At 58.8% G+C, this 56,527-nt stretch carries 52 protein-coding genes and 1 other RNA gene (1 of these 53 running past the window's edge); 35 read left to right on the top strand and 18 right to left on the bottom strand.

All coding sequences use genetic code 11. From position 1 onward, the window contains the following. From AC3ISI_RS24120 to AC3ISI_RS24110, 3 genes are all read left to right on the top strand, one after another. Positions 1-2,496: the 3' portion of a winged helix-turn-helix domain-containing protein gene (locus AC3ISI_RS24120; RefSeq protein WP_489334125.1), read on the top strand. It extends 243 nt beyond the left edge of the window; the window shows 2,496 of its 2,739 coding nt (coding positions 244-2,739); its start codon lies beyond the left edge, outside the window; its stop codon occupies positions 2,494-2,496. Between the two features lie 84 nt (positions 2,497-2,580). Further along, on the top strand, positions 2,581-3,222 hold the full coding sequence (locus AC3ISI_RS24115; RefSeq protein WP_489334123.1) for an MBL fold metallo-hydrolase: 642 nt from the start codon (positions 2,581-2,583) through the stop codon (positions 3,220-3,222). 115 nt (positions 3,223-3,337) lie between these two features. Continuing rightward, positions 3,338-4,045, top strand: a complete 708-nt coding sequence (locus AC3ISI_RS24110; protein ID WP_489334122.1) for a YiaD family glycine zipper/OmpA-like lipoprotein — start codon at positions 3,338-3,340, stop codon at positions 4,043-4,045. A gap of 258 nt (positions 4,046-4,303) precedes the next feature. On the opposite strand, the gene AC3ISI_RS24105 is transcribed toward AC3ISI_RS24110, so the two are convergent. Continuing rightward, positions 4,304-4,738, bottom strand: a complete 435-nt coding sequence (locus tag AC3ISI_RS24105) for a Z-ring associated ZapG family protein (RefSeq protein WP_489334121.1) — start codon at positions 4,736-4,738, stop codon at positions 4,304-4,306. A gap of 144 nt (positions 4,739-4,882) precedes the next feature. Between AC3ISI_RS24105 and AC3ISI_RS24100 the strand changes: the two genes are divergently transcribed. The 3 genes from AC3ISI_RS24100 to zapE all read left to right on the top strand — a co-directional run bounded on the left by AC3ISI_RS24100 (position 4,883) and on the right by zapE (position 8,078). After that, entirely contained in the window at positions 4,883-5,512 is a 630-nt protein-coding gene (locus AC3ISI_RS24100; RefSeq protein WP_489337782.1) for an alpha/beta hydrolase, read from the top strand. A 24-nt stretch (positions 5,513-5,536) separates the two neighbouring features. Then, complete coding sequence (locus AC3ISI_RS24095; protein ID WP_489334120.1) at positions 5,537-6,892, top strand: tryptophan--tRNA ligase; 1,356 nt, start codon at positions 5,537-5,539, stop codon at positions 6,890-6,892. 91 nt (positions 6,893-6,983) lie between these two features. Continuing rightward, positions 6,984-8,078, top strand: coding sequence for a cell division protein ZapE (gene zapE, locus AC3ISI_RS24090; protein ID WP_489334119.1), 1,095 nt, complete (start codon positions 6,984-6,986; stop codon positions 8,076-8,078). Positions 8,079-8,215: 137 nt separating this feature from the next. Here zapE and AC3ISI_RS24085 read toward each other — a convergent pair whose 3' ends face one another. Then, a complete protein-coding gene (locus AC3ISI_RS24085; protein WP_489337781.1) occupies positions 8,216-9,112 on the bottom strand; it encodes a GlxA family transcriptional regulator in 897 nt (298 codons plus the stop codon). Positions 9,113-9,355: 243 nt separating this feature from the next. Here AC3ISI_RS24085 and AC3ISI_RS24080 point away from each other — a divergent pair, with 243 nt between their 5' ends. Further along, positions 9,356-10,492 (top strand): acyl-CoA dehydrogenase family protein, encoded by a 1,137-nt coding sequence (locus AC3ISI_RS24080; RefSeq protein ID WP_489334118.1) that lies wholly within the window; start codon positions 9,356-9,358, stop codon positions 10,490-10,492. A 134-nt stretch (positions 10,493-10,626) separates the two neighbouring features. On the opposite strand, the gene AC3ISI_RS24075 is transcribed toward AC3ISI_RS24080, so the two are convergent. After that, positions 10,627-11,667: an NADP(H)-dependent aldo-keto reductase gene (locus AC3ISI_RS24075; RefSeq protein WP_489334117.1), complete on the bottom strand. Its 1,041-nt coding sequence runs from the start codon at positions 11,665-11,667 to the stop codon at positions 10,627-10,629. Between the two features lie 245 nt (positions 11,668-11,912). On the opposite strand from AC3ISI_RS24075, the gene rplM reads away from it, so the two are divergent. From rplM to AC3ISI_RS24040, 7 genes are all read left to right on the top strand, one after another. Then, positions 11,913-12,341, top strand: a complete 429-nt coding sequence (rplM, locus tag AC3ISI_RS24070) for a 50S ribosomal protein L13 (RefSeq protein WP_007905295.1) — start codon at positions 11,913-11,915, stop codon at positions 12,339-12,341. 14 nt (positions 12,342-12,355) lie between these two features. After that, positions 12,356-12,748, top strand: coding sequence for a 30S ribosomal protein S9 (rpsI, locus tag AC3ISI_RS24065; RefSeq protein WP_002555064.1), 393 nt, complete (start codon positions 12,356-12,358; stop codon positions 12,746-12,748). Positions 12,749-13,016: 268 nt separating this feature from the next. After that, on the top strand, positions 13,017-13,610 hold the full coding sequence (petA, locus tag AC3ISI_RS24060; RefSeq protein WP_489334116.1) for a ubiquinol-cytochrome c reductase iron-sulfur subunit: 594 nt from the start codon (positions 13,017-13,019) through the stop codon (positions 13,608-13,610). Next, the gene (locus AC3ISI_RS24055; protein ID WP_489334115.1) at positions 13,610-14,821 is read left to right on the top strand and encodes a cytochrome b; all 1,212 of its coding nucleotides are present in this window, start codon (positions 13,610-13,612) and stop codon (positions 14,819-14,821) included. The genes petA and AC3ISI_RS24055 overlap by 1 nt, the downstream gene beginning before the upstream one ends. Beyond that, the gene (locus AC3ISI_RS24050) at positions 14,821-15,603 is read left to right on the top strand and encodes a cytochrome c1 (RefSeq protein WP_489334114.1); all 783 of its coding nucleotides are present in this window, start codon (positions 14,821-14,823) and stop codon (positions 15,601-15,603) included. Before AC3ISI_RS24055 ends, AC3ISI_RS24050 begins: the two co-directional genes overlap by 1 nt. 150 nt (positions 15,604-15,753) lie before the next feature. Continuing rightward, positions 15,754-16,371, top strand: a complete 618-nt coding sequence (locus AC3ISI_RS24045) for a glutathione S-transferase N-terminal domain-containing protein (protein WP_007905304.1) — start codon at positions 15,754-15,756, stop codon at positions 16,369-16,371. A gap of 16 nt (positions 16,372-16,387) precedes the next feature. Further along, the gene (locus AC3ISI_RS24040) at positions 16,388-16,801 is read left to right on the top strand and encodes a ClpXP protease specificity-enhancing factor (RefSeq protein ID WP_007943725.1); all 414 of its coding nucleotides are present in this window, start codon (positions 16,388-16,390) and stop codon (positions 16,799-16,801) included. A 159-nt stretch (positions 16,802-16,960) separates the two neighbouring features. Here the strand turns inward: AC3ISI_RS24040 and AC3ISI_RS24035 are convergent, their stop codons facing one another. From AC3ISI_RS24035 to AC3ISI_RS24020, 4 genes are all read right to left on the bottom strand, one after another. Next, complete coding sequence (locus tag AC3ISI_RS24035) at positions 16,961-17,539, bottom strand: BON domain-containing protein (RefSeq protein ID WP_489334113.1); 579 nt, start codon at positions 17,537-17,539, stop codon at positions 16,961-16,963. After that, positions 17,536-18,129: a phosphoheptose isomerase gene (locus AC3ISI_RS24030; RefSeq protein WP_223515311.1), complete on the bottom strand. Its 594-nt coding sequence runs from the start codon at positions 18,127-18,129 to the stop codon at positions 17,536-17,538. Before AC3ISI_RS24030 ends, AC3ISI_RS24035 begins: the two co-directional genes overlap by 4 nt. Before the next feature lie 104 nt (positions 18,130-18,233). Then, positions 18,234-18,596, bottom strand: coding sequence for a YraN family protein (locus AC3ISI_RS24025; protein ID WP_019582357.1), 363 nt, complete (start codon positions 18,594-18,596; stop codon positions 18,234-18,236). After that, on the bottom strand, positions 18,596-20,407 hold the full coding sequence (locus AC3ISI_RS24020; protein WP_489334112.1) for a penicillin-binding protein activator: 1,812 nt from the start codon (positions 20,405-20,407) through the stop codon (positions 18,596-18,598). The genes AC3ISI_RS24025 and AC3ISI_RS24020 overlap by 1 nt, the downstream gene beginning before the upstream one ends. A 176-nt stretch (positions 20,408-20,583) precedes the next feature. Between AC3ISI_RS24020 and rsmI the strand changes: the two genes are divergently transcribed. The 18 genes from rsmI to lpxC all read left to right on the top strand — a co-directional run bounded on the left by rsmI (position 20,584) and on the right by lpxC (position 40,090). Next, a complete protein-coding gene (gene rsmI / locus AC3ISI_RS24015; protein ID WP_489334111.1) occupies positions 20,584-21,489 on the top strand; it encodes a 16S rRNA (cytidine(1402)-2'-O)-methyltransferase in 906 nt (301 codons plus the stop codon). 75 nt (positions 21,490-21,564) lie between these two features. After that, an RNA gene (rnpB, locus tag AC3ISI_RS24010) (RNase P RNA component class A) lies at positions 21,565-21,918 on the top strand. Between the two features lie 354 nt (positions 21,919-22,272). Then, on the top strand, positions 22,273-22,728 hold the full coding sequence (gene mraZ, locus AC3ISI_RS24005; RefSeq protein ID WP_007943733.1) for a division/cell wall cluster transcriptional repressor MraZ: 456 nt from the start codon (positions 22,273-22,275) through the stop codon (positions 22,726-22,728). Continuing rightward, positions 22,725-23,672, top strand: a complete 948-nt coding sequence (gene rsmH / locus AC3ISI_RS24000) for a 16S rRNA (cytosine(1402)-N(4))-methyltransferase RsmH (protein ID WP_489334110.1) — start codon at positions 22,725-22,727, stop codon at positions 23,670-23,672. The genes mraZ and rsmH overlap by 4 nt, the downstream gene beginning before the upstream one ends. Continuing rightward, the gene (gene ftsL / locus AC3ISI_RS23995) at positions 23,669-23,962 is read left to right on the top strand and encodes a cell division protein FtsL (protein WP_489334109.1); all 294 of its coding nucleotides are present in this window, start codon (positions 23,669-23,671) and stop codon (positions 23,960-23,962) included. Before rsmH ends, ftsL begins: the two co-directional genes overlap by 4 nt. Beyond that, complete coding sequence (locus tag AC3ISI_RS23990) at positions 23,962-25,701, top strand: peptidoglycan D,D-transpeptidase FtsI family protein (RefSeq protein ID WP_489337780.1); 1,740 nt, start codon at positions 23,962-23,964, stop codon at positions 25,699-25,701. Before ftsL ends, AC3ISI_RS23990 begins: the two co-directional genes overlap by 1 nt. Beyond that, on the top strand, positions 25,701-27,164 hold the full coding sequence (locus AC3ISI_RS23985) for a UDP-N-acetylmuramoyl-L-alanyl-D-glutamate--2,6-diaminopimelate ligase (RefSeq protein WP_489334108.1): 1,464 nt from the start codon (positions 25,701-25,703) through the stop codon (positions 27,162-27,164). Before AC3ISI_RS23990 ends, AC3ISI_RS23985 begins: the two co-directional genes overlap by 1 nt. Next, positions 27,157-28,524 (top strand): UDP-N-acetylmuramoyl-tripeptide--D-alanyl-D-alanine ligase, encoded by a 1,368-nt coding sequence (locus tag AC3ISI_RS23980; RefSeq protein WP_489334107.1) that lies wholly within the window; start codon positions 27,157-27,159, stop codon positions 28,522-28,524. Before AC3ISI_RS23985 ends, AC3ISI_RS23980 begins: the two co-directional genes overlap by 8 nt. Next, entirely contained in the window at positions 28,524-29,606 is a 1,083-nt protein-coding gene (gene mraY / locus AC3ISI_RS23975; RefSeq protein WP_123435073.1) for a phospho-N-acetylmuramoyl-pentapeptide-transferase, read from the top strand. The genes AC3ISI_RS23980 and mraY overlap by 1 nt, the downstream gene beginning before the upstream one ends. Before the next feature lie 6 nt (positions 29,607-29,612). Continuing rightward, positions 29,613-30,959, top strand: coding sequence for a UDP-N-acetylmuramoyl-L-alanine--D-glutamate ligase (gene murD / locus AC3ISI_RS23970; protein ID WP_489334106.1), 1,347 nt, complete (start codon positions 29,613-29,615; stop codon positions 30,957-30,959). Then, positions 30,956-32,173: a putative lipid II flippase FtsW gene (ftsW, locus tag AC3ISI_RS23965; protein ID WP_489334105.1), complete on the top strand. Its 1,218-nt coding sequence runs from the start codon at positions 30,956-30,958 to the stop codon at positions 32,171-32,173. Before murD ends, ftsW begins: the two co-directional genes overlap by 4 nt. Continuing rightward, a complete protein-coding gene (murG, locus tag AC3ISI_RS23960; RefSeq protein ID WP_489334104.1) occupies positions 32,163-33,233 on the top strand; it encodes an undecaprenyldiphospho-muramoylpentapeptide beta-N-acetylglucosaminyltransferase in 1,071 nt (356 codons plus the stop codon). The genes ftsW and murG overlap by 11 nt, the downstream gene beginning before the upstream one ends. Beyond that, positions 33,226-34,686 (top strand): UDP-N-acetylmuramate--L-alanine ligase, encoded by a 1,461-nt coding sequence (murC, locus tag AC3ISI_RS23955; RefSeq protein WP_150781797.1) that lies wholly within the window; start codon positions 33,226-33,228, stop codon positions 34,684-34,686. Before murG ends, murC begins: the two co-directional genes overlap by 8 nt. Beyond that, positions 34,683-35,651 carry a D-alanine--D-alanine ligase gene (locus AC3ISI_RS23950; RefSeq protein WP_489334102.1) on the top strand — a complete coding sequence of 323 codons (969 nt, stop codon included), beginning with the start codon at positions 34,683-34,685 and terminating at the stop codon, positions 35,649-35,651. Before murC ends, AC3ISI_RS23950 begins: the two co-directional genes overlap by 4 nt. A 4-nt stretch (positions 35,652-35,655) precedes the next feature. Next, positions 35,656-36,525, top strand: coding sequence for a cell division protein FtsQ/DivIB (locus AC3ISI_RS23945; RefSeq protein WP_489334101.1), 870 nt, complete (start codon positions 35,656-35,658; stop codon positions 36,523-36,525). Between the two features lie 15 nt (positions 36,526-36,540). Continuing rightward, positions 36,541-37,800, top strand: a complete 1,260-nt coding sequence (gene ftsA, locus AC3ISI_RS23940; protein WP_223515261.1) for a cell division protein FtsA — start codon at positions 36,541-36,543, stop codon at positions 37,798-37,800. Positions 37,801-37,872: 72 nt separating this feature from the next. Further along, positions 37,873-39,066 (top strand): cell division protein FtsZ, encoded by a 1,194-nt coding sequence (ftsZ, locus tag AC3ISI_RS23935; RefSeq protein ID WP_007943486.1) that lies wholly within the window; start codon positions 37,873-37,875, stop codon positions 39,064-39,066. A 112-nt stretch (positions 39,067-39,178) separates the two neighbouring features. Next, the gene (gene lpxC, locus AC3ISI_RS23930; protein ID WP_008060300.1) at positions 39,179-40,090 is read left to right on the top strand and encodes a UDP-3-O-acyl-N-acetylglucosamine deacetylase; all 912 of its coding nucleotides are present in this window, start codon (positions 39,179-39,181) and stop codon (positions 40,088-40,090) included. Between the two features lie 170 nt (positions 40,091-40,260). Here the strand turns inward: lpxC and AC3ISI_RS23925 are convergent, their stop codons facing one another. The 6 genes from AC3ISI_RS23925 to AC3ISI_RS23900 form a co-directional block, all read right to left on the bottom strand. Next, a complete protein-coding gene (locus AC3ISI_RS23925; protein ID WP_489334100.1) occupies positions 40,261-41,757 on the bottom strand; it encodes a sensor domain-containing diguanylate cyclase in 1,497 nt (498 codons plus the stop codon). A 264-nt stretch (positions 41,758-42,021) separates the two neighbouring features. Beyond that, complete coding sequence (locus AC3ISI_RS23920; protein WP_489334099.1) at positions 42,022-42,246, bottom strand: hypothetical protein; 225 nt, start codon at positions 42,244-42,246, stop codon at positions 42,022-42,024. A gap of 161 nt (positions 42,247-42,407) precedes the next feature. Then, positions 42,408-43,772, bottom strand: coding sequence for a heavy metal sensor histidine kinase (locus tag AC3ISI_RS23915; protein WP_489334098.1), 1,365 nt, complete (start codon positions 43,770-43,772; stop codon positions 42,408-42,410). Next, positions 43,762-44,439, bottom strand: a complete 678-nt coding sequence (locus AC3ISI_RS23910) for a heavy metal response regulator transcription factor (RefSeq protein ID WP_489334097.1) — start codon at positions 44,437-44,439, stop codon at positions 43,762-43,764. Before AC3ISI_RS23910 ends, AC3ISI_RS23915 begins: the two co-directional genes overlap by 11 nt. 9 nt (positions 44,440-44,448) lie before the next feature. Next, positions 44,449-47,550: a multidrug efflux RND transporter permease subunit gene (locus tag AC3ISI_RS23905; RefSeq protein ID WP_489334096.1), complete on the bottom strand. Its 3,102-nt coding sequence runs from the start codon at positions 47,548-47,550 to the stop codon at positions 44,449-44,451. Further along, a complete protein-coding gene (locus AC3ISI_RS23900) occupies positions 47,547-48,707 on the bottom strand; it encodes an efflux RND transporter periplasmic adaptor subunit (RefSeq protein ID WP_489334095.1) in 1,161 nt (386 codons plus the stop codon). Before AC3ISI_RS23900 ends, AC3ISI_RS23905 begins: the two co-directional genes overlap by 4 nt. A gap of 281 nt (positions 48,708-48,988) precedes the next feature. Between AC3ISI_RS23900 and AC3ISI_RS23895 the strand changes: the two genes are divergently transcribed. Next, positions 48,989-49,246 carry a hypothetical protein gene (locus tag AC3ISI_RS23895; RefSeq protein WP_007905458.1) on the top strand — a complete coding sequence of 86 codons (258 nt, stop codon included), beginning with the start codon at positions 48,989-48,991 and terminating at the stop codon, positions 49,244-49,246. A gap of 150 nt (positions 49,247-49,396) precedes the next feature. Here the strand turns inward: AC3ISI_RS23895 and AC3ISI_RS23890 are convergent, their stop codons facing one another. The 5 genes from AC3ISI_RS23890 to norR form a co-directional block, all read right to left on the bottom strand. Next, the gene (locus AC3ISI_RS23890) at positions 49,397-50,146 is read right to left on the bottom strand and encodes a YkgJ family cysteine cluster protein (protein WP_489334094.1); all 750 of its coding nucleotides are present in this window, start codon (positions 50,144-50,146) and stop codon (positions 49,397-49,399) included. A gap of 83 nt (positions 50,147-50,229) precedes the next feature. Next, entirely contained in the window at positions 50,230-50,556 is a 327-nt protein-coding gene (locus AC3ISI_RS23885) for a hypothetical protein (RefSeq protein WP_489334093.1), read from the bottom strand. Between the two features lie 155 nt (positions 50,557-50,711). Continuing rightward, entirely contained in the window at positions 50,712-51,170 is a 459-nt protein-coding gene (locus AC3ISI_RS23880; protein WP_489334092.1) for a GNAT family N-acetyltransferase, read from the bottom strand. Positions 51,171-51,197: 27 nt separating this feature from the next. Next, the gene (locus tag AC3ISI_RS23875; RefSeq protein WP_489334091.1) at positions 51,198-52,100 is read right to left on the bottom strand and encodes a chemotaxis protein CheV; all 903 of its coding nucleotides are present in this window, start codon (positions 52,098-52,100) and stop codon (positions 51,198-51,200) included. Between the two features lie 123 nt (positions 52,101-52,223). Further along, a complete protein-coding gene (gene norR, locus AC3ISI_RS23870; protein ID WP_489334090.1) occupies positions 52,224-53,774 on the bottom strand; it encodes a nitric oxide reductase transcriptional regulator NorR in 1,551 nt (516 codons plus the stop codon). Between the two features lie 148 nt (positions 53,775-53,922). Between norR and hmpA the strand changes: the two genes are divergently transcribed. Together hmpA and AC3ISI_RS23860 are read left to right on the top strand one after the other, a co-directional pair. Then, positions 53,923-55,104, top strand: a complete 1,182-nt coding sequence (gene hmpA, locus AC3ISI_RS23865) for an NO-inducible flavohemoprotein (RefSeq protein ID WP_489334089.1) — start codon at positions 53,923-53,925, stop codon at positions 55,102-55,104. A 216-nt stretch (positions 55,105-55,320) separates the two neighbouring features. Then, entirely contained in the window at positions 55,321-55,830 is a 510-nt protein-coding gene (locus tag AC3ISI_RS23860) for a disulfide bond formation protein B (RefSeq protein WP_489334088.1), read from the top strand. Positions 55,831-56,527 lie beyond the last annotated feature (697 nt).

Raw genomic sequence — 56,527 nt, 5'->3', positions numbered from 1 at the left:
TTGAGTTCTCGAGACAGTGATCCGGGACGTTTCCTTGAACGGTTGCTCGAAGGGCTTCAGGATTATTTTCCGACACTGGGCAGTCAGGCGCTGGGACTGCTGAAAATGCGTCAGCGCCATCAACCGTTCGCCTTTGAAGAATGGCTGGACGGGTTGCTGGACGAGTTGGCCGTCTACCTGTCGCCGAGTACGCCTTTGCTATTGGTCCTCGACGACTATCATCTTGCCCAAGGCCCGGTACTCGATCGTTGCCTGCAATTTTTCCTCAATCATTTGCCTGATGGCCTGTTGGTCATGGTCACCAGTCGACAGCGTCCGGACTGGCATCTGGCCCGTCTGCGGTTGTCGCGCCAACTGCTCGAACTCCATGAGCAGGACCTTCGACTGACCCATGATGAAGCGCTCATGTTGCTTGATCGCCACAGCAGTTCCTTGCATGGCGAGGCGCTGGAAAGTCTGATTCAGCGCAGTGAAGGCTGGGTCGCGGGTTTGCGATTCTGGTTGCTGGCGGCCTCCGAGGCAGGCAATGACGGTGCGTTGCCGCAGTCGCTGCACGGCGGGGAAGGGCTGATCCGCGATTACCTGCTGGAAGAAGTCATCGATTGCCTGCCGGTCGAAGTGCAGCAATTTCTTTACGACACTGCACCTCAGGACCGTTTTTGCAGCGAGCTCTGCGACGCGGTTCGCGAAGCCCACGACAGTGCCGAAATTCTGCGTTTCCTTCAGGCGCACCAGGTATTCCTGGTGCCGCTGGACGAGCACGGCCACTGGTATCGTTATCACCATCTGTTTTCCGACCTGCTGCGCACTCGGCCTACCGCTCAGACGATGGTGCCGGCCGCCAGCCTGCATTTGCGTGCCTGTCGCTGGTTCAATGCACAAGGGCTGCTCGACGAAGCGGTGGAGCAGGCGTTGCGTGCCGGGCATCTGGACGTTGCGGCGAACCTGGTGCAAAACCTTTCGGAAGAACAACTACTGGCCGAGCAGAACGCTGGCATGTTGCTGCGCTGGAAAATGGACTTGCCCGACAGCTTGCTGATTAGCACACCCAGGCTGATCGTACTCTACAGCTGGGCGCTGGGGATGGCCTGTCAACTGGATGCGGCGGAGGAATTGGCAGCCCACTTGAGCCGCTTCCTGCCGGCCCCTTCGGCCACCGCGCAGAAGTCGATGCTGGCGCAGTGGCTGGCCCTGATGGGGATCATCGCCCGAGGGCGTGGCAACCGCGAGCTGACGCTTCTCTATTGCACTGAAGCGCTACATACCCTGCCTGCCAAACGCTACGGGCAACGTCTGATCTGCCTCTCGACCCTGTCCAACCTGGCCATAGCCGACGGCGACTTGTGGCGTGCGCGCAGTTTGAACCGTGAGTCGCTGGAATTGGCGCAGCGGGTCGGTAATCCGTTATTTGAAGCACTGGCCCATTACGACCGCGCCCGAGTATTGCAGGCACGCGGGGAAATCCTGCGCGCGTTGCAAGAGGTTCGTCAGGGGCTGCAACGCCTGCAAGGGTTATCCGCGCAACGACTTTACGCCATACGCGCTCGTCTGACTTTGTATGAGGGCCTCTTGTTGGCCTTGCGCCTGCAACCGCAAGCCGCGCGAGTACGTTTGCAAAGCGGTCTGAGTGAGGCTCGCGCCTGTCGCGATATCAGCGTGTTGATCGGCTATTGTGTGATCGCCCGGCTGGAGGGTAACAGCGGCGAGTTCGCTAACGCCTTCGCCGAACTGGCCGAAGCCGAGCGCCTGATGCACATCTGGGACGTGCCCCCGATTTACTATCTGGCGATGATAACCATGGTCAAATGCGAGCTCTGGCTGGCCCAGGGACGCACCGATCTGGCCGAAGCCTGGCTTTCCCGATTGGGGCAGACCTATAACGGCGAACACCCGGCAGCACCGCCCGAATTCCATCCACAGTTGCCGTTGCATATCGAATTGCAACAAGCATTGCTGAATGTGATTCAGGGGCAGCCAATGTTGGCCGAAGGCCGATTGAATGCGCTGCTGGAGCATGGGCAACAAACGGGGCGGCAGATGCTCAGTGCAATGGCGCTGACTCAGAAAGTTGCGTTGTTGCTCGTCGGTGGGCGTGAACCCGAAGCCCGCAAGGCGCTGGGACAGGCACTGGAAGCGTCGATCGGTGGCGCCTTGCAACCGTTCGAAGGGTTGCTGGCGGAACATCCGGACTGGCTACGTGGGCAACTGCAACTGCTTGCTCCGACAACTGTTTCGCAGAGTCTCGTAGAACAAATACCGGTACTGATCGCTCGTCCGGTATTGGAGTTGTGTTCGGGGGCAGAGCAGCTAAGTGCGCGTGAACTGGCGGTTCTGCAACTGATTGCCCAAGGCTGTTCAAACCAGCAAATCAGCGATCAACTGTTCATTTCGTTGCACACGGTCAAGACCCATGCCAGCCACATCAACAGCAAGCTCGGGGTTGAGCGGCGCACGCAGGCGGTGGCACGGGCGAAAGAATTGGGACTGCTGAGATAGTATTTTCAAGATTGGCCCTGCGTTCAAAAGACTGCTGCAGTTTTGTGCCAGAATTGCCCATCTCTGATTTTCGAGCTTGTCCCGATGACCCAGCAACCCCGCCTCATTCGCGAAACCTTCCCCGTCGGCCCTTTGCAGTGCAACTGCACGATCATCGGCGACCCGATCAGCAAAAAAGCGATTGTGGTCGACCCGGGCGGCAATCATGAATTGATCCTGGCACGCCTCGACGCCTTGGGCTTGAAGGTGGTCAGCATCATCCACACCCATGCGCATCTGGATCACTTCCTGGCCTCCGGTCAGCTGAAGGAGAAAACCGGCGCCACCCTGCACCTGCACAAAGAAGATCAGTTCCTCTGGGATAACCTGGAGATGCAATGCCAGATGTTTGGTGTGCCATATACGCCCGTGCCGCCGCCGGATCGCTGGTTGGCCGATGACGAAGAACTGGCCTGCGGTTGCGGTGTAGCCTTGCACACACCGGGGCATACACCAGGCTCCATGAGCTTCTGGTTTTCAGAGGCCAAGTTGCTGATTGCCGGTGACACGTTGTTTCGTCGCGGGGTTGGGCGCACGGATTTGTGGGGCGGCGACCAGGCAACCATCGTGCGGTCGATCAAGCAGCGGCTGTATACGCTCGACGAAGAAGCGACCGTGGTCACCGGGCATGGTCCGGACACGCGTTTGGGCGATGAAATGCGCGAGAACCCGTTTGTGCGGGCTTGATTTGTAACACGTTTGTCACGCGGGGAATTTTTGACCTGTGCGATGATCCAACACCCGCGAAGGTCCAATGGTGAAGTCCGTTGCACCACAGAATGCAAAAAAGTAGGAGCTCTTAATGTTCACCACGCCTCGTTTGATTATTGTCGCAACCGCAGTCGCCCTGCTGTCTGGCTGCGCCTCGCCTAACCCTTACAATGGCCAGCCTCAGGGGCAGGCTGATAGCGGCTCCCAGGGCATGAGCAAAACCGCTAAATACGGTGGTCTCGGGGCCTTGGCCGGTGCGTTGGCGGGTGCCGCGATTAACCACGATAACCGTGGCAAGGGCGCGTTGATTGGCGCGGCAGTGGTGGGTGCTTCCGCCGCCGGTTACGGCTACTACGCCGACCAGCAAGAGAAAAAGCTGCGTGCCAGCATGGCCAACACCGGCGTTGAAGTGCAGCGCCAGGGCGATCAAATCAAATTGATCATGCCTGGCAACATCACGTTCGCGACCGATTCGGCGAACATCGCTCCAAGCTTCTATCAGCCGTTGAACAACCTGGCAGGCTCGCTCAAGGAGTTCAACCAGAACCAGATCGAGATCGTCGGTTACACCGACAGCACCGGCGCCCGCCAGCACAACATGGACCTGTCCCAGCGTCGTGCGCAGAGCGTGGCGACGTACTTGACTTCGCAAGGTGTGAGTGGTGCCAACCTCTCGGCTCGCGGTGCCGGCCCGGATAACCCGATTGCCAGCAATGCTGATACCAATGGTCGGTCACAGAACCGTCGGGTCGAAGTCAACTTGAAAGCGATTCCGGGTCAACAGTATTCTCAGCAATAACAGTTTTACCTTTACCAACCTGACTGAACCCCAGGCGTAAAAAAGAGCCCGCCCGATCCTCAACCGATCGGGCGGGCTTTTTTGTGTTGTCAGTTCCGGCCTCATCGCGAGCAGGCTCGCTCCCACAGAAGGAACGCGATCGATTGTGGGAGCGAGCCGGCTCGCGATGGGGCCAGCGCAGACAACTAAATCATCTGCAATAAAAAAGCCCCCGAACGATGACTCGTCCGAGGGCTTTTTGTCCTGCGCGAGACCTGATTACTTCTTCAGGCCGTAATGCTCGTCCAGCATTCCCGGCGCGTTCGGGGTCTTGGGTGCGTAGTCGCGAGGAGGTTCCTGATTGCGCGGTGGCGTCAGGCGTTCGCGTGGGGCCACTGTCGCATCGGCGTGCAGAGAGGCCAGCAAGCGTTGGCGAGTCTGCTCGTCCAGGGCCAGTCGGTTTGCGCCGTCGGCGAGGTGATCCTGCACTTCCTGATAGCTCTGAGTCAGTTTCTTGACCAGGTTTGCAGTGCTGTTGAAGTGGGTGACCACCTCGTTCTGATAACTGTCGAAACGTTCCTGAATGTCATCCAGTTGACGCTGCGTGCTGCTGGGCACGGCACTCGGCACCAGGCGCGCGATCAGGAATCCAATGGCGACACCCACAACCAGGGCAAGAGTCGGTAACAACCAAACTAAGAGCGAGTGTTCCACGAGTCCTTCCTCTATAAACGGCTTTGCTTTACGTTAACGGCTCGAACCTGCGCTGTATACCGCGATTCACTCGCAATAGATTGGCACAGACAATTTGCTAGACGAGTCGACCCGATTCGAGGTCACGGAGTTCCTTCCTTGCTTATGCGCGAAACCCCTGTAGTGATTGATGGCCCTGTCGGTCAACTGGAAGCTTTGTATCTGGATAATGAGCAGCCGCGTGGCGTTGCGCTCATCTGCCATCCGAACCCGGTGCAGGGCGGCACCATGCTCAACAAAGTCGTCTCGACCCTGCAGCGCACTGCGCGCGACGCTGGTTTGATTACCCTGCGGTTCAACTACCGTGGCGTCGGTGCCAGTGAAGGCGCGCACGACATGGGCACCGGTGAAGTCGATGATGCTCAAGCCGTCGCCGAATGGCTGCGATTCAAGCATCCGGACTTGCCACTGACGCTGTTGGGTTTCTCCTTCGGCGGTTTTGTTGCAGCAAGTCTCGGCGGACGCCTGGAAGCCAAGGGCGAACAACTGAAACATTTGTTTATGGTCGCACCTGCGGTTATGCGCCTGGGCGATCAGGAGCAACTGTCGCAGCAAGGCGAGTTGACCCTGATCCAGCCGGAAACCGACGAAGTGATCGATCCGCAACTGGTTTACGACTGGTCCGAAAAACTCGAGCGCCCCCATGAGCTGCTGAAAGTGGCAGAATGCGGACACTTTTTTCATGGCAAGCTGACCGATCTCAAAGATCTGATCCTGCCGCGTCTTTCGAATTGATTGCAGTCTGACAAGCGATTACCCATGACGACTCGTACCCGTATCCTCACCGGCATCACCACCACCGGCACGCCACACCTGGGCAACTACGCCGGCGCCATCCGCCCGGCGATCATCGCCAGCCGTGACAGCAATGCCGATTCGTTCTACTTCCTGGCCGACTACCACGCCCTGATCAAATGCGATGACCCGCTGCGCATTCAGCGCTCGCGTCTGGAAATCGCCGCGACCTGGCTGGCCGGTGGCCTGGATGTGGACCGCGTGACGTTCTACCGCCAGTCCGACATTCCCGAAATCCCCGAGCTGACCTGGCTGCTTACCTGCGTCGCCGCCAAGGGTTTGCTCAATCGTGCACATGCCTACAAGGCCTCGGTGGACAAGAACGTCGAGACCGGCGAAGACCCGGACGCTGGCATCACCATGGGCTTGTACAGCTACCCGGTACTGATGGCCGCAGACATTCTGATGTTCAACGCGCACAAGGTGCCGGTCGGTCGCGACCAGATCCAGCACGTGGAAATGGCTCGCGACATCGGTCAGCGCTTCAACCACTTGTTCGGTCAGGGCAAAGAATTCTTCACCATGCCCGAGGCACTGATTGAAGAAAGCGTCGCCACGCTGCCAGGCCTCGACGGGCGCAAGATGTCGAAAAGCTACGACAACACCATCCCGTTGTTCAGCAGCGCCAAAGAGATGAAGGACGCGATTTCTCGGATCGTCACCGATTCGCGCGCGCCGGGCGAAGCCAAGGATCCGGACAATTCGCACCTGTTCACCTTGTTCCAGGCGTTTGCTACGCCGTCGCAGTCCGACGAGTTCCGCAGCGAATTGTTGCAGGGCTTGGGTTGGGGCGAGGCTAAGAACCGCCTGTTCCAATTGCTGGACAGCGAGCTGGGCGAGTCCCGCGAACGTTATTACCAGCTGATCGAACGTCCGGCCGACCTGGAAGACATCCTGCAAATCGGTGCCAAAAAGGCCCGTGCCGTCGCCACGCCGTTCTTGAACGAACTGCGTGAAGCGGTCGGTCTGCGTTCTTTCGTGGCGCAGACTCAAGTCGCCGCCAGCACCAAGAAAAAAGCCGCGAAAGCCGCACGTTTCGTCAGCTTCCGTGAAGACGATGGCAGCTTCCGCTTCCGTCTGCTGGCGGCCGATGGTGAGCAATTGCTGCTGTCGCGCAACTTCGCCGACGGTAAAACTGCCGGGCAAGTGACCAAACAACTGCAAACGGACCAGCCTTTGGACGTGCGCAGCGAAGACCTGAGCTTCAGTGTCTGGCTCGAAGGCGAGTGCGTGGCAGACAGCCCGGCATTCGCCGACAGCGCGGCTCGCGACGTCGCCATCGACGCCCTGCGCGTTGCGCTGACGCCAGTTCAGGAATAAATCAGCGGCTCGGCCCGACCAAGGGCTGATTGCCATTCCCCGGGGCCGTCGCTACAGTGACGGCCCGTTTTTGTTGCCTTGCTAACGAATTATGACGCCCCTAGAACGATATCAAGCTGATCTGAAGCGCCCGGAATTCTTCCATGATGCTGCGCAGGAAACTGCTGTGCGCCATTTGCAGCGCCTGTACGACGATCTGGTCGCGGCCTCGCAGAGCAAGCCGGGCCTGCTCGGCAAACTGTTTGGCAAGAAAGAGCAGGCGCCGGTCAAGGGCCTGTACTTCTGGGGCGGCGTGGGTCGCGGCAAGACTTACCTGGTCGACACCTTCTTCGAGGCGCTGCCGTTCAAGGAAAAGACCCGTACTCACTTCCACCGCTTCATGAAGCGTGTGCATGAAGAGATGAAGACCCTCGGCGGCGAGAAAAACCCGCTGACCATCATCGCCAAGCGTTTCTCCGACGAGTCGCGAGTGATTTGCTTCGATGAATTCTTCGTCTCCGACATCACTGATGCCATGATCCTGGGCACGCTGATGGAAGAGCTGTTCAAGAACGGCGTGACCCTGGTCGCGACTTCGAACATCGTGCCGGACGGTCTGTACAAGGACGGCCTGCAACGCGCGCGCTTCCTGCCGGCCATCGCGCTGATCAAGCAGAACACCGATATCGTCAACGTCGACAGTGGCGTCGATTACCGCCTGCGTCATCTTGAGCAAGCGGAGCTGTTCCACTTTCCGCTGGACGCCGCCGCTCAGGACAGCCTGCGCAAGAGCTTCCGTGCGCTGACGCCGGAATGCACGGCAGCGATCGAGAACGACGTGTTGATGATCGAGAATCGAGCAATCCGCGCGGTTCGCACGTGCGATGACGTCGCTTGGTTCGACTTCCGCGAACTGTGCGATGGCCCGCGTAGCCAGAACGACTACATCGAACTGGGCAAGATCTTCCACGCCGTGTTGCTCAGTGATGTCGAGCAGATGAGCGTCACTACTGATGACATCGCTCGTCGCTTTATCAACATGGTCGACGAATTTTACGACCGTAACGTCAAGCTGATCATTTCTGCCGAAGTTGAGCTCAAAGACCTCTACACCGGTGGTCGCCTGAACTTCGAGTTCCAGCGCACGCTCAGCCGACTGCTGGAAATGCAATCTCACGAATTCCTGTCCCGCGCTCACAAGCCGTAGGACTTATCGGAATACAAAAAAAAGGGCCTGCAGATGCAGGCCCTTTTTTGTGCTCTGTAGAAACTCTCAGGTTCACCATTACCTACTGTGGGAGCGGGCAAGCCCGCTCCCACAAAGTTATCTATATGATTTGAGAGTTATGCAGCCTGCTGAAACTGCTGCCGATACTGGTTCGGCGACAGTTCTGTGTGCTGACGGAACAACCGCGCAAAGAAGCTCGCATCGTCGTAACCAACCTCATAACTGATGGTCTTGATGCTCTTGCGGCTGCCGGACAACAGGCCCTTGGCGGTTTCGATGCGCAGTCGTTGCAGGTAGTGCAGCGGCTTGTCACCGGTCGCCGTCTGGAAGCGGCGCATGAAGTTGCGGATGCTCATGCCGTGCTCGCGGGCCACGTCTTCGAAGCGGAACTTGTCGGCGAAATGCTCTTCGAGCCAGTGCTGGATCTGCAGGATGATCACATCCTGATGCAGCTTCTGCCCGCCAAAACCGATACGGCCCGGGGAATAGCTGCGCTGCACTTCGTAGAGGATATCCCGCGCCACGGCTTGCGATACGTTGGAGCCGCAGAAGCGCTCGATCAGGTAGACGTAAAGGTCGCAGGCCGACGTCGTGCCGCCGGCGCAATACAGGTTGTCGGCGTCGGTCAGGTGTTTGTCCTGTTTGAGGTAAACCTGTGGGAAGCGCTCGGCGAAGGCGTTGAAGAAACGCCAGTATGTGGTCGCTTCCTTGCCATCGAGCAGGCCCGCCTCAGCGAGCCAGAACACCCCGGTCGCTTCGCCGCACAACACCGCGCCGCGGGAATGTTGTTCACGCAACCATGGCAGCACCTGTGGATAACGTTTGCAGAGCGTGTCGAAGTCATCCCAAAAGGCGGGGAGGATGATGATGTCAGCGTTTTCCAGGCCGCCGTCTACCGGAATGATCACATCGCTAAAGCTGTTCACCGGTTTGCCGTCGGGACTGACGAGTCGGATTTCGAACGATGGTGTCAGGCCTTGGCCTAGTTGTTTGCCATGGCGCAGGCTGGCCATGTGGAAAAAGTCTTTGGCTTGCAGGAGGGTGGAAGCGAAAACCCGATCAATCGCCAGGATGCTGACGCGCCGCAGGGGCGTGGAGACTTGCTTAGACATAATTCAACTTTATTTTTATAGGAGAAAGTGGTCATCAAACGGCTGGATCGTCTTATTTTTTGTCTGATGTGTCCAGTGTCCTGTGTTGAATGCGGGGCTTAGTCTCTGGAGATCAACTCCTCTAACAATAACGACAGGTGCCGCATGATCCCCAGAACCTTGTTCAGTCCCGAGCACGAACTTTTCCGCGACAGCGTGCGAACGTTCCTCGAAAAAGAGGCTGTTCCGTTCCATGGGCAATGGGAAAAACAAGGCTATATCGACCGTAAACTCTGGAACAAGGCAGGGGAGGCGGGGATGCTGTGTTCGCATCTGCCGGAGGAGTACGGCGGGCTGGGGGCGGACTTTTTGTATAGCGCGGTGGTCATCGAAGAGGTCGGGCGTCTTGGGCTGACCGGGATCGGTTTTTCCCTGCATTCTGACATCGTGGCGCCATATATCCTGCATTACGGCAGTGAAATGCTGAAGCACAAGTACCTGCCGAAACTGGTGTCTGGCGAGATGGTCACGGCGATTGCCATGACCGAGCCGGGGGCGGGCTCCGATCTGCAAGGGGTGAAAACCACGGCGGTACTGGATGGCGACGAGTACGTCATCAACGGCTCGAAAACCTTTATCACCAACGGCTTTCTGGCTGATCTGGTGATTGTCGTGGCCAAGACAGATCCAAAGGCCGGCGCCAAGGGCACCAGCCTGTTTCTGGTGGAGGCCGGCACGCCGGGTTTCGACAAGGGCCAGCGTCTGGAAAAGGTCGGGATGAAGGCGCAGGACACGTCGGAGTTGTTCTTCCAGGATGTTCGGGTGCCCAAGGAAAATCTGCTGGGGCAGGCCGGGATGGGTTTCGCTTACCTGATGCAGGAATTGCCGCAAGAGCGGCTCACCGTGGCCATTGGCGGGCTTGCGTCGGCTGAAGCGGCGTTGCAATGGACGCTGGACTACACCCGCGAGCGCAAGGCATTCGGCAAGGCGATTGCCGACTTTCAGAACACCCGCTTCAAACTGGCGGAGATGGCGACCGAGATCCAGATCGGCCGGGTTTTCGTCGATCGCTGTCTGGAACTGCACCTGCAAGGCAAGCTGGATGTGCCGACGGCGGCGATGGCCAAGTATTGGGGCACGGACTTGCAATGCAAGGTGCTCGACGAATGCGTGCAGTTGCATGGCGGCTACGGCTTTATGTGGGAATACCCGATTGCCCGGGCATGGGCGGATGCGCGGGTGCAGCGTATCTATGCCGGCACTAACGAGATCATGAAGGAGATTATTGCGCGGTCGCTTTGACCTTGCGGTGACTGTTAGACCGCTATCGCGAGCAGGCTCGCTCCCACATTAGCTCTCCAGTGAGCACAAATTTTGTGACCTCCGGAGATTAACTGTGGGAGCGAGCCTGCTTGCGAATAGGGTTTATGAATCCATCAAGGCGCCGGGTTAGGGTGATCCTTGTGAATCGCCTCGATCCCCTCCAGCACTTCGTCCGAAAGTTTCAGCTCGTAGCTGGCAATGTTGCTGTCCAGTTGCTCAAGCGTCGTTGCACCGATGATGTTGCTGGTGACGAACGGCTGTTGATTCACGAATGCCAGCGCCATCTGCGCCGGGTCCAGGCCGTGTTCTCGGGCCAGTGCCACGTAACGGCTGCACGCAGCTTCCGATTGTGGGTTGAAGTAGCGGCTGAAGCGGTTGTAGAGGCTCAGGCGGCCTTTGGGCGGGCGCGCGCCACCTTCGTACTTGCCTGACAGGAAACCGAACGCCAGCGGCGAGTAAGCGAGCAAGCCGCATTGTTCACGAATGGCAATCTCTGCCAGACCCACTTCGAAGCTGCGGTTGAGCAGGTTGTAGGGGTTCTGGATCGACACGGCGCGCGGCCAGCCCCGAGCTTCGGCCAGGGCGAGGAAGCGCATGGTGCCCCATGGCGTTTCATTGGATAGGCCAATGTGGCGGATTTTGCCGGCCTTGACCTGCTCATCCAGTGCTTCGAGGGTATCCTCCAGCGGTGTTAGGTTGGCTTCGCTCTTGTGTTTGTAGCCCAGTTGGCCGAAGAAGTTGGTGCTGCGCTCCGGCCAATGCAGCTGGTAAAGGTCGATGTAATCGGTTTGCAGGCGCTTGAGGCTGGCGTCCACGGCTTGCGTGATGTGCTGGCGGTTGTGGCGCAGGTTTTTATCGCGGATGTAGTCGATGGTGTTGCCGGGGCCGGCGATCTTGCTGGCGAGGATCCAGTCGGCGCGATCGCCACGACTTTTGAAATAGTTGCCGATGTAGCGCTCTGTGGTGGCGTAGGTGTCGGCCTTGGGCGGCACTGGGTACATCTCGGCCGTGTCGATGAAATTGATCCCGGCACCTTTGGCCCGTTCAATCTGGGCGAAGGCTTCAGCTTCGCTGTTTTGCTCGCCCCACGTCATGGTTCCGAGGCAGATAGCGCTCACGTTCAGATCGGTTCGGCCTAGCTGTCGATAGTCCATCAGGTGCTCCTTGGGCAAAACAATCATAAAAGCAGGTTGAAATATTTTTCGCAATCTGCATAATTGCGCACCTCTTTCTGCAGTGGAAGTGATGCGCCGCCGCCGAAGAATCTTGCCGTTGAACGGACGCGCCGACCCGAGCCCCCGAAAGCGTCTGTATCCGGCTGCCTTTGACTTGTCAAAGTACGCACTATTCAGTAAGATCCGCCGTCTAATTTACAGGGCGGCCCCTGAGGCTATAAAGAATGAAAACTTTTACTGCTAAACCGGAAACAGTACAGCGCGACTGGTTTGTCGTCGACGCTGCAGGTCAGACCCTGGGTCGTCTGGCCACCGAAATCGCGAGCCGTCTGCGTGGCAAGCATAAAGCTGAGTACACTCCTCACGTTGACACCGGCGATTACATCGTCGTTATCAATGCCGAGCAGATTCGTGTAACCGGTGCTAAAACCACCGACAAAATCTACTACTCCCACTCCGGTTTCCCGGGCGGCATCAAGTCGATCAACTTTGAAAAGCTGATCGCCAAAGCCCCTGAGCGCGTGATCGAGACCGCGGTCAAAGGCATGCTGCCTAAGAACCCGCTGGGTCGCGACATGTATCGTAAGCTGAAAGTCTATGCGGGCGCTGTACACCCTCATACTGCTCAGCAGCCCCAAGAACTGAAGTTTTAACGGAATAGTTCATTATGTCGGCGACTCAAAATTACGGCACTGGCCGTCGCAAGACCGCAACCGCACGCGTTTTCCTGCGTCCGGGTACTGGTAACATCTCCATCAACAACCGTTCGCTGGATAATTTCTTCGGTCGCGAAACTGCCCGCATGGTAGTTCGTCAGCCGCTGGAATTGACTGAGACTGTCGAGAAGTTCGACATCTACGTCACCGTGATCGGTGGTGGTGTAAGTGGTCAAGCTGGCGCAATCCGCCACGGTATCACTCGCGCACTGATGCAGTACGACGAAACCCTGCGTGGCGCTCTGCGCAAAGCTGGCTTCGTTACTCGCGATGCTCGTGAAGTTGAACGTAAGAAAGTCGGTCTGCGTAAAGCGCGTAAGCGTCCGCAGTACTCGAAGCGTTAATTCGCTTTCACGTTCGAAAAAGAACGCCCAGTTTCCTCACGGAGCTGGGCGTTTTTTTATGCGTGCGATTTATTAAAGAATTGCGCTGTGACAACTTGCCACATCCGCAGAGCCCCTATACTACAAGGCTTGGCAGTGGAGCCCTTCGGTAATTACCTTGTCAGAATTGGGGCTTTTCATTACCATTCGGCAAAATTTTTATAAGCACATAGATTTACTTAGTAGATGCCTGATTTAACAGGCCACAAAGCTGATGGGAGAGGACTGAATGAGCAATGACGGCGTGAATACAGGCCGGCGTCGCTTCTTGGTAGCAGCCACATCCGTGGTGGGTGCTGCAGGAGCGGTGGGGGCTGCGGTCCCGTTCGTGGGGTCATGGTTTCCCAGTGCCAAGGCGAAAGCCGCAGGTGCACCGGTGAAAGTGAATGTCAGCAAAATCGAGCCAGGCCAGCAGATGATTGCTGAGTGGCGCGGTCAGCCGGTATTCATTGTCCGCCGTACTCCGGAAATCCTGGGGAATCTGAAAAAGATCGAAGACCAGCTCTCCGATCCTGATTCCAAACAATCGACGCAACCGGCCTATGTCAACCCGGAAACACGTTCGATCAAGCCAGAGATTCTGCTGCTGATCGGCATTTGCACGCACTTGGGTTGTTCGCCTACTTTCCGTCCGGAAGTGGCACCTGCGGATCTTGGTCCGAAATGGGTAGGTGGATATTTCTGCCCGTGCCACGGCTCCCATTACGATCTGGCTGGCCGCGTCTACAAGTCGCAACCTGCGCCTTTGAACCTGCCAGTTCCCCCGCATTCCTATGAGACCGATGAGATCATTGTCATCGGCGTCGATACGGAGAAAGCGTGATGAGCAAGTTCATGGATTGGGTAGATGCGCGCTTTCCCGCGACCAAAATGTGGGAAGACCATCTCAGCAAGTACTACGCCCCGAAGAACTTCAACTTCTTCTATTTCTTTGGCTCCCTGGCGCTGCTCGTTCTGGTTAACCAGATCGTCACCGGTGTCTGGCTGACCATGAGCTACACGCCGTCGGCGGAAGAGGCGTTTGCTTCCGTTGAATACATCATGCGCGACGTCGAGTACGGCTCGATCCTGCGTCTGCTGCACTCCACCGGCGCTTCGGCGTTTTTCATCGTGGTTTATCTGCACATGTTCCGTGGCTTGCTATACGGTTCGTACCAGAAGCCGCGTGAGTTGGTGTGGGTCTTCGGCATGCTGATCTACCTGGCGCTGATGGCTGAAGCCTTCATGGGTTACCTGCTGCCATGGGGCCAGATGTCCTACTGGGGCGCCCAGGTGATCATCTCGCTGTTCGGTGCGATCCCGGTCATCGGTAACGACCTGACCCAGTGGATCCGTGGTGACTACCTGATTTCCGGTATTACGCTGAACCGCTTCTTCGCCCTGCACGTTGTTGCCTTGCCGATCGTGATCCTTGGTCTGGTGGTGCTGCACGTCCTGGCGTTGCACGAAGTGGGTTCGAACAACCCGGACGGCGTCGACATCAAGAAACACAAGGACGAAAACGGCGTACCGCTGGACGGCATTGCCTTCCACCCGTACTACACCGTGAAAGATATCGTCGGTGTGGTGGTGTTCCTGTTTATCTTCTGTTCGATCGTGTTCTTCTTCCCGGAAATGGGCGGTTACTTCCTCGAGAAGCCGAACTTCGAAGTGGCGAACGCCTTCAAGACCCCAGAACACATCGCTCCGGTCTGGTACTTCACGCCGTTCTACGCAATTCTGCGGGCAATCCCGGACAAGCTCATGGGTGTTATCGCCATGGGTGCGTCGATTGCCATGCTGTTCGTCCTGCCGTGGCTGGATCGCAGCCCCGTCAAGTCGATGCGCTACAAAGGCTGGCTGAGCAAGATCTGGCTGTGGGTGTTCTGCATCTCGTTCGTGATCCTCGGTGTGCTGGGCGTATTGGCTCCAACGCCAGAGCGGACGCTGTTGTCGCAGGTGTGTACGTTCCTGTACTTCGCCTACTTCATTCTGATGCCGTTCTATACCAGGCTTGAGAAGACCAAACCGGTTCCGGAAAGGGTGACTGGCTGATGAAAAAGTTATTTTTTGCACTGATTCTTGCTGCTTTGCCTGTCCTGTCCTTCGCGGCTGAACACGGTGGTCCTGAGCTCGAAAAGGTCGACATCGACGTTTCTGACAAGGCTGCCATGCAAGATGGCGCGCGTACTTTCGCCAACTATTGCATGGGCTGCCACAGCGCCAAATTCCAGCGCTATGAGCGCGTAGCCGATGACTTGGGCATTCCCCATGATCTGATGCTCTCGAAGCTGGTGTTCACCGGCGCCAAAATTGGCGACCACATGAGCATCGGCATGCAGCCGGCAGACGCCAAGGCCTGGTTCGGCGCGGCTCCGCCCGATCTGACCCTGGTGGCACGTGTTCGTGGTACTGACTGGCTCTACGGCTACCTGAAGTCTTTCTACGAAGATCCGTCGCGTCCGTGGGGCGTGAACAACAAGGTCTTCCCGAACGTCGGTATGCCTAACGTACTGGCTGGTCTGCAAGGTCGTCAGATTATCGGTTGCAAGCAGGTCCAGATCGTCGAAGACGGCAAGAAGCAATTTGACCCGTTGACCGGTACGCCTTTGACGCATGAAGCCTGCGATCAGATGACTATCGTGCCGAAAAGCGGTGCTCTGACCGAAGAGCAGTTCGATGAGAAGGTCAAGAATCTGGTAACCTTCCTGGCTTACTCGGCTAACCCGGTTAAGCTGCAACATCAGCGCATCGGTACATACGTCTTGTTGTACCTGGCATTCTTCTTCGTATTCGCTTATCTGCTTAAGCGCGAATACTGGAAAGATGTGCACTGATAAAGCTTCAAGCAATTGCTGTTAATCGCGCGCGCCCAAGGGCGCCTCTGAAGGTGTAACGAGCCTGGTGATCCAGGCGTTACGGGAGGCGCCCTCTGGGCGCGCTCGTTTTTCCGCTTCCGATAATTTCAACAAGCGAGGAGGACCGCCATGGGCGTGACCAATCGGTTGGCCTGTTACTCCGACCCCGCCGACCACTATTCCCACCGAGTGCGTATCGTACTTGCAGAGAAGGGTGTCAGCGCCGAGATCATTTACGTGGAAGCTGGTCGTCAGCCGCCTAAACTGATTGAGGTAAACCCTTACGGAAGCCTGCCCACCCTGGTCGATCGTGACCTGGCGTTGTGGGAGTCGACCGTGGTGATGGAGTATCTGGATGAGCGTTACCCGCACCCGCCATTGTTGCCGGTTTATCCAGTGGCGCGTGCCAACAGCCGCCTGCTGATTCATCGTATTCAGCGTGACTGGTGTGGCCTGGTGGATCTGATCCTGGATTCACGGACCAAGGAAGCTGCCCGCGTCGTCGCTCGTAAAGAGCTGCGCGAAAGCCTGACTGGCGTGTCGCCGTTATTCGCCGACAAGCCGTTTTTCCTCAGTGAGGAACAAAGTCTGGTGGACTGCTGCCTATTACCAATACTCTGGCGCTTGCCGATTTTGGGTATTGAACTGCCGCGGCCGGCCAAGCCGCTGCTTGATTATATGGAGCGCTCGTTTGCGCGTGAGGCTTTCCAGGCAAGTCTGTCTGGTGTCGAACGCGATATGCGCTAAGGCTTAAGGAGCCGCTATGAACTCCAGTCGACCTTATCTGGTCCGCGCGCTCTACGAGTGGATTGTGGACAACGATTGCACCCCGCACATGCTGGTCAATTCCGAGTATCCGTCGGTGCAGGTGCCTCAGGGTTTTGCCAGTGACGGACAAATAGTCTTGAACGTGTCGCCCCAAGCCGTGCGTCATCTGCACATGGATAACGAGGCGGTCAGTTTCGAAGGGCGTTTCGGTGGCGTACCGCACACCTTGTACGTGCCTATCGCCTCGATCCTGGGGATTTACGCCAGGGAGAATGGCCAGGGCATGGTGTTCGATCTGGAATCGCCTATGGAAGACGAGGAAGAGATCGAGCCGGATGATGATATTCCGCCACCCGACAGCGAGCCGCCGCGTCCCAGCGGTCGACCCAGTTTGAAAGTGGTGAAGTAATAAAAAAGGCGATCCGGTTGGATCGCCTTTTTTATTGCTTCTGTAGGAGCTGGCTTGCCGGCGATGGCGATCATCAAAACGCTATCGCCAGCAAGCTGTGCTCCTACAAGATGGCGATTTCAAGGACGCCATCGCCGACAAGTCGTGCTCCTGCAGGTGTCAGTCGATGTACTCAAACAGCTTCACAACCTTCTGCACACCGGAAACGCCCTGTACCAGGTTGGTAGCCTGAGCGGCTTCCTGTTTGGTCAGCAGGCCCAGCAAATAGACGATGCCATTTTCGGTCACAACCTTGATGCGCGAGCCAGGAATGTAGGAGTCGGTGAGCATCTGGGTCTTGATTTTGGTGGTCAGCCAGGCGTCGTTCTGGCGCGCCAGCAAAGAGGAGGGTGCCATGACCTGCAATTCGTTGTGGACCGTTTTTACTCGTTGAACAGCGGCAGCAGCTTGTTCTGCTTTAGCCTTGAGGTCTGCGCGCGGCGTCTGTCCGGCGAGCAGCACCACGCCGTTGAAGCTGGTGACGACAATGTGCGATTCGTTGTCCAGGGCAGGGTCGGCCTTGGCCACGTTTACGCCGACTTTGGTATCGATCAGGGAATCGTCGATCTTGCTGCCAAAGGTGCGCGTGCCACGGTCATCTTCAATCGGCGCTTCCCGGCTGGCGTTAACCACCGAAGTGCAGCCACTGATGCCGAGGCACAGGGTCAAGGCCATCAGGCCTAGGCGATTAGGGGTCATTCTTCACTCCCGAACAGTTGGCTGTCGATCAAGTCGCAAAGGCAATGGATCGCCAGCAGGTGGACTTCCTGAATACGTGCGGTGACATTGGCCGGTACGCGAATCTCGACGTCCTCGGGCAAAAGCAGTGACGCCATGCCGCCGCCATCGCGACCGGTCATTGCTACGACAACCATTTCGCGATCATGTGCGGCCTGGATCGCCTGAATTATGTTTGCCGAGTTACCACTGGTGGAAATCGCCAGCAATACGTCGCCCGGTTGACCAAGGGCGCGGATTTGTTTGGAGAATATTTCGTTGTAGCTGTAGTCGTTGGCAATCGAGGTGATGGTCGAACTGTCAGTAGTCAGCGCGATGGCAGGCAGGCTCGGGCGTTCACGTTCGAAGCGGTTGAGCAGCTCCGACGAAAAGTGCTGGGCGTCGCCGGCGGAACCGCCGTTGCCGCAGGAAAGCATTTTGCCCTCATTGAGCAGGGCGTTGACCATCACTTGGCTGGCTTGCTCGATGTGCGGTGCAAGTACGTCCATCGCCATTTGCTTGGTGTCGATACTGGCCTGAAAAAGCTGGCGAATTCGGGATTGCATGTCCATCTGTGTGACCTTAATTAGCGCGGCTACTCGGCACATGAATGTGCAGCCCGCAATGCAAAGAGCAAAAGTGTTGGGTGAAGGTGTCCGTTTCGGGGCGCAAGCGATCAACTGTCGAAGGCATTCTGCAACCAGTTCAACTGATCCAGGTTGCTGTCGATGGCAACCACGTCGAAGCGGCAAGGGGAATTGGCCCAACGCGACTCGCGCTGAAGAAAATACTGTGCAGCGAAAATCAGTTTCTGCCGTTTGCGCTCATCGATGCTATCGAGTGCGCCACCCCATTGGGTGTTTTTTCTGTAGCGGACTTCAACGAATACTACTGTATCGCCATCGAGCATGACCAGATCAAGCTCGCCGCGTTTACACAACCAGTTCTGCGCCAACAGGCGCAGACCTTGTTGTTGAAGATGCTCGAGCGCATGGCGCTCGGCATCTTTTCCACTTTGTTGGCGTGACCTGTCAGGCATCAGTTCGGGGTGCTCGGCAGGCGTTGAACCTGGCCATTGACGAACTGAGCCCACGGAAGCTGACGCACGACGCGTTGGTTCTGAGTCAGGCTCAGGCTACCCGACTGGCCTTCGAGGCGGCTGTTCGGCAGGGCCTTGAGTTGCCCCAAGCGTGGCGCCAGGCCGTAAGCATCGACGCCCATGGCATACAGGCGACCGAGGCTGCCGGCGGCTTGTGGCCATTGAGCCGTAACCTGTCTGCGCAGTGGATCGTTGGCGTCCAGCAACCACGGGGTTTCGCAGAAGCGAATGCCGTTCATGTCGTTGTACTGATTCACGTCGCCGCTAGCGCTGTATACGTGGGAAGTGGCGTAAACCGGCACATCACCTGCGTATTGGAAGTTCAGGGTCGGTTTGATTTGTTGAGCCTGTTGCGGAGTGGCGGCCAGGAAGATGAATTCAATGTCCTGGCTGCGCGAGGGTTGGGCGGCAACCTGCGAGCCGACGGTGCTTTGCAGGCTTTTCGCGCGGCCTTCGCTCTGGCGCAGCTGGAACATGTCAGCAATCTGCTGGGCCAGTTGAACCGGCTGGTCTACGCGTTCGGTGGCAACGATGCTGCCGCCGTTGGCTTGCCAGTCCTGGCTGAATGCGCGGAGCACGCGATCACCCCATTCGCCTTTCGGCACCATGATCGCAGCGCGATGCAGGCCATCGGCGCGCGCACGGCGAGACACTTCGCGAGCTTCGTCTTCAGCGGCCAGGCCAAACTGGAACAGTTGGGGTGGGCCTTGTTCGCCTTCGCTGTAGTTCAGCGCCAGGGTGGTGATCGGCAATTGCGGGCGGCTGCTGAGCTGCTTGACCAGTGGTTTTTCCAGCGGGCCGACTACCAGTTGCACGCCGTCGGCCTGGGCCTTGCGGTAGAACTCGTCCATCGACGTCAGCTTCGAGCTGTCATAAAACTCGATGGCGGGTGGCTTCTGCCCGGCTTGCTGGGCTTGGTAGTAAGCGGCCATGAAGCCTTCGCGCAAAGCTTTGCCCACCGATGCCAGCTGGCCGTCTTGTGGCAGCAGCAGGGCAATCTTGCTCAGGGGTTGGCTGGCCAAGTCCTTGAGGTTGGTCAATGCTAGCGGCAGTTGAATGGCGGCCGGGTGTTTAGGGTGTTGGGCGCGCCAGTTATCGATTGCGGCTTGCTGTTGCTCCAGCGTCCCGGCCGTTTTCACCGCCAGCGCCAGACTCATCCAGCCGCCGAGGTCATCGGAGGTGGTTGGCTGCAGTTGGTCAGTGGGCAGCGAGGCGATCAGGGTCCAGATCGCTTCATGGTTTTTGCTGGCCGCTTCACCGCTCAGCATGGGTGCGATGAAAATACGTTCCCTTGCGGCAGCCAGCGTCTGGCCATCGGCTTCGAGGGCACGGGCGTGAACAGTACCGGTGCGCACCTGTTGCTCAGCCGGCAGTTCACCCAGGCGTTGCATACTCGGATGGCTCAAGGCAGTCAGTGCCGCTTTGGGCTGATTGCGCACCATCGCCAGTTCCGCCGCCAGCGTACTGGCGAAGACTTGTGGGCCTGGCTTGAGTTGCTCGACCGGAACTTGTTGCAGGATTTGCGCGGACTGGCCGGCATTTCCTTGGCGGTAGGCCACGTCTGCGGCGCTCAGGCGCAACAGGGCAGTTTGTTCCGGGTCTTTGCTATGACTGGCCTGATCGAGCAGTTGCTCGACGCTGGCATTCGGAGTCCGTGGAACTTCGCCAAGGCTGGAGGAGGGCGAGCTGGCGCAAGCCGCCAGCAGGGCAGCAAGGCAGAGGGCAGTAAACAGCCGCAGGCAAGCGATCATGTAGTGTTCCTGTTACTCGATCAAATTAGCGTGGAATTGTACCCAAGCACTGGCCGGGGCGCGATGTTACTGGCGTGAATCGATCAATTTAGCTCGTGTAAATGTTGCTGTACTGCACAAAAGGCTGAAAAACCCAGTAAGGGCCAGGCCTATCGCCAGCGCCGCTACGCGCTACAATGTCACTTTTTACCGATCATGAGGTGTGCGCTTTGACTGCTCCAGGTGCTTTGAATTCCGCTGCTGGCTCGCTTTATGTGGTGGCGACGCCCATCGGCAACCTGGACGACATCAGTGCGCGTGCGCTGAAAATCCTTCGTGAGGTGGCGCTGATTGCCGCCGAAGACACTCGTCACTCCCAGCGATTGATGCAGCATTTTGGTATCCCCACGCCGCTGGCGGCGTGTCACGAACACAACGAGCGGGATGAAGGTAGCCGCTTTATCACGCGTCTGCTGGCAGGCGACGACGTGGCCCTGATATCCGATGCCGGTACGCCGTTGATTTCTGATCCCGGTTATCACTTGGTGCGTCAGGCTCGTGCCGCGGGGATCAATGTGGTGCCGGTTCCGGGAGCCTGCGCATTGATCGCAGCGCTGTCGGCGGCGGGTTTGCCGTCCGACCGGTTTATCTTTGAGGGTTTCCTGCCGGCCAAGGCGGTCGGTCGCCGGGCTCGTCTTGAGTTGGTAAAGGAAGAGCCGCGCACGCTGATTTTCTACGAGGCACCGCACCGTATCCTTGAATGCTTGCAAGACATGGAACTGGTGTTCGGTGGCGAGCGTCAGGCGTTGCTGGCTCGTGAAATCACTAAAACCTTTGAAACCCTTAAAGGCCTGCCGTTGGCCGAGTTGCGCGAGTTCGTGGAGTCGGACAGCAATCAGCAGCGCGGTGAATGCGTGGTGCTGGTGGCCGGCTGGGCGGCGCCCGAGACCGAAGACGCGGTCAGCAGCGAAGCGATGCGCATCCTCAACCTGTTGCTCGAAGAGATGCCGCTCAAGCGTGCGGCCGCTTTGGCTGCGCAAATCACCGGCGAGCGCAAGAATGTGCTGTATCAGGTCGCGCTGGATCAGCAGAAGGGCGAGTGAAACCCGACGTGCAGGAGGGGTAAAAGGCGTTTAGCGCTTGTTCTTCGGCCGCTCTGCCGTTAACCTTCGCGGCGGAGAGTCGATCGGACAGTCGCTGCCCTCTATGAAAATTAGGGGGGGGAGGAAAGTCCGGGCTCCATAGGGCGAAGTGCCAGGTAATGCCTGGGAGGCGTGAGCCTACGGAAAGTGCCACAGAAAATAACCGCCTAAGCGCTTCGGCGCCGGTAAGGGTGAAAAGGTGCGGTAAGAGCGCACCGCACGTCTGGCAACAGTTCGTGGCTAGGTAAACCCCACTTGGAGCAAGACCAAATAGGGTCCCAAGGCGTGGCCCGCGCTGGGACCGGGTAGGTTGCTAAAGATGTCCAGTGATGGCCATCGTAGACGAATGACTGTTCAAGACAGAACCCGGCTTACAGATCGACTCTCCACCTTTTTTCTCCCTGTTTGAATCGTTGAGCAGGGGCGCTGGTGATAGCATTTTCCCTCCTTTCAGAATCATCGGCAGAAGCACTTTCGTAATACCAAAAAAATCTTACTCTTAACAAACTACTTTAACTTTCGAGCGCAGCCATCTGAGTTGTCTCAAGTTATTGGGTGCAATGACACGTCGTATTTCCGTATCCCCTCCTCCTACGCTCCTAAATCTCAGTTCTGTAAGGGTTTTCCTTTAATCCGTGCCTTGACGGTGCGGTGGCCGCATTCCTATAGTGTGCGCAAGTGGCGGAAAGTGGCATGAAGTGGGTTTTTTGAACGTAAAACGCTAAAATTTGGAGAAACGCTGACGTGTTTCGCGGAGCTAACGCTATCAGTCTCGATGCAAAGGGCCGACTCGCCATGCCGAGCCGGTATCGTGATGAGCTCGTTTCGCGTAGTTCAGGTCAGTTAATCGTCACAATCGACGCCGTTGATCCATGTTTGTGTGTTTACCCCCTCGATGAGTGGGAAGTTATCGAAACCAAACTGCGCGCACTGCCTTCGCTACGTGAAGAGAACCGCCGCCTGCAACGTTTACTGATTGGTAATGCCGTCGACCTCGAGCTCGATGGCAGTGGTCGTTTTCTGGTTCCGCCGCGTCTTCGTGAATATGCCAAGTTGGATAAGCGCGCGATGTTGGTAGGCCAACTGAACAAGTTCCAATTGTGGGACGAGGATGCCTGGGATGCGGTTTCTGCCGCTGACCTGGCTGCTATTCAACAACCGGGCGCCATGCCTGATGAACTGCGTGATTTGATCCTGTGACTATTGATAGCGGCTTTAACCACATCACCGTACTGCTTGACGAAGCCGTCGAGGCTCTAGCCGTACGTCCTGATGGCTGCTATCTGGACGGCACGTTCGGGCGCGGCGGGCACAGCCGGCTGATCCTTAGCCAGCTGGGGCCTGATGGTCGGTTGCTCGGGTTTGATAAAGATCCTCAAGCAATTGCCACCGGGCAGACGCTAGCGGCCGAAGACGGCCGCTTTGTCGTTGTGCAGCGTAGCTTTGCCGAGCTGGGTTCGGAAGTCGCCGAACGCGGTCTGGCCGGCAAGGTCAGTGGGGTTTTGCTCGACCTCGGCGTGTCTTCACCACAGCTTGACGATCCTGAACGCGGCTTCAGTTTCCTGAATGACGGCCCACTGGACATGCGCATGGACCCTTCCCGTGGGATCAGTGCTGCCGAGTTCGTCAATACCGCACCGGTGGAAGAAATCGCTCGCGTGTTCAAGGAATACGGCGAAGAACGTTTTTCCGGCCGTATGGCCCGAGCCGTGGCCGAACGCCGTGACATCAAACCGTTCGAGCGTACCGCCGACCTGGCCGAAGTCCTGAAAGTCGCCAACCCTGCGTGGGAAAAGGGCAAGAACCCGGCGACCCGTGCGTTCCAGGGCCTTCGCATTCACGTCAACAACGAACTGGGCGATCTGGAAGCCGGCCTCGAAGCTGCACTCGAATGCCTGGAAGTCGGCGGCCGTCTGGTCGTTATCAGCTTCCACTCGCTGGAAGACCGCATCGTCAAACTGTTCATGCGCAAACTGGTTAAAGGTGAAGCCGACAACTTGCCGCGCAACCTGCCGGTACGTCACGTCGCTTTCGAACCGATCATCAAAATCCATGGCAAAGCCCAGTCCGCCTCCGAGGCCGAAATCAAAGCCAACCCACGTTCCCGTAGCGCCGTCATGCGCGTAGCGGAGAAGCTGCGGTGAGCAAGCTTTACGCCAAGCCACTGCCCGGCGGAAGCTTTTTCATGCTGCTGTTGTTTGTGGGCGTGCTCGTTTCAGCGATCGGTGTGTCGTACAGCGCTCACTGGAACCGTCAGCTGTTGAACTCGCTGTACAACGAGTTGAGCGTGCGCGACAAGGCGCAGGCCGAGTGGGGCCGTTTGATCCTTGAGCAGAGCACTTGGACCGCCCATAGCCGTATCGAAGTGTTGGCCTCCGAACAACTGAAGATGCGCATACCTGGCGCAGCTGAAGTGAAGATGGTGGCGCCATGATGAAACTCGAAGGCGCAATGTTCCCATGGCGTTTCCGCGTGGTGGTGGGATTGCTCGGCATCATGGTCGCGGCGATTTCCTGGCGCATCATCGACCTGCAAGTCGTCGACCGTGCCTTCCTTAAAGGTCAGGGCGATGCGCGCAGCGTTCGTCATATTCCAATTCCGGCTCACCGTGGTCTGATCACCGACCGTAACGGCGAGCCTTTGGCCGTGAGTACTCCGGTCACCACGCTGTGGGCCAACGCCAAGGAAATGCAAACGGCCAAAGAGAAGTGGCCGGCACTGGCGGCTGCCCTGGGTCAGGACCCTAAAGCCCTGGCTGAACGTCTCGAGGCCCAGGCCAACAAAGAATTCATTTACCTGGTGCGCGGGCTGACCCCCGAGCAGGGCCAGTCCGTGCTTGACCTGAAAGTACCTGGCGTTTACGGCATTGAAGAGTTCCGGCGTTTCTATCCGGCCGGTGAAGTCACCGCGCACATGGTTGGATTTACCGATATCGATGACCACGGGCGAGAAGGGGTTGAGCTGGCCTATGACGAATGGCTCGCCGGGGTCCCCGGCAAGCGTCAAGTCATCAAGGATCGGCGCGGAAGGCTGATCAAGGATGTCCAGGTCACCAAAAACGCCAAGGCCGGCAAGCCCTTGGCGTTGTCCATTGACCTGCGCCTGCAATACCTGGCCAACCGCGAACTGCGTAACGCGATCATCGAGAACGGCGCCAAGGCGGGCAGCCTGGTGATCATGGACGTGAAGACCGGCGAGATCCTGGCCATGGTCAACCAGCCAACCTACAACCCGAACAACCGCCGCAACCTGCAACCGGCGATGATGCGTAACCGCGCGATGATCGACGTGTTCGAGCCGGGTTCGACCATGAAAGCCGTCTCCATGAGCGCCGCGATTGAAACCGGGCGCTGGAAGCCGAGCGATACCGTCGAGGTGTATCCAGGCTCCTTGCAGATTGGTAAGTACACCATCAAGGACGTATCGAAGACCGAAGGCCCGGTGCTCGACCTGACCGGCATTCTGATCAACTCCAGTAACGTCGGCATGAGTAAGGTCGCATTCGATATCGGTGGCGAGACGATTTTCCGTCTGGCGCAAAAACTCGGTCTCGGCCAGGACACCGGTCTCGGCTTCCCGGGCGAACGCGTCGGCAACTTGCCGAACTACCGCGAATGGCGCAAGGCTGAAACCGCCACGCTGTCCTACGGTTACGGTGTTTCGGTGACCGCGATTCAGCTGGTCCACGCCTTCTCGGCGCTGGCCAACAACGGTCGCATCGCCCCCTTGACCCTGATCAAAACCGACAAGGCGCCGCAGACCACGCAAGTGCTGCCGGAAGCCGTCTCGAAAACCATGCAAACCATGCTGACCCAAGTGATCGAAGCGCCGCGCGGTGTATTCCGTGCGCAAGTGCCGGCCTATCACGTGGCCGGCAAGTCGGGTACTGCGCGTAAAACGTCGGTGGGCACCAAAGGCTACGCCGAGAACTCTTACCGCTCGCTGTTCGCAGGTTTCGGGCCGATGAGCGATCCGCGTTACGCGATCGTAGTGGTGATCGATGAACCGACCAAGGCCGGTTACTTCGGTGGTCTGGTCTCGGCGCCAGTGTTCAGCAAAGTGATGTCCGGAACGCTGCGCCTGATGAACATTACCCCCGATAACCTGCCGCCGACTGAAACCGCGAATGCAACCCCCGTCGTACCGCTGAAAGCCAATGGAGGGCGCGGTTAATGTCTCTGAGTCTGAACAAGATTTTCGCTCACGCCGGTCGCGATCTGTTGATCCGTGAATTGGCGCTCGACAGCCGTAACGTGCGCGCTGGCGATCTGTTTCTCGCTGTCCCGGGCGGGCGTTTCGACGGTCGCGCGCACATCGCCGACGCCCTGCAGCGCGGCGCTGCCGCTGTGGCTTATGAAGTCGAAGGCGCAACCGTATTGCCGATCACTGACGTTCCGCTGATTCCGGTCAAAGGCCTGGCGGCGCAACTGTCGGACATCGCCGGGCGCTTTTATGGCGAGCCGAGCCGTCACTTGAATCTGATTGGCGTGACCGGCACCAATGGCAAAACCAGCGTGACTCAACTGGTGGCCCAGGCGCTCGATCTGCTGGGCCAGCATTGCGGCATCGTCGGTACGCTGGGCTCCGGTTTCTACGGCGCGCTGGAAAGCGGCCTGCACACCACGCCGAATCCGATCGCCGTGCAAGCGACCCTGGCCGACCTGAAAAAGGCCGGCGCCAAAGCCGTTGCCATGGAAGTCTCTTCCCACGGTCTGGATCAGGGGCGCGTAACCGCACTGGCGTTTGATGTGGCGGTGATGACCAACCTGTCCCGCGATCACCTCGACTACCACGGCACCATGCAGGCCTACGGCGAAGCCAAGGCCAAGCTGTTTGCCTGGAACGATTTGAAGTGCCGGGTGGTTAACCTCGACGACGAATTCGGCCGCCAGCTGGCCGCCGAAAAGCGTGAGTCGCGTTTGATTACCTACAGCCTGGAAGACACCAGCGCCTACCTGTATTGCCGTGAAGCGCAATTCGACGACGAAGGCGTGCGCGCCACGTTGGTGACGCCTCAGGGCGAGCACCATTTGCGCAGCGCCTTACTCGGTCGTTTCAACCTGAGCAACGTACTGGCCGCGGTCGGCGCCTTGCTCGGTCTGGACTACGCGCTGGACGAAATCCTCCACGTCCTGCCGAAGCTCGAAGGCCCGGCCGGTCGCATGCAGCGCCTGGGTGGCGGTACTCGACCGCTGGTGGTGGTCGATTACGCGCACACCCCGGACGCGCTGGAAAAAGTCTTGATGGCCCTGCGTCCACACGCGAAGGGTCGTTTGCTGTGCCTGTTCGGCTGCGGCGGTGATCGTGATCGCGGCAAGCGTCCGCTGATGGCTGAAGTAGTCGAACGTCTGGCCGACGGCGTGCTGGTGACCGATGACAATCCTCGCACTGAAGACCCGGCAGTGATCTTCGATGACATCCGCGCCGGCCTCAAGGCTGTGGATAAAGTGACTTTCGTCGCTGGCCGTGGCCAGGCGATTGCCCAGCTGATCGCGAGCGCGTCGGTGGATGACGTGATTGTCCTGGCCGGTAAAGGTCACGAGGACTATCAGGAAATCAATGGCGAACGTCACGCCTTCTCCGATCTGGTCGAGGCCGATCATGCCCTGACTGCGTGGGAGGTGGCGCATGCTTAAAGCCTTGAAACTGAGCGAACTGACGGGCGCGCTGAATGCTCGCCTGATCGCTGCCGACGCCACGTTCGATGGCGTCAGCATCGACAGTCGTGCGATCAAACCGGGTCAGCTCTTTATCGCCCTGACCGGCCCGCGTTTCGACGGTCACGACTATTTGAACGACGTCGCGGCCAAAGGCGCCGTTGCAGCGTTGGTCGAGCGCGAAGTCGCCGACAGCGCATTGCCGCAACTGCTGGTCAAAGACACCCGTCAGGCGCTCGGGCAGCTGGGTGCACTGAACCGGACGGCGTTCACCAACCCGGTCGCGGCCGTCACCGGTTCCAGCGGCAAGACCACGGTCAAGGAAATGCTCGCGAGCATCTTGCGCACGCGCGGTCCGGTGCTGGCCACCCGTGGCAACCTGAACAATGACCTCGGCGCGCCACTGACCTTGCTCGAACTCGCGCCGGAACACACCGCCGCCGTGATCGAACTCGGCGCCTCGCGCCTTGGGGAAATTGCCTACACCGTGGGCATGACCAAACCTCACGTGGCCATCCTCAATAACGCCGGGACCGCCCACGTTGGCGAGTTTGGCGGGCCAGAAAAAATCGTTGAAGCCAAGGGCGAAATTATTGAAGGGCTTGAGGCCGATGGCATCGCCGTTCTTAATCTCGACGACAAGGCATTTGAAATCTGGAAGGCCCGCGCGGCCGGTCGCAAAGTGCTGACGTTCGCCCTGAGCAATCTCAGTGCCGATTTCTACGCCAGCGACCTGGACCGCGACGTTCGCGGTTGCCCGGCGTTTAACCTGCACACGCCTGAAGGTGTGGAGCGCGTTCAATTGAACCTGCTCGGCACGCATAACGTCGCCAACGCCATGGCCGCCGCCGCTGCCGCTCATGCCTTGGGCGTGTCGCTGTTCGGCATCGCCACGGGGCTGGCCGCGGTACAACCGGTCAAGGGGCGCACCGTCGCGCAACTGGCCACCAATGGCATGCGCGTAATAGATGACACGTACAACGCAAACCCGACCTCCATGTGCGCCGCCGTTGATATACTCGCCGGCTTTTCCGGTCGCACCGTCCTGGTGCTCGGGGATATCGGCGAGTTGGGCGATTGGGCGGAGCAGGGGCACCGCGATGTGGGTGAATACGCCCGTGGCAAGGTATCCGCGCTGTATGCCGTCGGACCCAACATGGTTCACGCCGTAAACGCTTTCGGTCCACAGGCCTTCCACTTCAGTACTCAGGCTGAACTGATCAAGGCCCTGGGCGTCGAGCAAGACACCAACACCACTATTTTGATCAAGGGCTCGCGCAGCGCTGCGATGGAAAACATCGTCGCCGCTTTGTGCGGGGCCAGTCTGGAGAAACATTAATGCTGCTGCTGCTAGCGGAGTATCTGCAACAGTTCTACAAAGGCTTCGCGGTCTTTCAGTACCTGACCCTGCGCGGGATTCTCGGTGTACTGACCGCGCTGGTTTTGTCGCTGTGCTATGGCCCGTGGATGATCCGCACTTTGCAGAACCGTCAGATCGGTCAATCCGTTCGCAACGACGGCCCACAATCGCACTTGTCCAAGTCGGGTACTCCGACCATGGGCGGCGCACTGATTCTGTCGTCCATCGGCGTCAGCACCTTGCTCTGGGCTGACCTGAGCAACCGTTATGTCTGGACTGTGCTGCTGGTGACCTTGCTGTTCGGTGCCATCGGCTGGGTCGACGATTACCGCAAAGTGATCGAGAAGAACTCCCGTGGCTTGCCAAGCCGCTGGAAGTACTTCTGGCAGTCGGTGTTTGGTCTGGGCGCAGCGATCTTCCTTTATATGACCGCTGCTACCCCGGTGGAAACCACCCTGATCCTGCCGATGCTCAAGGATTACAGCATTCCATTGGGTGCTGGCTTCATCGTGCTGACCTACTTCGTGATCGTCGGCTCGAGCAACGCGGTCAACCTGACCGACGGCCTCGATGGTCTGGCCATCATGCCTACCGTGATGGTCGGCGGTGGTCTGGGGATCTTCTGCTACCTGTCGGGTAACGTGAAATTCGCTGAATACCTGCTGATTCCCTATGTTCCGGGCGCGGGTGAACTGATCGTGTTCTGCGGCGCGTTGATCGGTGCGGGCCTGGGGTTCCTGTGGTTCAACACCTACCCGGCACAGGTTTTCATGGGCGACGTCGGTGCACTGGCGCTGGGCGCGGCCCTGGGTACCATCGCAGTGATCGTCCGTCAGGAAATCGTCCTGTTCATCATGGGCGGCGTGTTTGTGATGGAGACCCTGTCGGTCGTCATCCAGGTTGCTTCATTCAAGATGACCGGTCGCCGTGTGTTCCGCATGGCACCGATTCACCACCACTTTGAACTCAAGGGCTGGCCTGAGCCACGCGTGATCGTCCGTTTCTGGATCATCACCGTGATTCTCGTCCTGGTCGGCCTTGCCACCCTGAAGCTGAGGTAGAAACTCGTGTCTCTGATCGCTTCTGACCACTTCCGCATCGTTGTCGGCCTCGGCAAGAGCGGCATGTCCCTGGTTCGCTTCCTGGCGAACCGGGGCACGTCGTTTGCTGTCGCCGATACGCGGGAAAATCCACCGGAACTGGCCACGCTCAAGCGTGACTATCCGCACGTGGAAGTGCGTTGTGGCGAGCTGGACGTCGAGTTCCTGTGCCGTGCCGACGAGCTCTACGTGAGCCCCGGCCTGGCACTGGCGACCCCGGCCCTGCAGGCAGCTGCTGCCCGTGGCGTGAAATTGTCCGGCGACATCGAGCTGTTCGCGCGTAACGCGAAGGCACCGATTGTCGCCATCAGCGGTTCCAACGCGAAAAGCACCGTCACTACCCTGGTCGGCGAGATGGCGGCCGCGGCGGGCAAGCGAGTGGCCGTCGGCGGCAACCTCGGTACGCCGGCACTGGATCTGCTTGGCGATGACATCGAGCTGTACGTGATGGAGTTGTCGAGTTTCCAGCTGGAAACCACTGATCAACTTAACGCCGAAGTGGCGACTGTGCTTAACGTCAGCGAAGACCACATGGACCGTTACAGCGGTCTGCCGGCCTATCACCTGGCCAAGCACCGGATCTTCCGTGGCGCCAAACAGTTTGTGGTCAACCGTCAGGACGCCCTGAGCCGTCCGTTGATGGGCGAGGGCCAGCCGTGCTGGACCTTCGGTCTGAGCAAGCCGGATTTCAAGGCCTTTGGTATCCGCGAAGAAGACGGCGAGAAATACCTGGCCTTTGAATTCCAGAACCTGATGCCGGTGCGCGAGTTGAAAATCCGTGGCGCCCATAATCAGTCCAATGCCTTGGCGGCCTTGGCGCTGGGCCACGCTGTCGGTCTGCCATTCGATGCCATGCTTACCGCCCTGCGTTCCTTCGCCGGGCTTGAACATCGTTGCCAGTGGGTTCGTGATCTGGATGGCGTCGGTTATTACAACGATTCCAAAGCCACTAACGTCGGTGCCGCATTGGCTGCCATCGAAGGCTTGGGCGCGGACATTGGCGGCAAGGTCGTGCTGATTGCCGGCGGCGACGGCAAGGGTGCCGAGTTCAATGATCTGCGTGATCCGGTGGCGACCAACTGCCGCGCCGTGATCCTGATGGGCCGTGATTCCGACAAGATCGGTCAGGCCATCGGCGATGCCGTGCCGCTGATTCGCGTCGGTTCGCTGGTTGAAGCCGTAGAACAATGCCGCGCGGCTGCCCAGTCCGGTGACGTGGTACTGCTGTCGCCCGCCTGCGCCAGTTTCGACATGTTCAAGAACTACGAAGACCGTGGTCACCAGTTCGTCCAAGCTGTGGAGGAATTGGCATGAGTCTGAAAAATATCATCAAACCTTATCCGTCGCCCATCATCACCGGGCGCGGTATCGACCTTGATTTCCCGATGCTCGCCGGTTGCCTGGCATTGATCGGCCTGGGGTTGGTCATGATTGCTTCGGCATCGACTGAGGTGGGGGCAGTACAGTCGGGCAGCGCCCTGTACTACATGATTCGCCACCTTATCTACATCGTCCTGGGCCTTGGGGCCTGCGTCATCACCATGATGATCCCGATCGCCACCTGGCAACGCCTGGGCTGGTTGATGCTGCTGGGTGCATTCGGTTTGCTGGTGATGGTGATCATTCCGGGGATCGGCCGTGAAGTGAACGGTTCGATGCGCTGGATCGGCTTCAGTTTCTTCAACGTTCAGCCTTCCGAGATCGCCAAGGTGTTTGTGGTGATCTACCTCGCCGGCTATCTGGTGCGTCGCCAGAAAGAAGTGCGCGAAAGCTGGATGGGCTTCTTCAAGCCGTTCATCGTGCTGCTGCCAATGGCCGGCCTGTTGCTGATGGAGCCGGACTTCGGTGCCACCGTCGTGATGATGGGGGCGGCGGCGGCCATGCTGTTCCTTGGCGGGGTCGGGCTGTTCCGGTTTTCCTTGATGGTGGTCCTGGCCGTCGCGGCGGTGGTGTTGTTGATTCAAGTGCAGCCGTATCGAATGGCGCGTCTGACCAACTTTGCCGACCCGTGGGCCGACCAGTTTGGTGCTGGCTATCAGTTGTCTCAGGCATTGATCGCGTTTGGTCGCGGCGAGTGGCTGGGCGTGGGCCTGGGCAACAGCGTGCAGAAACAGTTCTATCTGCCGGAAGCCCACACCGACTTCGTGTTCTCGGTGCTGGCCGAAGAACTGGGGGCCGTGGGTTCGTTGTGCACCGTAGCGCTGTTCGTCTTTGTCTGTATTCGTGGCATGTACATCGGTTATTGGGCCGAGAAGGCCAAGCAGTTCTTCGCCGCCTACATCGCGTACGGCCTGTCGTTCCTGTGGATTGGTCAGTTCCTGATCAACATCGGTGTGAACGTCGGCCTGCTGCCGACCAAAGGCCTGACGCTGCCGTTCCTCAGTTATGGCGGCAGTTCGTTGGTGATTTGCGGTGCCTGTCTCGGCTTGTTGCTGCGCATCGAGTGGGAGAGTCGAACCCACCTGGGCAGTGAAGAGATGGAGTTCCAAGAGAGTGACTTCGCCGAGGAGCCACCCCATGGGCGCTAACGTATTGATCATGGCCGGCGGTACCGGGGGGCACGTATTCCCTGCGCTGGCCTGTGCTCGCGAATTCCAGGCCCGCGGTTACACCGTGCATTGGCTTGGAACGCCGCGTGGCATCGAAAACGATCTGGTGCCGATGGCCGGTATCGAGCTGCATCTGATCAACGCCAGCGGTCTGCGCGGCAAGGGCAAGCTGTCCTTGCTCAAGGCGCCGTTCATGTTGCTCAAGTCCGTCTGGCAGGCGCGGGCGATCATTCGTCAGCTGCGGCCGGTGTGCGTGGTCGGCTTCGGTGGTTATGTGACCGGCCCTGGTGGTGTTGCCGCCAAACTGGCCGGTGTGCCGGTGATCGTTCATGAACAAAACGCCGTGGCCGGTACCGCCAATCGGTTGCTGGTGCCGTTGGCCGCCCGGGTCTGTGAAGCGTTCCCCGACACCTTTACCCTGTCGGACAGCCGTCGGACCACCGGTAACCCGGTGCGCACCGAGCTGTTCCTCGAAACAGCGCGACCAGCCCTGGCCGGTCGCAAGGCGCGTTTGCTGATCCTGGGCGGAAGCCTGGGCGCAGAACCGTTGAACAAATTGCTGCCTGAAGCCCTGTCGCAAGTCGCCCCCGACCTGCGTCCGGAAGTGTTTCATCAGGCCGGAAAAAACCACGATGAAGTGACTGCAGAGCGCTATCGCGCGGCTGGCGTCGAGGCGCAAGTGCAGCCTTTCATCAAAGACATGGCCCAAGCCTATGGCTGGGCCGACCTGGTGGTGTGCCGCGCAGGCGCGCTGACCATCAGTGAACTGGCCGCCGCCGGTCTGCCCTCGATGCTGGTGCCTTTGCCCCATGCGATCGACGATCACCAGACCCGCAACGCCGATTATTTGGCTCGTGAAGGTGCTGCCTTCCTGATGCCGCAAAGAACGACTGGCGCAGCGGATCTTGCCGCTCGCCTGACAGAGGTCCTGATGCAACCACAACGACTCAACGATATGGCCACCGCGGCACGCCGCCTGGCCAAACCCGATGCCACCCGTAACGTGGTCGATACCTGTCTGGAGGTGGCCCATGGTTGAGAATCAGAAAGCCATGCCGCAACCGGAAATGCGCCGCATCCGTAAAATCCACTTCGTCGGTATCGGCGGCGTGGGCATGTGCGGCATTGCTGAAGTGTTGTTGAACCTGGGCTATGAGGTGTCCGGTTCCGACCTGAAGGCTTCGCCAGTGACCGAGCGCCTGGAATCTTTCGGCGCGCAGATCTTTATCGGCCACCGTGCCGAGAACGCTGCCTCCGCTGATGTGCTGGTGGTGTCGAGCGCCGTCAACACCTCCAACCCGGAAGTCGCGACTGCGCTGGAACGCCGTATTCCGGTGGTACCGCGCGCCGAGATGTTGGCCGAACTGATGCGCTACCGCCACGGTATCGCCGTCGCCGGTACCCACGGTAAAACCACCACCACCAGCCTGATCGCTTCGGTGTTCGCGGCCGGTGGCCTGGACCCGACGTTCGTCATCGGTGGCCGTCTGAACGCCGCGGGCACCAATGCCCAGCTCGGCACCAGCCGCTATCTGATCGCCGAAGCCGATGAAAGCGACGCCAGTTTCCTGCACTTGCAGCCGCTGGTGGCCGTGGTCACCAACATCGACGCCGATCACATGGCGACCTACGACGGTGACTTCAACAAACTGAAAAAAACCTTCGTCGAGTTCCTTCACAACCTGCCGTTCTACGGTTTGGCCGTGGTGTGCCTGGACGATCCGGTGGTGCGTGAAATCCTCCCGCTGGTCAAACGCCCGACGGTCACTTACGGCTTCGGCGATGACTGCGACGTACGCGCCATCAATGTGCGTCAGCAGGGCATGCAGACCTTCTTCACCGTGCTGCGCCCTGAGCGCGAGCCGCTGGATGTCTCGGTGAACATGCCGGGCAACCACAACGTATTGAACGCGCTGGCCACCATCTGCATCGCCTCTGACGAGGGTGTCAGCGATGAAGCCATCGTCCAGGGCCTGTCCGGGTTCCAGGGGGTCGGCCGTCGCTTCCAGGTCTACGGCGAATTGCCGGTCGAAGGCGGCAACGTGATGCTGGTCGACGACTACGGTCACCACCCGACCGAAGTCGCCGCCGTGATCAAAGCCGTGCGCGGTGGCTGGCCGGAGCGCCGTCTGGTGATGGTTTACCAGCCGCACCGTTACAGCCGCACCCGCGACCTGTACGACGATTTCGTCAATGTACTGGCTGACGCCAATGTCCTGCTGTTGATGGAAGTCTATCCAGCGGGCGAAGAACCGATCCCTGGCGCCGACAGCCGCAAGTTGTGCAACAGCATCCGTCAACGCGGGCAGTTGGACCCGATCTACATCGAGCGCGGCGTCGACCTCGCGCCGCTGGTCAAGCCACTGCTGCGTGCTGGCGACATCCTGCTGTGCCAGGGCGCCGGTGATATCGGTGGCCTTGCTCCAAAACTATTGAACAGTCCGTTGTTCGCTGGCGCCGTTGCCGCGCCAAGCGTGGGGAAGTTGAAATGACTGCTGCTTACGCCAACCTCGTCTCCACTGTCGCGCCGAAAGACTTCGGCCGCGTTGCCGTGCTGTTCGGTGGCAAGAGTGCCGAGCGGGAAGTTTCCCTGAAGTCGGGTAATGCGGTCCTCGCAGCACTGCAAAGTGCCGGTGTGGACGCGTTCGGTCTCGACGTCGGCGATGACCTGTTGCAGCGTTTGCTCAACGAAAAGATCGACCGCGCCTTCATCATCCTCCACGGTCGTGGTGGCGAGGACGGCAGCATGCAAGGCCTGCTCGAATGCCTGGGCATTCCGTACACCGGCAGCGGCATTCTGGCTTCGGCACTGGCCATGGACAAACTGCGCACCAAGCAGGTCTGGCACAGCCTGGGCATTCCGACGCCGCGTCATGCCGTATTGAGCAGCGAAGCCGATTGTATTTCGGCAGCGACGGAACTGGGCTTCCCTTTGATCGTCAAACCGGCGCATGAAGGTTCAAGTATCGGTATGGCCAAAGTGAGTTCCGCGTCTGAATTGATCGACGCCTGGAAAGCGGCCAGTACCTACGATTCGCAAGTATTGGTCGAGCAATGGATTCACGGTCCGGAGTTCACCATCGCCACCCTGCGTGACCAGGTGTTGCCTCCGATTGCCCTGGGCACGACGCACAGCTTCTACGACTACGACGCCAAGTACATCGCCAACGATACCCAGTACCGCATTCCATGCGGGCTGGACAGCACCAAGGAAAAGGAACTCATGGACCTCACGGCGAAAGCCTGCGAGGCGCTGGGTATCGCCGGTTGGGGCAGGGCAGACGTGATGCAGGACGCCGACGGGCAGTTCTGGTTCCTGGAAGTGAATACCGCACCGGGTATGACCGATCACAGCCTGGTGCCGATGGCGGCCCGTGCTGCCGGTCTGGATTTCCAGCAACTGGTTCTGGCCATTCTGGCAGCCAGTTATGCCGGCAATGAAGAGCCAAGAGGTTAAGACCATGCAAGGCGCGCAGCTAAGACATCAGCCTCCTCCAGCACCCGGCCGCAAGCCGGTGCCACGAGGTGCCAGCCGAATGGTGGCGAAAGAGCCGATGTCTGTGCGCCTGCCGAAAGCCAATTTTGGTTTTCTCAAAGCGTTGTTCTGGCCCGTGCTGTTGATTGCGCTGGGGTTTGGCACTTACGAAGGCGCGCAGCGTTTGCTGCCGTACGCTGACCGGCCAATCACCAAGATCAACGTTCAGGGCGATTTGAGTTACATCAGCCAGCAAGCCGTGCAGCAGCGGATCGCCCCGTACGTGGCGTCGAGCTTCTTCACCATCGACCTGGAAAGCATGCGTACCGAGCTTGAAACGATGCCATGGATCGCCCACGCCGAAGTGCGCCGGGTGTGGCCGGATCAAGTGGTGATCCGCCTGGAAGAACAACTGCCGGTGGCCCGTTGGGGCGATGAGTCGCTGTTGAACAACCAGGGCCAGGCGTTCACCCCGCGTGAGCTGGCGAACTACGAACACTTGCCTCAGCTGTTCGGCCCACAGCGGGCTCAACAGCAGGTGATGCAGCAGTACCAGGTGCTCAGCCAGATGCTCAGGCCGCTGGGCTTCTCGATCGCACGCCTGGAATTGCGTGAACGCGGCAGCTGGTTCCTGACCACCGGCGCCGGCAGTGCCGGTCCCGGGATCGAACTGCTGCTGGGCCGCGGCAAGCTGGTGGAGAAGATGCGCCGTTTCATCGCCATCTATGACAAGACGCTTAAAGAACAGATTACGAACATTGCGCGCATCGATCTGCGCTACGCCAACGGCCTCGCTGTTGGCTGGCGGGAACCTGTAGCGCCCACGACAGCCCAACCCGCTGTCGCGAAGAATTAAGAAGAGGCAGGACCCATGGCAAACGTGCAAAGCGGCAAAATGATTGTCGGTCTCGATATCGGCACCTCCAAGGTGGTGGCGCTGGTCGGCGAGGTTGCGGACGACGGCACGCTCGAAATCGTCGGGATCGGTACCCATCCGTCCCGTGGCCTGAAGAAAGGCGTGGTGGTGAATATCGAATCCACCGTGCAGTCGATCCAGCGCGCCATCGAAGAAGCGCAATTGATGGCCGGTTGCCGCATTCACTCGGCGTTTGTCGGCGTGGCCGGCAATCACATCCGCAGCCTGAACTCCCACGGCATCGTCGCCATTCGTGATCGCGAAGTCAGCCCGGCCGACCTTGAGCGCGTCCTCGACGCTGCCCAGGCTGTGGCGATCCCGGCAGACCAGCGCGTGCTGCACACCTTGCCGCAGGATTACGTGATCGATAACCAGGAAGGCGTCCGTGAGCCACTGGGCATGTCCGGCGTGCGTCTGGAAGCCAAGGTTCACGTGGTCACTTGCGCCGTCAACGCCGCACAGAACATTGAAAAATGCGTGCGTCGTTGTGGCCTGGAAATCGACGACATCATTCTCGAACAACTGGCTTCTGCGTATTCGGTCCTGACCGACGACGAGAAAGAGCTGGGCGTGTGCCTGGTGGACATCGGCGGCGGTACCACCGACATCGCCATCTTCACCGAAGGTGCGATCCGTCACACCGCCGTGATCCCGATCGCGGGCGATCAGGTGACCAACGACATCGCCATGGCGTTGCGCACCCCGACCCAGTACGCCGAAGAAATCAAGATTCGTTATGCCTGCGCCCTGGCCAAACTGGCCGGTGCCGGCGAAACCATCAAGGTCCCAAGCGTTGGCGACCGTCCACCGCGCGAGCTGTCCCGTCAGGCCCTGGCCGAGGTGGTCGAGCCGCGTTACGACGAGCTGTTCACGCTGATCCAGGCCGAACTGCGTCGCAGCGGTTACGAAGACCTGATCCCGGCCGGCATCGTGCTGACCGGAGGTACGGCGAAGATGGAAGGCGCCACCGAACTGGCCGAAGAGATTTTCCACATGCCGGTGCGCCTGGGCGTGCCCCATGGCGTCAAGGGCCTGGACGACGTGGTTCGCAACCCGATTTATTCCACCGGCGTTGGTCTGTTGATGTACGGCCTGCAAAAGCAGTCCGACGGGATTTCGTTCTCGGGCATCAGCAGCCGTGACAGCTACAGCAATGACGAACCGAAAGCCGCCTTGCTCGATCGCATCAAGAGCTGGGTACAAGGCAACTTCTAAAGATTTACCGCAGCACCGTTGTAGAAACAGGCAGTAGGCGAAAAAAACTAGAGAACGTAAAGGAGAGGGAAAATGTTCGAACTCGTAGACAACATCCCCGCAAGCCCGGTCATTAAAGTTATCGGTGTTGGCGGTGGCGGCGGAAACGCTGTGAATCACATGGTCAAGAGCAACATTGAAGGCGTTGAATTCATCTGCGCCAACACTGATGCCCAGGCGCTGAAATCCATCGGCGCGCGGACCATCCTGCAACTGGGTACCGGTGTGACCAAAGGTCTGGGCGCCGGCGCCAACCCTGAAGTAGGTCGTCAGGCCGCTCTCGAAGACCGTGAGCGCATTGCCGAAGTCCTGCAGGGCACCAACATGGTGTTCATCACCACTGGAATGGGCGGCGGTACCGGTACCGGAGCGGCGCCAATCATTGCCGAAGTGGCCAAGGAAATGGGGATTCTCACCGTAGCGGTGGTGACTCGTCCGTTCCCGTTCGAAGGTCGCAAGCGCATGCAGATCGCCGACGAAGGCATCCGTCTGCTGTCTGAAAGCGTCGACTCGTTGATCACCATTCCCAACGAGAAACTGCTGACCATCCTTGGCAAGGACGCAAGCCTGCTGTCCGCATTCGCCAAGGCTGACGATGTGCTGGCCGGTGCCGTTCGCGGTATCTCCGACATCATCAAGCGTCCAGGCATGATCAACGTCGATTTCGCCGACGTACGTACCGTGATGAGCGAAATGGGCATGGCGATGATGGGCACTGGCTGCGCCAGCGGTCCGAACCGCGCGCGCGAGGCCACCGAAGCGGCCATTCGCAACCCGTTGCTCGAAGACGTGAACTTGCAAGGTGCACGCGGCATCCTGGTGAACATCACCGCCGGTCCTGACCTGTCTCTGGGTGAGTACTCCGACGTGGGTAGCATCATTGAAGCCTTCGCCTCCGAGCACGCGATGGTCAAGGTCGGTACCGTTATCGATCCGGACATGCGCGATGAGCTGCACGTGACTGTGGTTGCTACCGGTCTGGGCGCTAAAATCGAGAAGCCTGTGAAGGTCATCGACAACACCGTTCACACCTCGATGGCTTCCCAGCCGCAACAATCGGCTCCCGCTCGTCAGGAACAACCGGCGGTGAACTACCGTGACCTGGACCGTCCGACCGTCATGCGCAACCAGGCTCAGGCCGGTGCTGCGACTGCCGCGAAGATGAATCCGCAAGATGATCTGGACTACCTGGACATCCCGGCATTCCTGCGTCGTCAGGCTGATTGATGGAATGTATCAGGGCTATGAAGTTGATTGGTGTTCAGCAAAGGTCTGGTCTGCTATCATCGCCAGCCTTTGTTGATACCAGTTCGCAATTTGCGCTGAAGCGGCCCAAGCCATGATTAAACAACGCACACTGAAAAATATTATCCGTGCCACAGGTGTAGGCCTGCACTCCGGGGAGAAGGTATACCTGACCCTCAAGCCCGCGCCTATCGACACCGGCATTGTGTTTTGTCGTGCTGACCTCGATCCTGTGGTGCAGATACCTGCCCGCGCAGAAAACGTTGGCGAAACCACTATGTCGACCACACTGGTCAACGGTGACGTCAAAGTGGACACGGTGGAGCACTTGCTCTCGGCCATGGCTGGCCTGGGCATCGATAACGCCTACGTCGAGCTCTCCGCGTCCGAAGTACCAATCATGGATGGTAGCGCTGGACCTTTCGTATTCCTGATTCAATCGGCGGGCCTGGAAGAACAGGACGCCGCCAAGAAGTTCATCCGGATCCTGCGGGAAGTGACAGTGGAAGATGGCGACAAGCGCGCCACTTTCGTCCCTTTCGAAGGTTTCAAGGTGAGCTTCGAGATCGATTTCGATCACCCGGTTTTCCGTGACCGCACACAAAGTGCAAGCGTGGATTTTTCCAGTACTTCGTTCGTAAAAGAAGTCAGCCGCGCCCGTACCTTTGGTTTCATGAGTGACATCGAGTACCTGCGCAAGCACAACCTCGCACTCGGCGGCAGTGTTGAAAACGCTATTGTGGTCGACGCGGATGGTGTACTGAACGAAGACGGCCTTCGCTATGAAGACGAATTCGTGAAGCACAAGATCCTCGATGCAATTGGTGACCTCTACCTGCTGGGCAATAGCCTGATTGGTGAGTTCAAGGGCTTCAAGTCCGGACATGCATTGAACAACCAGCTGCTGCGCAAGTTGATTGAGCAGACAGATGCTTGGGAAGTCGTGACTTTCGAAGACGCCAGCACTGCACCGATCTCTTACATGCGTCCAGTTGCGGCCGTGTAAGCAAAAACCTCTCTAGTTTTTAAAGGCTGCCTTCGGGTGGCCTTTTTTTATGCCTCAAACTTTTTGGTGCTCAGATGGGCCCTATCGCGAGCAGGCTCGCTCCCACAGTTGATCGCATTTCAATGTGGGAGCGAGCCTGCTCGCGAAGGGCCGCCCGCCACATCATCGATTCACTGCGCAGCCACCACCCGATTCCTCCCACCTTCCTTGGCCTGATACAACGCCTTGTCTGCCGCGTACAGCAACTGCTCCAGACTGATTTCTTTCTCTGTCGTCCAGGTACTGATCCCGATACTGACAGTAATGGGCGTTTCAGCGCCCGCCACTAAGGGCATCTGCTCCACGGCTGCCCGGATTTTTTCAGCAATCAGCCAAGCCCCCGCGCTGTCCGTTTCCGCCAGAATCACCGAAAACTCCTCACCTCCATACCGCGCCACCAGGTCTCCAGGCCGCCGGACGTTGGCGCAGATCACCTTGGCCACTGCCCGAAGCGCATCATCGCCGCCTTGATGGCCATGGCGATCGTTGAACGCCTTGAAATGGTCGGCGTCGATCATTAGCACCGACAGCGGCTTGCCCGACCGTTGGGCACGAAACCACTCATGGCGCAGGGTTTGATCCAGGGTTCGGCGGTTGGCGACGTCGGTCAGGGCATCGATGGCGGCCAGTTGCGCCAGCTCCTGCTCGGCATGGCGGCGTAGACGCAGTTCGCGGTACAGCAACCAGGTCAGCCAGAGCAGACCGATGCACAACACGCCGGTGGCACCGCTGATCACCACCGCCGTGCGTTTCCAGGTGGCGAATACTTCGTTGCCCGAGAGGGCGACAATAACCGTCAACGGCAGGTTGCCGACCCTCGAAAATGTGTACAGGCGTTGTTGATGATCGACGCTCGACACGCTGTTGAAACTGCCAGTGCCCTCTCGCAGGATGCGCTCGACATTGGGCCGACTGGCGAAGTTCTTGCCGATGGGGTCGTTGATCAGGTGAGGTTTTTGCGCCAGCAGAATGCCGTCGTCATTGATGATGCTCAGGGTGCTGTCGTTGCCGATGTCCAGGCTGTTGAATAACTGTTCAAAGTACGCGAGGCGCATCGATGCCACCGCTACGCCTAGAAACTCACCGCTGGAGGAGGAGATGCGTCGGCTAAAACTGATACGCCACTCCTCGCTGTCGTCGCAGTCGCAACGCGGCTTGAACGGGCGGCTGATGAACATGCCGGTGTCACGGTTGAAAACATGAGCGAGGAAATAGTCGCGGTCGGCAAAGTTACCGGGCTTGGGCTCGATCAGCGATGAATCGGCAATCACTTCGCCATCCTTGTCCAACAGCAAAATGTCGCCCTTGAAGCGCGCCGTGGTGGAACGGTCGAACAGCACCAGATGGCGTATCTGCGCTGAAACTTGCTTTAGCTCGTCCCGTTGCGAGGCCGCAATCAGGCCTTGCAGGGTCAAGTCGTAGAGCTCGACGGTACGCAGCACGTCAGCGTCAATCAACTGCGCAATGGTCGTCGCACTGCGGGTGGCGGCCTGCTGGGCGTTGGCGTGCTCGCGGATCAGCAGGAAGGCAACGATGCTGAGAATCGCGATCACCGTCAGCGAACTGCCAAGCATCACCATCAGCTCAGGTCGGCCGGTCTTGCCTGAAGGGGGGCGGCTCACTGGCATGGGCTGACGTCTGATTGAGGCGCAGAAAAAGGTCAGTAAAACGCGGTGACCTTTACTTGTTCAAGCTTAGAAGACATTGAGCGGGTAGTCGAAGATCCCTGCGCTATTCATCGGCGGATTGGGTGTGGAAGATCATCGTTGCAGCGATTGCAATGGTCAGCGAGCAGCACGAAAAAAAGCCGCTGATAGCAGCGGCTTTGAAGACAACTTTTCAAAGGGAAGAGCCGATGAAAAGTGTCGAGGGAAACAGAGTCGCTCGATGAGTCAGCTGTCTTTCTCAATCACTGGCTGGCTTGCAGACGTCGATGTTTGAGGGGGTTGCGCAGCGTCTGGAGCCTTGGCTGTCATTTCGCTCTGATACTGATCGTACGCTGTGGTGCGTGCGGCATTTTGCGTGGCGAACGTCTGCGATTCTTCCGCCATGGCGAACGGAGACAGGAACAAAGAGGACAAAACGAAAGCGCTGGCAATACCCATACTGTTGGACATCTTTAAAACCTTCTTGCTTGGCAAGTGCTGTTTGGTGCGGGCAAAGATAAGGATCTTGGCCGACGGGAAACAGAGCCAATTGAAGAAAGGACTGTTGCGCCAAAGGCAATAGTGGTTCGTAGATGGCGATCGATTTTATGTGGCGCGGGGAATGAATCGGGTCAGACGGGGAGGTGAATGCCGAACGTATTCATCCCGTGATCACTGCGCACAAACACATCCCCGCCATGCATCAGCGCAATTGCCTTGACGATCGCCAGTCCCAACCCGTGATTGTTGCCGCTGTTGCTGCGCGACGCATCCACTCGATAAAACCGTTCAAACAGCCGGGGTAAATGCTCGCTGGGAATCGGCGAGCCAGGGTTGGCAACGCCAATGCTCACCTGATGTTCCTCGACCTCGATCCGCACCTGAATCACTTGCCCAGGCTCGGTGTGTTGCACCGCGTTGCTCAGCAAATTGATCAATGCCCGGCGCAAATGCGCGATCTCGATCCGCACCTGAGCATCACCGCTAACCTGCACCTGAACCTGCGCATCCTCAAGAATGAAATCCAGGTATTCAAGCGTTGTCGCCACTTCATCGGCGAGCGAGGTGGACGTCAGTTTGGTGGCCTTGCTGCCTTGATCGGCGCTGGCGAGGAACAGCATGTCGTTGATGATCGAGCGCAGCCGTTCCAGCTCTTCGAGGTTCGATTGCAGCACTTCGAAATAGTGTTCGGCGGAGCGCCCACGCGTCAGCGCGACCTGGGTTTGCCCGATCAGGTTGGTCAAAGGCGAGCGCAACTCATGAGCGACGTCGGCGTTGAACGATTCCAGCCGTGAATACGCCTGTTCAACCCGTTCCAGCGTGGAGTTGAACGAATTGACGAACTGATTCAGTTCCGGCGGCAGCGACGATAATCGCAGTCGCCCGGAACGCAACGGCGGCGCCAGGCGCTGGGCTTCCTGAGACAGTTTGATCAAAGGCTTGAGGCCAATCCGCGCCACCCAATACCCCAGCGCAGACGCCAGCAACACGCCGATGATCGCCAGGCTGATCAGCGCGATCAGCAAGTGATGCTGAGTCTCGAAAAATGTCTCGGTGTCGATGCCGATCATGAAGCGCAGCGGCGGGCGTTGATCCTTGGCCGGGAACTGGCTCACCAGTACTTTCAGCGGGTAGGGATGGTCTGGCAGCTGCAAGTCACGCATCCCCAGGGACCCTTCGGCAAAGGCACGGATCTGCGGTGTGAGGTCACCGTATTCGTAGTTCGGATCACCGCTGACGATCCAGAAACGGATGCGCTTGTCTTCTTCGCCGAGCAGCTTGAGCTTGTTGTAGATCTTCACCCAATGCTCGGGCGTACCGTAACGGCCAACGGTGGATTCGAGCACGCTGTAGCGTGCATCCAGTTCGGCCTCGGGAAGCAAACCCAGGCCCTTGTCGACCTGTTGATACAACGCCCAGCCGATCAACAAAAACACTAAAAGCGCCACCAGCGTAAACATCCCGCTCAGGCGAAGCGCGATGGAGTTACTGGACACCACGGCTCTCCAGCACATAACCCATGCCACGAATCGTGTGCAGCAGTTTCTCGTCAAACGGCCCGTCGAGCTTGGCTCGCAAACGCTTGATCGCGACTTCGACGACGTTGGCGTCGCTGTCGAAATTGATATCCCAGACCATCTCGGCAATCGCCGTTTTCGAGAGGATTTCACCTTGCCGGCGGGCCAGCACACTGAGTAGCGAAAACTCCTTGGCGGTCAGGTCCAGCCGTGTGCCGCCACGTGTAGCCTTACGGCTGATCAAATCTATCCACAGGTCAGCGATGCTCACTTGCACCGGTTCATGGCCGCCGCTGCGGCGGGTCAGCGCTTGCAACCGCGCCACCAGTTCAAGGAAGGAAAACGGTTTGCCGAGGTAATCGTCAGCGCCGTCACGCAAGCCTTTGATGCGGTCTTCGACGCGCTCGCGGGCGGTGAGCATGATCACCGGGGTTTGCTTGCGCGCACGCAATGCGCGCAGGACGCCGAAGCCGTCGAGGCCTGGCAGCATGACGTCGAGGACGATCACCGCGTAGTCACTTTCCAGCGCCAGGTGCAGGCCTTCAACGCCTTCGCGCGCCACGTCCACGGTGTAACCCTGTTCCGTCAGGCCGCGGTGCAAATAGTCCGCGGTTTTTTCTTCGTCTTCGATAATCAGAACGCGCATGACCCCGCCTCAGTCTGTGGTTGCCAACGCCGGTACGGGCGAAGGTTTGGGTCTGTGAAATAGCCGCTCAAGCCACAAGTATATGACCGGAGTGGTGAACAGCGTCAGCGCCTGGCTGACCAGCAAACCGCCGACCACCGCGATCCCCAGCGGCTGGCGCAGTTCAGCGCCGGTGCCGTAACCGAGCATCAGCGGCAGGGCGCCGAGCAGGGCGGCGAGGGTGGTCATGATGATCGGCCGGAACCGCGTGATACAGGCCTGGAAGATCGCTTCTTCCGGCGGCAAGCCACGGTTGCGCTGGGCATCCAGCGCAAAGTCGATCATCAGAATGCCGTTCTTCTTCACGATACCAATCAGCAGCACCAGCCCGATCAGCGCCATGATCGAAAAGTCCTGGCCGCAAATCCACAACATGATCACCGCCCCGAGACCCGCCGACGGCAGCGTCGAGATGATGGTCAGCGGATGCACGAAGCTCTCGTAGAGCACGCCGAGAATGATGTACACCGCCACCAGCGCCGCCAGAATCAGCCACGGTTGGCTGGCCAGAGAGCTTTGGAATGCCTGCGCCGCACCCTGGAAATTGCCGCTCATGGCCGCCGGCATGCCGATGTCGACCTTGGCCTGGTTGAGCATGATCACCGCATCACCCAACGCCACGCCGGGCGCGAGGTTGAACGACAAGTTGGCGGCCGGGAACATGCCGTCATGGGCGATGGACAGCGGTCCGACTGTAGGCGCGTCAAATTTGGCCAGCGCCGACAGCGGCACCATTTCCCCGCTCAGCGGCGAGCGCAGGTAGAAGTAGTTGAGGCTTTCGGCTTTGCCGCGTTGCTTGGTGTCCAGTTCCAGAATCACGTTGTACTGATTGATCTGAGTCTGGAATTCATTGACCTGGCGCTGACCAAACGCATCGTACAGCGCTTCGTCGACATCACTGGCGGTCAGGCCGAAACGCGCGGCGGCGCTGCGGTCGATGCTGATGTGGGTGATGCTGCCGCCCAGTTGCAAGTCGTTGGAAATGTCGCGGAACGCCGGGTTGCTGCGCAGTTTTTCCGTCAGCCGCTGGGTCCAGGTGCTGAGGGTCGCGCCGTCGTTGCTCTTGAGCACGTATTGGTACTGGGCGCGGCTCGGGCCGGAGCTGAGGTTAATGTCCTGGCCGGCACGCAGGTACAACACGATGCCGGGGACTTTCATCAGTTGCGGACGAATCCGGTCGATGAACTGGCTGGCCGAGACATCGCGGTCGCCGCGTTTTTTCAGGGAAATCCAGAAGCGACCGTTGGCGATGGTCTGGTTACTGCCCGACACACCGACCGAGTGCGAAAACGCTTCGACCGCGGGATCCGCCGCAACGATTTCGGCCATCGCCAAGTGTTTTTTCACCATGTCGCCGTAGGAAATGTCGGCGGCGGCTTCGGTTGTACCGAGGACAAAACCGGTGTCCTGCACCGGGAAGAAACCTTTCGGGATGAAGATGTAACCGGCGATGGCCAGGCACAGGGAAAGTCCAAACACACCGATCATCAGTTTCTGATGAGCGAGGGCGCGGCGTAGCAATTTTTCATAGCCGGCCAGCAAGCGTTCGCCGAACGTTGGTTTGCTGTGGGCGTGATGCACCGGCGCACGCATGAATAGCGCGGCCAGGGTGGGTGCCAGCGTCAGCGACACCACGACCGAAATCATGATGGTTGAAGTGGCGGTCAAGGCGAACTCCTTGAACAGCCGCCCCACCACGCCGCCCATGAACAGCAGCGGAATGAACGCCGCCACCAGCGAGAAACTGATCGAGACCACAGTAAAACCAATCTCGCCAGCACCTTTGATCGCGGCTTCGCGCATGCCGTCGCCGGCTTCAAGGTGTCGGTGAATGTTCTCCACCACCACAATCGCATCGTCGACCACAAACCCCACGGCCACCACAATCGCCACCAGGGTCAGGTTGTTCAGGCTGAAGCCCATGATGTACATCAGGGCGAAACTCGCCGTCAGAGAAACGCCCAGCACCGCAGACACAATCATCGTCGCAGACCATTGGCGCAGGAACAGCGCCATCACCGCCACCACCAGCAGGATCGCGATCAGCAGGGTGACTTCCACTTCATGCAAGGACGCGCGGATGGTCTGAGTGCGGTCGACCAGTACCTTGACCTGCACCGAGGCGGGAAGCATGGCCTCAAGCGCAGGCAACGCGGCTTGAATGCGATCCACGGTCTCGACGATGTTCGCCCCCGGTTGCCGGGAGATCACCAGGTTCACCCCGGGCTTGTCGCCGGCCCAGGCCTGCACGTAGGCATCTTCCGAACCGTTGACGACTTTGGCGACATCCCTCAGATGAACCGGGGCGCCGTCCTTGTAGGAAACGATGAGTTGGCTGTATTCCTCAGGGTGAAATAACTGGTCGTTGGTCGACAACGTCGAAATGCTCGACTCGCCGTACAACGCACCTTTTGCCAGATTGAGGCTGGTGTTCTGGATGGCCAGACGAATGTCTGCGAGGGTCAGACCGATGGCGGCCAGTTTGTCCGCCGAGGCTTGAACGCGAATCGCCGGACGCTGCTGACCGGTAATGTTGATCTGGCCTACGCCTTCGATCTGGCTGATCTGGCGGGACAGCAGGGTTTCCACCAGGTCGCTGAGTTCAGTGCCGGGCATTTGCGTGGAATTGACGCTGAGGATCAGCACCGGGCTGTCGGCCGGGTTGACCTTGCGCCAGGTCGGCAGCGTCGGCATGTCCTTGGGCAGTTTGCCGGCGGCGGTGTTGATCGCGGCCTGGACTTCCTGGGCGGCGGTGTCGATGCTTTTTTCGAGGGTGAATTGCAGGGTCAGGTTGGTCGAGCCCAAGGCGCTGCTCGATGTCATCTGCGTCACGCCGGGGATGGCGCTGAATTGCACTTCAAGCGGCGTGGCCACCGACGACGCCATGGTTTCCGGGCTGGCGCCAGGCAATTGCGCAGCCACCTGAATGGTCGGGAATTCGGCTTCCGGCAGCGGCGCAATCGGCAGACGCGGGAAGGCGATGGCGCCGAGTAGCACCAGGGCAAAAGTCAGCAGGATGGTGGCGACCGGGTGATCGATGCACCAGGCAGAGACCGAGCCGTGGCCCTTCATTGTTTCGACTCCGATTGCACCACTTGCGGCGGGTCGGTCAGCACCTGCACGGTCGATCCCGGCTTGAGCCGCGACTGGCCATCAGTGACCAGCACATCGCCCGGTTTCACACCTTTGATGATGTCCTGGCCGCTGCTTTGCGAAACCACTTGCACGGTGACGGCTTCGACTTTGTCACCGTTGACCCGGTACACAAAGTGTTGATCGAGACCCCGTTGTACGACGGTGGGCGGCACCACCAGGGCATCTTTCTCCAGGGCTGTCTGAATTTTTACTGTCACCAGCAAGCCCGGCCAGAGTTTCTGCCCGGGGTTGTTGAATTCGGCCTTGGCGCGGATGGTCCCGGTGTTGGCGTTGATCTGGTTGTCGATCAGGGTCAAATGACCTTCGCCCAGCAAATTGCCGGTTTCACCGTCGGTGTCGGCACCAATGTAGGCCTTTACCTGTGCGCGTTGCGGGTCGCCGATCAGCCCTTGGAGGATCGGCAGCATGTGCTGCGCCAGGGAGAACTCGACGGCAATCGGGTCGATCTGCGTCACGGTAAACAGGCCTTGGGCATCGGTCATGCGCAGGAAATTGCCTTCATCCACTGTACGAATACCGACGCGACCACTGACCGGGGAGTGAATTTGCGTGTAGGAGAGTTGTACCTGAGCGGCGTCGATTGACGCCTGATTGCCTTGGGCGGTGGCCTTGAGTTGATTGACCAGCGCTTGTTGCTGGTCGTAAGTCTGTTTGGAAACCCCGTCGTCAACGCTGAGTAATTTGTAACGCTTGAGGTTGACCAGCGCCACTTGCAACTGCGCCTGGCTTTCCCCCAATTGGGCGCGGGCCTGATCGAGGCTGGCGCGGATCGAGCGGTCGTCGATGGTGGCCAGCAGGTCGCCTTTGTTCACCAGTTGGCCTTCCTTGACCAGGATTTTGGTGAGAATACCGTCGATCTGCGGGCGCACCACCACGCTGTGCAGGGACAGCACCGAACCGATACCGCTGACATAACGCGGCACGTCTTTTTCAACGACATTGACCACGCGCACCGGAATCGCGGTAGGGGCGGCAAGTTTGGCTGTGGCGGGCTTGGTGACATACCACGTGCCCAGCGCTGCCAAGGCAATTAGCAGACCTGCGATCAAGGCGGGTTTTTTCTGAATTCGCATGCGAGTGGGGCGCCGGGCTAAAGGGTTAGGGTATTTTCAGCTTTATACCCTCCTTTATAACCCTGTCAGCCGGTCAGGAGGGTGACTGCTAACTGACGGGGTTGTCAGTTTGGGAGTGAGCCTGCTCCGGGCGGTGCTCCGACGATGGCGGTGGGTCAGCCAGCACAAAACCCGACGGACTCGCTTGAGGCTTGCAGCTTGTATTGCCCCATCCAGTTATACTGCCGCCTTTCGCGGCTCGCTGATCGGGCCCGACTCTATGTGCATCACCCGGAGCTTTCATGACTTCCCCGACACAACCGCCGGTTGCCGACGCTTTGAGCGACGACCAGGCAGACCTGCCAGACAGCGTCGACTCCAGCGCAGACAGCGAAACCAAAGCCGCGATCCCGGCGTTCAAGTTCCCGTTCAAACCGGGTGAGTTGGCCGCAGCGAAGAACGCCAGCCAGCCTTGGTACAAGAATGGCGCGAAGAATGGGCACACCAAGACGCCTGGTGCGGCGCCTCCTGGTACGCGTCGTTCGATGGGTAAGCGGTGAGTTTCAGTTTCTACGGTGCCTGATCTCCCGTCATCGCGAGCAGGCTCACTCCCACAGTTGAACGTCACAGGTCACAGATTTTGTGTACGACGAAGATGTAGGAGCGAGCCTGCTCGCGATCGGGTCATACTTGACGACAACTATCCTGGATCAAGCCGCCCGCAACGAAATAAACGCATAGTTCACCGGCGCATCAGTCGCCACTTGCGCCCCCGCCGCCTGAACTTGGCCGGCAATGTCATCCCCCGACACATGAAATAACCAGTCACTCTTCGACGATGCCAGCGGCTGCGCTGACACCTGATCGATGACCGTGGTAAACGCTGTCATGTCAGGCAGATAAGCGGTAAACCCATCTCCTTTCAGCGCTGTCGTGCGAATCCCCAGCAACCCGCAAATCGCATCCTTGGTCTGAATATCATCGCGATCCGCCTGACGTGAACGCTGGATCAATCCTGCCAGTTCCCGATCCACTATCTCGCCGCCGATGATCAAGTCCGGGCCTTGTTCCCATGACTCGGGTGGGCAGTCCTTGAGCGCGGTGTTCAGCGTAATGTGCGGGTTGATTTCCGCCGGGTAGATGCGGCACACCAACGGTCGGCGTTCGTAGATACGGCACAGGTTGTCTTCGTCAAGATTCCGGCAGGGGCCGACGTTATAGGCGGCAAAGGTGATCGCCACATACGCCTCGGACGTGCCGCTTCGAACCACTACCGAACGGCGTTCGGCGTGTTCGCGTTGCTGCACGGGCAGGCCCAGGCCGTTACCCAAAAAGCCCTCGACCAGCACGATCACTTGACCGCCATCGACCGCCCACATCCGGGTTTCCGCCAGGGTCAGGGGGACGTGGTGGTCATTGCAGCACTTGCCGCAACCTACGCAGGAAAACGTTGTATTCATTGATCGCCGGGTCACATGTGAAGGCATGAAACGGCGACAGAAAGTCACCGCACTGCTGCGCCCTGAAGCAAGTTGTGCGCCACTCACTGGGCCTTGGCGGGTGAGCGAATGGAATCCCATTCGGTGACGTAGGCGGTTTTGGTCTGCTTGTTGTAGAGGCACAGTTCAGTACCTTGCTGGCCTTTCATGTGTTGTTGCGGGTATTGGCCTTGCAGCAGGAGGGCGGTGTAGCCGACCCGGTCATCGAACTGCGCCGCGTTGCCGACTGGTTTCGTATTTTTCAAGCTGCTGGCTTTGGTGCAACTGGCGAGGACTGCTTTGTCGTAGGCGGCCCAGGCGTCGGGGCTGGAGGCCAGGGCCTGGGAGGCGAGTGCGGTGAGGCAGAGGAAGGTCAGGGTTACGGCTTTCATGGTTCAGGGATCCGTTGGGCTTTTATGGGCCGAGTATGCCTGAGGGTTTGATGCTGGTAATGCGGGCCTCATCGCGAGCAGGCTCGCTCCCACACTTCATCTGCGTACAACATAGATCCACTGTGGGAGTGAGCCTGCTCGCGATCTAGGTTGTATCAGGCTGGAACCGGTTCCCGGCGGACGATATACATCCCGGCGCTTTGATACAGCCGCTGCGCCCGAAGGTTGTCTTCCAATACCTTCAAATCGACAAACCCTTCCCGGCGTTGCTTAAAGACGTTGAACGCTTGCAACAGCAAGGCGCGGCCAAGCCCGAGGCGTTGCGCCCGTGGATGCACCACCAGGTTTTTGATGTAGGCGCTGGTCCAGCACTGGCACACACCGACGATACCTTCGGCATCCAGCGCAATGAAACACAGGGAGGGATCGTATTCGGGGTCGGTTTCAAACCGCTGTTGCCACACAGCCAGCGCCGGCACGCGGCCGCCACCGTCCTGAACCCCCTGTTCCATCAAACGATGAATGGCTTCTGCCGATTCAGGGCGGTACTGGGTCAGGACAATCCCCTGAGGCCAGGCGATTGCTGGCATAGCCTCAGCGAGGTTGCGCCGCATCAAAAAACAAAAGCCCTCGGCCATCTCTCAATGACCTTGTTCAGCGACGGCCTTGGCCGCATCGATCAGGCATTTGGTCAGTTCTGGCGACGAGAATTTGGTCAGCACCGCGTTAGCCCCGGCCAAACGCGCTTTCTCGCTGTTCATTGTGCTGTCCAGCGACGTGTGCAGCAGCACATACAGGTGCGAGAAGTCTGGCGTTTCGCGCAGCGTGCGGGTGAAGGCGTAGCCATCCATCTCAGACATTTCGATGTCCGAGACGATCAGATTGATCTGTTGGGCCGTGCCTTGCAGCTCGAGCAGGCAGTCGATCGCTTCCTTGGCGCTGCGGGCGGTATGGCATTGCAGGCCGAGATTGCGCAGCGTGTGCACGGATTGTTGCAATGCGACCTGGCTGTCATCGACCACCAATATGCGCGCGCTGCCCAGGATTTCGGCGTCTTCCATACTCAGTTCGGTCGGGGCGGTTTCAATCTTTGCCGGCGCGATGCCGTGGATGACTTTTTCGATGTCCAGTACCTGTACCAGCGTGCCGTCTACCGAGGTCACGCCGGTAATGTACGAGCGCACGCCGCCGGAACCGAAGGGTGGCGGGCGAATGTCGGAGGTCAGGCAGTGAACGATCTTGCTCACGGCTTGGACATGAAGGCCCTGTTTGGAGCGACTGACGTCGGTGACGATCAGGCAACCACCGTTCGGGTCTTCCAGCGGGCGCTCGCCGATGGCACGGCTCAGGTCGATCACCGACAACGACGCGCCACGCAGGGTGGCGATGCCTTTGACGTGGGGATGCGACTCCGGCAGCCTGGTTAGCGGCGGGCAGGGGATGATTTCGCTGACTTTCAGCAGGTTGATCGCCATCAGCTTGCCGCTGCGCAAGGTAAACAGCAGAAGCGAAAGTGAATCTGCGCGGGCTTTGGTGGAGGACATATATACCTTCTGTAGAAAAAGGTGATGGGCGATCGCGGGATTGCCAAAAACTATCGATATCGGGTTATCGACTTGTAGTGGGCAGGCTTTAGAAATTCGGGCGGCGTTCCGACGATGGGGCCGTCACTTCATCCCCAGCCTTTTGGCCATGCGCCCCAGATTCGCCCGATCCAGCCCCAGCTCACGCGCAGCACTCGCCCAGTTGTTGTGGTGCCGCTCCAGGCAAGCACTGATCAATTGCCGCTGATAGTTCTCGGTGGCTTCACGCAAATCGCCAGACACCAGCACCAGAGGGCTGATCGCCGGCTGCTCACTGACGACTTCAACACTGCCCGTGGGCAAATCCAGGTCCGCAGCGCTCAAGCTGAGAATCTTCGGTCGGTCCTTGCAGTTGCCCAGCGCTTTAAGCGCGCTGCGACCAATCAAATGCTCCAGCTCCCGCACGTTCCCCGGCCAGTTGTAGGCCATTAATGCGGCCTGCGCATCGCTGTTCAAACGCAGGCTGTTGAGGCCCATGCGCGAGCGGTTTTGCTCCAGGAAGAAGCCGCTGAGCAGCAGTACATCCCGACCACGGTCGCGCAGTGCCGGTACCAGCAAGGGGTAAACACTCAAGCGGTGGTAGAAGTCGGCACGGTAGCGACCGTTGCGCACTTCCTCGGCCAGGTCGCGATTAGTCGCCGCGATCAGGCGCACGTCCACCTGGTGTTCCTTATCCGAACCCAGGCGCTGCAATTGCCCGCTCTGCAAGACGCGCAGCAGCTTGGCTTGCACCGTCAGCGACAGTTCGCCGACTTCATCGAGAAACAGCGTGCCGCCATTGGCCAGTTCGAACTTGCCGCGACGATCATTCGTCGCGCCGGTGAACGCGCCACGCACATGGCCAAATAACTCGCTCTCGACCAGAGTGTCTGGCAGGGCCGCGCAGTTAAGGCTGATGATCGGTTTGTCGGCCCGCGCAGAGGCAGCATGGATCGCCTGTGCGACCAATTCTTTGCCAACCCCGGTTTCACCGGTGATCAGTACCGTCAGGTCACTGCCGCCCACCAGATTGATCTCTTCCTCCAGGCGTTTGTGCGCCTTGCTCTGGCCGATCATTTCGCGGTTCTGCTGACCGCTGGCTTGACGGTAAACCTCGGCGCGCTGGTGTTCGTCTTCGGCGCGATTGGCCAGGCGCTCGATACGTTCGGCGGCATTGACCGTGGCTGCAGCGAGGCTGGCAAAGGCTTGCAGGGCATCCAGTTCGATGGGCTGAAATTGTTCCGGGTCGAGGGCGTCGAGGGTCAGCAAACCCCATGGACGCTCGTCGATAAACAGCGGGCAACCCATGCAGTCGTGGACTTCCAGATGATCGTCGAGGCCATCGACCAGTCCGTCGTAAGGGTCAGGCAGGTCGCTGTCGGCGGCGAAGCGGGTCGGGCCGTGACTGCTGAGCAAGGCCTCGAAACGCGGGTGCTCGCTAACTTTGAAACGCCGGCCCAAAGTGTCGGTGCTCAACCCGTCGACGGCCAGGGGCTCCAGCCATTCGCCATCAAGACGCAGCAGGGCAGCGGCATCGCAGGGAAGCAGGGCGCGCATGGCTTCGAGCAGGCGTCGATAACGCTCGCCTTCGGGCAGTTCGCGGGACAGGTCGGAGACCAGGGGTAGCAGGGCGGTGAGCAAAGATTTTGCAGTCATAGTGACTCCATGTAGTCGATAGGACTATAAGACAACTTGTGTCGATATGACTACTTTGTTTTTAACCTGTTGATTTATAACGATTATAGTTTTGGCATGGAAACTGATACGTCTAAGGAAATACACATCAAGCTCCGGAGCTGTCCTTATGCTTAGCGTTCAAGACCGTGCAATCGTCAAATCCACCGTACCACTGCTGGAAAGCGGCGGCGAAGCGCTGATTACGCACTTCTACCGCATGATGCTCTCCGAATACCCGGAAGTCCGTCCGCTGTTCAACCAGGCTCACCAGGCCAGCGGTGATCAGCCTCGCGCACTGGCCAACGGTGTTTTGATGTACGCACGTCATATCGACCAGCTCGACCAATTGGGCGACCTGGTGGCCAAAATCATCAACAAGCACGTGGCCCTGCAAATCCTGCCGGAACACTACCCGATTGTCGGCACCTGCCTGCTGCGTGCCATCGCCGAGGTGCTGGGCGAAGAAATCGCCACCCCAGAAGTCATTGCGGCCTGGGGGGCTGCGTATGGTCAACTTGCCGAGATATTGATCGGCGCTGAAAGCAGCATCTATGACCAGAAAGAACAGGCCCCTGGTGGCTGGCGGGGGGCGCGGGAATTCATCGTCGCGGCCAAAGTCGAGGAAAGCGCAGAAATCACTTCGTTCTACTTCGAACCTGCCGACAAAGGTCCGATCCTTGCGGCGGAACCTGGCCAGTACATCGGCATGAAACTGATCCTTGATGGCGAAGAGATTCGTCGCAACTACTCGCTGTCGGCGTTGGCGAACAAGGGGCACTACCGCATCAGCGTCAAACGGGAAACCGGTGGGCTTGCGTCTAATCACTTGCACGATCACCTGCAGGTCGGTTCGAGCATTCAGTTGTTCCCGCCATCGGGCGAATTCACCCTGACGGCCAGTGATAAACCGCTGGTGCTGATCAGCGGCGGTGTCGGCATCACGCCGACGCTGGCAATGCTTGAGGCTGCGTTGGCCACGGAGCGCCCGGTGCATTTTATCCACTGCTCGCGTAACGGCAGCGTGCATGCCTTCCGCGACTGGATCGATGGGTTGGCCGAACGTCATCCACAACTCAAGCGTTTCTATTGCTACGACGAAGACGACGGTGTCAGCGCTGCTGCGCACATGGTCGGGTTGTTGAGTCAGGAACAATTGGGCGAGTGGTTGCCCGAGCAGCGTGACCTGGATGCTTACTTTCTGGGGCCTAAAGGGTTCATGGCGGCGATAAAGCGTCACCTGAAGGCGTTGGGGGTTCCGGAGAAGCAAAGCCGTTATGAGTTCTTTGGGCCGGCTTCGGCGTTGGAATAACTGTATGCGGCGACTCGGGAGACCGAGTCGCCTTCATCGCGAGCAAGCTCGCGATGGCCGCACCAAGGTCTCAATTCTTGATTACAGTTCGAAAAGTTAATCCCTTCTTAACCGGCTTATCGTTTATTCCCCCAAACCCAACAGCACGCGCCAGGCTCTCAAACGTCGGAGCCTGCGTGTAGACTGGCGGCAACTGCTATCTAAAAGGGAAGCGCGATGAGCGAGGAAACAATGCGGTTGGGGCGTGAACGGCGCTATCTGGTGTTACTGGGCATCATTTGCCTGGCGTTGATTGGTGGTGCGTTGTACCTGCAAGTGTTCAAGGGCGAGGCTCCGTGCCCGCTGTGCATCCTCCAGCGTTATGCGTTGCTGCTGATCGCGGTGTTTGCCTTTATCGGCGCGGCAACGCGCACCCGTCGCAGCATTACTGTGTTCGAGACGCTGGTGGTCATTTGTGCCATTGCAGGCACGGCGGTCGCCGGGCATCACGTCTACACCCAGTTCTATCCAGCGGTCAGCTGCGGCATTGATGTGCTGCAACCGATAGTCGATGGTTTGCCGCTGGCGAAGATCTTTCCGCTGGGCTTCCAGGTGGATGGTTTCTGTTCCACGCCGTACCCGCCGATCCTCGGTCTTTCGCTGGCGCAATGGGCGCTGGTGTCGTTCGTGCTGATCGTGATTCTGGTGCCGTTGCTGACTTCACGTAACCGTAAAGCGCTGTACTGAGGCGGTTCGCCCCACCACTGCGTCATCCAAAAAAACGCCCCGGCCCTCGTTGAGAGGGTTGGGGCGTTTTGCATTTCAGAGGGCAGGTAAAAAGACCGTGATGCGAGGTAAGCAGGGGTGTGACACGTCTGCGACACGTTGTCACAGCGAGAGTATCGCAAGGCGTTTCGAGAGGATTAATTGACGCAGGGCATGGCAGCAAAATTGGACTGTTGCGGCGGTTCATCGCATCACCCCGGAAATGTTGAAGCAGGCAATTTTAACAAGGGTTGGCAAATCGCCAGAGCCCTTGTCGTATAGGGGGTTGGGCAATGAGGGGGGCGACGGCGGGGGGCTCGAAGCTGTCTGAACTGCGCAAGGTAGTCCTACTAATTTTGGTGTTTTTGTTGAGAATGAATTTCGATAACATGCCGCGCTTTTGCGAAATGCGTTAATGATTGTTGCTGGAATGGATAGAAATTATTTCGAGATGAGACATGGTTTATGAATCGTTACATATCTACAATCGCCCGCACTGAAATCCCGGCACTGCTCACCCCACTCAGGTGCATGAGCAGAAAGTAGGGCGTCGAGGGGCTTGAGTGCTTCATGCGACTCCCGGGTGTCGGAGCCTTTCCAACTATCCGCACCAAATGGAATTGGTCTGTAACAAGGCCTTTGACCACGAAATCGAATAAGAACGTACCGCTGGCCCAGG

Source organism: Pseudomonas sp. GL_139_B (assembly GCF_057834475.1).
This window is presented reverse-complemented; position numbering and strand designations above follow the sequence as displayed.

What these genes read in the sequence shown, in the direction of transcription:
- lpxC (WP_008060300.1), top strand. Translation starts at nt 39,179, where the DNA reads ATGATTAAACAACGCACACTGAAAAATATTATCCGTGCCACAGGTGTA.
- AC3ISI_RS24075 (WP_489334117.1), bottom strand. Translation starts at nt 11,667, where the DNA reads ATGGACTATCGACAGCTAGGCCGAACCGATCTGAACGTGAGCGCTATC.
- AC3ISI_RS23990 (WP_489337780.1), top strand. Translation starts at nt 23,962, where the DNA reads ATGAAACTCGAAGGCGCAATGTTCCCATGGCGTTTCCGCGTGGTGGTG.
- AC3ISI_RS24040 (WP_007943725.1), top strand. Translation starts at nt 16,388, where the DNA reads ATGAACTCCAGTCGACCTTATCTGGTCCGCGCGCTCTACGAGTGGATT.
- AC3ISI_RS23980 (WP_489334107.1), top strand. Translation starts at nt 27,157, where the DNA reads ATGCTTAAAGCCTTGAAACTGAGCGAACTGACGGGCGCGCTGAATGCT.
- AC3ISI_RS23905 (WP_489334096.1), bottom strand. Translation starts at nt 47,550, where the DNA reads ATGAAGGGCCACGGCTCGGTCTCTGCCTGGTGCATCGATCACCCGGTC.
- rpsI (WP_002555064.1), top strand. Translation starts at nt 12,356, where the DNA reads ATGTCGGCGACTCAAAATTACGGCACTGGCCGTCGCAAGACCGCAACC.
- AC3ISI_RS24025 (WP_019582357.1), bottom strand. Translation starts at nt 18,596, where the DNA reads ATGCCTGACAGGTCACGCCAACAAAGTGGAAAAGATGCCGAGCGCCAT.
- rplM (WP_007905295.1), top strand. Translation starts at nt 11,913, where the DNA reads ATGAAAACTTTTACTGCTAAACCGGAAACAGTACAGCGCGACTGGTTT.
- mraY (WP_123435073.1), top strand. Translation starts at nt 28,524, where the DNA reads ATGCTGCTGCTGCTAGCGGAGTATCTGCAACAGTTCTACAAAGGCTTC.
- AC3ISI_RS23950 (WP_489334102.1), top strand. Translation starts at nt 34,683, where the DNA reads ATGACTGCTGCTTACGCCAACCTCGTCTCCACTGTCGCGCCGAAAGAC.
- ftsZ (WP_007943486.1), top strand. Translation starts at nt 37,873, where the DNA reads ATGTTCGAACTCGTAGACAACATCCCCGCAAGCCCGGTCATTAAAGTT.
- AC3ISI_RS24050 (WP_489334114.1), top strand. Translation starts at nt 14,821, where the DNA reads ATGAAAAAGTTATTTTTTGCACTGATTCTTGCTGCTTTGCCTGTCCTG.
- rsmI (WP_489334111.1), top strand. Translation starts at nt 20,584, where the DNA reads ATGTCACTTTTTACCGATCATGAGGTGTGCGCTTTGACTGCTCCAGGT.
- AC3ISI_RS23880 (WP_489334092.1), bottom strand. Translation starts at nt 51,170, where the DNA reads ATGCGGCGCAACCTCGCTGAGGCTATGCCAGCAATCGCCTGGCCTCAG.
- AC3ISI_RS24045 (WP_007905304.1), top strand. Translation starts at nt 15,754, where the DNA reads ATGGGCGTGACCAATCGGTTGGCCTGTTACTCCGACCCCGCCGACCAC.
- AC3ISI_RS23910 (WP_489334097.1), bottom strand. Translation starts at nt 44,439, where the DNA reads ATGCGCGTTCTGATTATCGAAGACGAAGAAAAAACCGCGGACTATTTG.
- murG (WP_489334104.1), top strand. Translation starts at nt 32,163, where the DNA reads ATGGGCGCTAACGTATTGATCATGGCCGGCGGTACCGGGGGGCACGTA.
- ftsA (WP_223515261.1), top strand. Translation starts at nt 36,541, where the DNA reads ATGGCAAACGTGCAAAGCGGCAAAATGATTGTCGGTCTCGATATCGGC.
- norR (WP_489334090.1), bottom strand. Translation starts at nt 53,774, where the DNA reads ATGACTGCAAAATCTTTGCTCACCGCCCTGCTACCCCTGGTCTCCGAC.
- AC3ISI_RS23945 (WP_489334101.1), top strand. Translation starts at nt 35,656, where the DNA reads ATGCAAGGCGCGCAGCTAAGACATCAGCCTCCTCCAGCACCCGGCCGC.
- petA (WP_489334116.1), top strand. Translation starts at nt 13,017, where the DNA reads ATGAGCAATGACGGCGTGAATACAGGCCGGCGTCGCTTCTTGGTAGCA.
- AC3ISI_RS23875 (WP_489334091.1), bottom strand. Translation starts at nt 52,100, where the DNA reads ATGTCCTCCACCAAAGCCCGCGCAGATTCACTTTCGCTTCTGCTGTTT.
- murC (WP_150781797.1), top strand. Translation starts at nt 33,226, where the DNA reads ATGGTTGAGAATCAGAAAGCCATGCCGCAACCGGAAATGCGCCGCATC.
- AC3ISI_RS24035 (WP_489334113.1), bottom strand. Translation starts at nt 17,539, where the DNA reads ATGACCCCTAATCGCCTAGGCCTGATGGCCTTGACCCTGTGCCTCGGC.
- AC3ISI_RS23885 (WP_489334093.1), bottom strand. Translation starts at nt 50,556, where the DNA reads ATGAAAGCCGTAACCCTGACCTTCCTCTGCCTCACCGCACTCGCCTCC.
- AC3ISI_RS24095 (WP_489334120.1), top strand. Translation starts at nt 5,537, where the DNA reads ATGACGACTCGTACCCGTATCCTCACCGGCATCACCACCACCGGCACG.
- AC3ISI_RS23900 (WP_489334095.1), bottom strand. Translation starts at nt 48,707, where the DNA reads ATGCGAATTCAGAAAAAACCCGCCTTGATCGCAGGTCTGCTAATTGCC.
- AC3ISI_RS24100 (WP_489337782.1), top strand. Translation starts at nt 4,883, where the DNA reads ATGCGCGAAACCCCTGTAGTGATTGATGGCCCTGTCGGTCAACTGGAA.
- AC3ISI_RS24055 (WP_489334115.1), top strand. Translation starts at nt 13,610, where the DNA reads ATGAGCAAGTTCATGGATTGGGTAGATGCGCGCTTTCCCGCGACCAAA.
- AC3ISI_RS23920 (WP_489334099.1), bottom strand. Translation starts at nt 42,246, where the DNA reads ATGTCCAACAGTATGGGTATTGCCAGCGCTTTCGTTTTGTCCTCTTTG.
- AC3ISI_RS24080 (WP_489334118.1), top strand. Translation starts at nt 9,356, where the DNA reads ATGATCCCCAGAACCTTGTTCAGTCCCGAGCACGAACTTTTCCGCGAC.
- hmpA (WP_489334089.1), top strand. Translation starts at nt 53,923, where the DNA reads ATGCTTAGCGTTCAAGACCGTGCAATCGTCAAATCCACCGTACCACTG.
- AC3ISI_RS23985 (WP_489334108.1), top strand. Translation starts at nt 25,701, where the DNA reads ATGTCTCTGAGTCTGAACAAGATTTTCGCTCACGCCGGTCGCGATCTG.
- AC3ISI_RS24110 (WP_489334122.1), top strand. Translation starts at nt 3,338, where the DNA reads ATGTTCACCACGCCTCGTTTGATTATTGTCGCAACCGCAGTCGCCCTG.
- ftsW (WP_489334105.1), top strand. Translation starts at nt 30,956, where the DNA reads ATGAGTCTGAAAAATATCATCAAACCTTATCCGTCGCCCATCATCACC.
- AC3ISI_RS23890 (WP_489334094.1), bottom strand. Translation starts at nt 50,146, where the DNA reads ATGAATACAACGTTTTCCTGCGTAGGTTGCGGCAAGTGCTGCAATGAC.
- AC3ISI_RS24030 (WP_223515311.1), bottom strand. Translation starts at nt 18,129, where the DNA reads ATGGACATGCAATCCCGAATTCGCCAGCTTTTTCAGGCCAGTATCGAC.
- zapE (WP_489334119.1), top strand. Translation starts at nt 6,984, where the DNA reads ATGACGCCCCTAGAACGATATCAAGCTGATCTGAAGCGCCCGGAATTC.
- AC3ISI_RS24085 (WP_489337781.1), bottom strand. Translation starts at nt 9,112, where the DNA reads ATGGCCAGCCTGCGCCATGGCAAACAACTAGGCCAAGGCCTGACACCA.
- AC3ISI_RS23925 (WP_489334100.1), bottom strand. Translation starts at nt 41,757, where the DNA reads ATGCCAGTGAGCCGCCCCCCTTCAGGCAAGACCGGCCGACCTGAGCTG.
- AC3ISI_RS23860 (WP_489334088.1), top strand. Translation starts at nt 55,321, where the DNA reads ATGAGCGAGGAAACAATGCGGTTGGGGCGTGAACGGCGCTATCTGGTG.
- AC3ISI_RS23895 (WP_007905458.1), top strand. Translation starts at nt 48,989, where the DNA reads ATGACTTCCCCGACACAACCGCCGGTTGCCGACGCTTTGAGCGACGAC.
- AC3ISI_RS24020 (WP_489334112.1), bottom strand. Translation starts at nt 20,407, where the DNA reads ATGATCGCTTGCCTGCGGCTGTTTACTGCCCTCTGCCTTGCTGCCCTG.
- AC3ISI_RS24115 (WP_489334123.1), top strand. Translation starts at nt 2,581, where the DNA reads ATGACCCAGCAACCCCGCCTCATTCGCGAAACCTTCCCCGTCGGCCCT.